Source organism: Branchiibius cervicis (assembly GCF_042661605.1).
Lineage (GTDB): Bacteria > Actinomycetota > Actinomycetes > Actinomycetales > Dermatophilaceae > Branchiibius > Branchiibius cervicis.
This window is the reverse complement of the sequence record NZ_JBHSWJ010000003.1, coordinates 1-44761: the sequence shown is the minus strand read 5'-3', so window position 1 is coordinate 44761 and position 44761 is coordinate 1. Positions and strand designations below refer to the sequence as shown.

Annotated in this window: 43 protein-coding genes and 4 pseudogenes; 26 read left to right on the top strand and 21 right to left on the bottom strand. The window is 67.7% G+C overall.

The window, feature by feature from the left end:
* From ACFQBT_RS19885 to ACFQBT_RS19855, 7 genes and pseudogenes are all read left to right on the top strand, one after another.
* Positions 1-191: pseudogene (locus tag ACFQBT_RS19885) on the top strand (ABC transporter substrate-binding protein); the annotation flags it as partial.
* Complete coding sequence (locus tag ACFQBT_RS19880) at positions 161-745, top strand: extracellular solute-binding protein (protein WP_377819850.1); 585 nt, start codon at positions 161-163, stop codon at positions 743-745. The pseudogene ACFQBT_RS19885 and the gene ACFQBT_RS19880, both read left to right, overlap by 31 nt.
* Before the next feature lie 117 nt (positions 746-862).
* Entirely contained in the window at positions 863-1819 is a 957-nt protein-coding gene (locus ACFQBT_RS19875; RefSeq protein ID WP_377819849.1) for a carbohydrate ABC transporter permease, read from the top strand.
* Positions 1816-2643 (top strand): carbohydrate ABC transporter permease, encoded by an 828-nt coding sequence (locus tag ACFQBT_RS19870; RefSeq protein ID WP_377819847.1) that lies wholly within the window; start codon positions 1816-1818, stop codon positions 2641-2643. The genes ACFQBT_RS19875 and ACFQBT_RS19870 overlap by 4 nt, the downstream gene beginning before the upstream one ends.
* Entirely contained in the window at positions 2643-4097 is a 1455-nt protein-coding gene (locus tag ACFQBT_RS19865; protein ID WP_377819846.1) for a glycoside hydrolase family 3 protein, read from the top strand. The genes ACFQBT_RS19870 and ACFQBT_RS19865 overlap by 1 nt, the downstream gene beginning before the upstream one ends.
* Positions 4094-4885, top strand: a complete 792-nt coding sequence (locus tag ACFQBT_RS19860; RefSeq protein WP_377819845.1) for a hypothetical protein — start codon at positions 4094-4096, stop codon at positions 4883-4885. The genes ACFQBT_RS19865 and ACFQBT_RS19860 overlap by 4 nt, the downstream gene beginning before the upstream one ends.
* A gap of 26 nt (positions 4886-4911) precedes the next feature.
* Positions 4912-5688 (top strand): hypothetical protein, encoded by a 777-nt coding sequence (locus ACFQBT_RS19855; RefSeq protein ID WP_377819844.1) that lies wholly within the window; start codon positions 4912-4914, stop codon positions 5686-5688.
* Between the two features lie 3 nt (positions 5689-5691).
* On the opposite strand, the gene ACFQBT_RS19850 is transcribed toward ACFQBT_RS19855, so the two are convergent.
* The 5 genes from ACFQBT_RS19850 to ACFQBT_RS19830 are packed head-to-tail and all read right to left on the bottom strand — an operon-like array spanning position 5692 to position 9534.
* Positions 5692-6606 carry a M56 family metallopeptidase gene (locus ACFQBT_RS19850; RefSeq protein ID WP_377819843.1) on the bottom strand — a complete coding sequence of 305 codons (915 nt, stop codon included), beginning with the start codon at positions 6604-6606 and terminating at the stop codon, positions 5692-5694.
* A gap of 50 nt (positions 6607-6656) precedes the next feature.
* Positions 6657-7166 (bottom strand): MMPL family transporter, encoded by a 510-nt coding sequence (locus ACFQBT_RS19845; RefSeq protein WP_377825699.1) that lies wholly within the window; start codon positions 7164-7166, stop codon positions 6657-6659.
* The gene (locus ACFQBT_RS19840) at positions 7166-7549 is read right to left on the bottom strand and encodes a hypothetical protein (RefSeq protein ID WP_377825697.1); all 384 of its coding nucleotides are present in this window, start codon (positions 7547-7549) and stop codon (positions 7166-7168) included. The genes ACFQBT_RS19845 and ACFQBT_RS19840 overlap by 1 nt, the downstream gene beginning before the upstream one ends.
* Positions 7550-7554: 5 nt before the next feature.
* Positions 7555-8931, bottom strand: coding sequence for an MMPL family transporter (locus ACFQBT_RS19835; RefSeq protein WP_377825695.1), 1377 nt, complete (start codon positions 8929-8931; stop codon positions 7555-7557).
* Between the two features lie 24 nt (positions 8932-8955).
* Complete coding sequence (locus ACFQBT_RS19830; RefSeq protein ID WP_377819841.1) at positions 8956-9534, bottom strand: TetR/AcrR family transcriptional regulator; 579 nt, start codon at positions 9532-9534, stop codon at positions 8956-8958.
* A 180-nt stretch (positions 9535-9714) separates the two neighbouring features.
* On the opposite strand from ACFQBT_RS19830, the gene ACFQBT_RS19825 reads away from it, so the two are divergent.
* From ACFQBT_RS19825 to ACFQBT_RS19810, 4 genes and pseudogenes are all read left to right on the top strand, one after another.
* Positions 9715-10470, top strand: coding sequence for a DUF4282 domain-containing protein (locus tag ACFQBT_RS19825; RefSeq protein ID WP_377819840.1), 756 nt, complete (start codon positions 9715-9717; stop codon positions 10468-10470).
* Between the two features lie 6 nt (positions 10471-10476).
* Positions 10477-11574, top strand: coding sequence for a galactose-1-phosphate uridylyltransferase (gene galT, locus ACFQBT_RS19820; protein ID WP_377819839.1), 1098 nt, complete (start codon positions 10477-10479; stop codon positions 11572-11574).
* A pseudogene (locus ACFQBT_RS19815) lies at positions 11571-11708 on the top strand (galactokinase family protein); the annotation flags it as partial. The gene galT and the pseudogene ACFQBT_RS19815, both read left to right, overlap by 4 nt.
* A 155-nt stretch (positions 11709-11863) precedes the next feature.
* Entirely contained in the window at positions 11864-12742 is an 879-nt protein-coding gene (locus ACFQBT_RS19810; protein ID WP_377825693.1) for a galactokinase, read from the top strand.
* A 99-nt stretch (positions 12743-12841) separates the two neighbouring features.
* Here the strand turns inward: ACFQBT_RS19810 and adhP are convergent.
* A pseudogene (adhP, locus tag ACFQBT_RS19805) lies at positions 12842-13860 on the bottom strand (alcohol dehydrogenase AdhP).
* Positions 13861-13965: 105 nt separating this feature from the next.
* On the opposite strand from adhP, the gene ACFQBT_RS19800 reads away from it, so the two are divergent.
* Genes ACFQBT_RS19800 through ACFQBT_RS19785 form a run of 4 tightly spaced genes read left to right on the top strand, consistent with a single transcriptional unit; the run spans position 13966 to position 16747 of the window.
* Positions 13966-14739, top strand: coding sequence for a VOC family protein (locus ACFQBT_RS19800; RefSeq protein WP_377819837.1), 774 nt, complete (start codon positions 13966-13968; stop codon positions 14737-14739).
* A 44-nt stretch (positions 14740-14783) separates the two neighbouring features.
* Entirely contained in the window at positions 14784-16199 is a 1416-nt protein-coding gene (gene purB / locus ACFQBT_RS19795) for an adenylosuccinate lyase (protein WP_377819836.1), read from the top strand.
* A gap of 37 nt (positions 16200-16236) precedes the next feature.
* Entirely contained in the window at positions 16237-16518 is a 282-nt protein-coding gene (locus ACFQBT_RS19790; RefSeq protein ID WP_377819835.1) for a metal-sensitive transcriptional regulator, read from the top strand.
* A 10-nt stretch (positions 16519-16528) separates the two neighbouring features.
* Positions 16529-16747, top strand: a complete 219-nt coding sequence (locus ACFQBT_RS19785; RefSeq protein ID WP_377819834.1) for a heavy-metal-associated domain-containing protein — start codon at positions 16529-16531, stop codon at positions 16745-16747.
* A gap of 12 nt (positions 16748-16759) precedes the next feature.
* Here ACFQBT_RS19785 and ACFQBT_RS19780 read toward each other — a convergent pair whose 3' ends face one another.
* The 7 genes from ACFQBT_RS19780 to ACFQBT_RS19750 all read right to left on the bottom strand — a co-directional run bounded on the left by ACFQBT_RS19780 (position 16760) and on the right by ACFQBT_RS19750 (position 23063).
* Positions 16760-17413, bottom strand: a complete 654-nt coding sequence (locus tag ACFQBT_RS19780) for a VOC family protein (RefSeq protein WP_377819833.1) — start codon at positions 17411-17413, stop codon at positions 16760-16762.
* 43 nt (positions 17414-17456) lie between these two features.
* On the bottom strand, positions 17457-18266 hold the full coding sequence (locus ACFQBT_RS19775; RefSeq protein WP_377819832.1) for a TrmH family RNA methyltransferase: 810 nt from the start codon (positions 18264-18266) through the stop codon (positions 17457-17459).
* Entirely contained in the window at positions 18263-19054 is a 792-nt protein-coding gene (locus ACFQBT_RS19770) for an HAD family hydrolase (protein ID WP_377819831.1), read from the bottom strand. Before ACFQBT_RS19770 ends, ACFQBT_RS19775 begins: the two co-directional genes overlap by 4 nt.
* A gap of 42 nt (positions 19055-19096) precedes the next feature.
* Complete coding sequence (locus ACFQBT_RS19765; protein WP_377825691.1) at positions 19097-20197, bottom strand: hypothetical protein; 1101 nt, start codon at positions 20195-20197, stop codon at positions 19097-19099.
* Positions 20198-20248: 51 nt separating this feature from the next.
* The gene (locus ACFQBT_RS19760) at positions 20249-21430 is read right to left on the bottom strand and encodes an ABC transporter permease (protein ID WP_377819829.1); all 1182 of its coding nucleotides are present in this window, start codon (positions 21428-21430) and stop codon (positions 20249-20251) included.
* Positions 21427-22338, bottom strand: a complete 912-nt coding sequence (locus ACFQBT_RS19755; RefSeq protein ID WP_377819827.1) for an ABC transporter ATP-binding protein — start codon at positions 22336-22338, stop codon at positions 21427-21429. Before ACFQBT_RS19755 ends, ACFQBT_RS19760 begins: the two co-directional genes overlap by 4 nt.
* Before the next feature lie 65 nt (positions 22339-22403).
* Entirely contained in the window at positions 22404-23063 is a 660-nt protein-coding gene (locus ACFQBT_RS19750) for a response regulator (RefSeq protein ID WP_377819826.1), read from the bottom strand.
* A gap of 54 nt (positions 23064-23117) precedes the next feature.
* Here ACFQBT_RS19750 and ACFQBT_RS19745 point away from each other — a divergent pair, with 54 nt between their 5' ends.
* Positions 23118-24866 carry a pyruvate dehydrogenase gene (locus ACFQBT_RS19745; RefSeq protein WP_377819825.1) on the top strand — a complete coding sequence of 583 codons (1749 nt, stop codon included), beginning with the start codon at positions 23118-23120 and terminating at the stop codon, positions 24864-24866.
* Between the two features lie 131 nt (positions 24867-24997).
* On the top strand, positions 24998-25387 hold the full coding sequence (locus tag ACFQBT_RS19740) for a hypothetical protein (RefSeq protein WP_377819824.1): 390 nt from the start codon (positions 24998-25000) through the stop codon (positions 25385-25387).
* A gap of 7 nt (positions 25388-25394) precedes the next feature.
* Here ACFQBT_RS19740 and ACFQBT_RS19735 read toward each other — a convergent pair whose 3' ends face one another.
* Together ACFQBT_RS19735 and serS are read right to left on the bottom strand one after the other, a co-directional pair.
* The gene (locus tag ACFQBT_RS19735; RefSeq protein WP_377825294.1) at positions 25395-26669 is read right to left on the bottom strand and encodes a sensor histidine kinase; all 1275 of its coding nucleotides are present in this window, start codon (positions 26667-26669) and stop codon (positions 25395-25397) included.
* An 18-nt stretch (positions 26670-26687) separates the two neighbouring features.
* Positions 26688-27998, bottom strand: coding sequence for a serine--tRNA ligase (gene serS / locus ACFQBT_RS19730; RefSeq protein ID WP_377819852.1), 1311 nt, complete (start codon positions 27996-27998; stop codon positions 26688-26690).
* Positions 27999-28142: 144 nt separating this feature from the next.
* On the opposite strand from serS, the gene ACFQBT_RS19725 reads away from it, so the two are divergent.
* Both ACFQBT_RS19725 and ACFQBT_RS19720 read left to right on the top strand, forming a co-directional pair.
* A complete protein-coding gene (locus ACFQBT_RS19725; RefSeq protein ID WP_377819822.1) occupies positions 28143-28949 on the top strand; it encodes a diacylglycerol/lipid kinase family protein in 807 nt (268 codons plus the stop codon).
* 57 nt (positions 28950-29006) lie between these two features.
* Entirely contained in the window at positions 29007-29744 is a 738-nt protein-coding gene (locus ACFQBT_RS19720) for a class F sortase (RefSeq protein ID WP_377819821.1), read from the top strand.
* Here the strand turns inward: ACFQBT_RS19720 and pheA are convergent.
* Together pheA and ACFQBT_RS19710 are read right to left on the bottom strand one after the other, a co-directional pair.
* Positions 29741-30658 (bottom strand): prephenate dehydratase, encoded by a 918-nt coding sequence (gene pheA, locus ACFQBT_RS19715; RefSeq protein ID WP_377819820.1) that lies wholly within the window; start codon positions 30656-30658, stop codon positions 29741-29743. The genes ACFQBT_RS19720 and pheA overlap by 4 nt on opposite strands.
* A pseudogene (locus ACFQBT_RS19710) lies at positions 30658-31082 on the bottom strand (DUF4446 family protein). Before ACFQBT_RS19710 ends, pheA begins: the two are co-directional and overlap by 1 nt.
* Before the next feature lie 90 nt (positions 31083-31172).
* On the opposite strand from ACFQBT_RS19710, the gene ACFQBT_RS19705 reads away from it, so the two are divergent.
* Both ACFQBT_RS19705 and ACFQBT_RS19700 read left to right on the top strand, forming a co-directional pair.
* Entirely contained in the window at positions 31173-31814 is a 642-nt protein-coding gene (locus tag ACFQBT_RS19705) for a TMEM165/GDT1 family protein (RefSeq protein WP_377819819.1), read from the top strand.
* A gap of 18 nt (positions 31815-31832) precedes the next feature.
* Positions 31833-33941 (top strand): hypothetical protein, encoded by a 2109-nt coding sequence (locus tag ACFQBT_RS19700; RefSeq protein ID WP_377819818.1) that lies wholly within the window; start codon positions 31833-31835, stop codon positions 33939-33941.
* Here ACFQBT_RS19700 and ACFQBT_RS19695 read toward each other — a convergent pair.
* From ACFQBT_RS19695 to ACFQBT_RS19685, 3 genes are read right to left on the bottom strand one after another with little or no spacing between them, the layout of a single operon-like run.
* The gene (locus tag ACFQBT_RS19695) at positions 33832-35058 is read right to left on the bottom strand and encodes a glycosyltransferase 87 family protein (protein ID WP_377819817.1); all 1227 of its coding nucleotides are present in this window, start codon (positions 35056-35058) and stop codon (positions 33832-33834) included. The two genes, ACFQBT_RS19700 and ACFQBT_RS19695, sit on opposite strands and share 110 nt — an antisense overlap.
* Positions 35059-35083: 25 nt before the next feature.
* Positions 35084-35578: a hypothetical protein gene (locus ACFQBT_RS19690; RefSeq protein WP_377819816.1), complete on the bottom strand. Its 495-nt coding sequence runs from the start codon at positions 35576-35578 to the stop codon at positions 35084-35086.
* Positions 35521-35745 carry a hypothetical protein gene (locus ACFQBT_RS19685; protein ID WP_377819815.1) on the bottom strand — a complete coding sequence of 75 codons (225 nt, stop codon included), beginning with the start codon at positions 35743-35745 and terminating at the stop codon, positions 35521-35523. The genes ACFQBT_RS19690 and ACFQBT_RS19685 overlap by 58 nt, the downstream gene beginning before the upstream one ends.
* A 73-nt stretch (positions 35746-35818) precedes the next feature.
* On the opposite strand from ACFQBT_RS19685, the gene ACFQBT_RS19680 reads away from it, so the two are divergent.
* The 5 genes from ACFQBT_RS19680 (at position 35819) to ACFQBT_RS19660 (ending at position 43991) form a co-directional block, all read left to right on the top strand.
* Positions 35819-37846, top strand: a complete 2028-nt coding sequence (locus tag ACFQBT_RS19680) for a DUF2339 domain-containing protein (protein ID WP_377819814.1) — start codon at positions 35819-35821, stop codon at positions 37844-37846.
* 126 nt (positions 37847-37972) lie between these two features.
* On the top strand, positions 37973-38782 hold the full coding sequence (locus ACFQBT_RS19675) for a GNAT family N-acetyltransferase (RefSeq protein WP_377819813.1): 810 nt from the start codon (positions 37973-37975) through the stop codon (positions 38780-38782).
* An 84-nt stretch (positions 38783-38866) separates the two neighbouring features.
* Positions 38867-40555, top strand: a complete 1689-nt coding sequence (aspT, locus tag ACFQBT_RS19670; protein ID WP_377819812.1) for an aspartate-alanine antiporter — start codon at positions 38867-38869, stop codon at positions 40553-40555.
* A 27-nt stretch (positions 40556-40582) separates the two neighbouring features.
* Entirely contained in the window at positions 40583-42310 is a 1728-nt protein-coding gene (aspT, locus tag ACFQBT_RS19665; RefSeq protein ID WP_377825292.1) for an aspartate-alanine antiporter, read from the top strand.
* A gap of 10 nt (positions 42311-42320) precedes the next feature.
* On the top strand, positions 42321-43991 hold the full coding sequence (locus ACFQBT_RS19660; RefSeq protein ID WP_377819808.1) for a bifunctional aspartate transaminase/aspartate 4-decarboxylase: 1671 nt from the start codon (positions 42321-42323) through the stop codon (positions 43989-43991).
* Here the strand turns inward: ACFQBT_RS19660 and ACFQBT_RS19655 are convergent.
* The coding region (locus ACFQBT_RS19655; protein ID WP_377825689.1) for a hypothetical protein at positions 43927-44761 on the bottom strand (835 nt) is incomplete at its 5' end. The genes ACFQBT_RS19660 and ACFQBT_RS19655 overlap by 65 nt on opposite strands.

Genomic DNA, 44761 nt, shown 5'->3' with positions numbered 1-44761 from the left:
ACTTCAACAAGGCTGCGGTCACGTTGAAGCAGAAGCAGGCCGGCAACTCCAAGTACTCCGGCTTCTGGGTGCCCGGCCAGGACTGGCGTAACGGCATCAGCTGGCTGTTCGCCAACGGCGGCGACATCGCCACCCAGGAGGGGGCAAGTGGGTCGGCAAGTTGTCCTCGGCCAACAGCATCAAGGGCCTGACGCAATGGCAGGATCTGGCCAAGAACTCCACCGTCGCGCCGAAGGACGGTAAGGACGCCGAGCCGTGGACTGCCTTCAACAACGGCCAGAACGCCATGTTCATGGCGCCCAGCTGGGCCCGGTGGAGTGTCGACAAGTCCAAGACCGCTGACCTGGGCGCGTTCGCGCTGCCGGGCACCGACGGTGGAGCGGCCCCGGTCTTCGCCGGTGGTTCCGACCTGGGCATTGCGGCCAAGTCCAAGAACCAGGACCAGGCGTTCAACCTGTTGAAGCTGATCTACAGCGACGACTACCAGAAGCTGCTCGCCAAGAACGGCCTCGGGCCGGCGAACTCCAACTTCACCTCGCTGATGGGCACCGACGAGTTCGCCAAGGCCGCGATCTCGGCGGCCAGCAACTCCAAGCTGACGCCGACCTCGCCCAACTGGGCCGGCATCGAGACCTCCAACGTGATGGAGGCGTTCTTCGGCAAGATCGCGAGCGGCGCTGACGTGGCCAGCACCGCCAAGGCGACCGATGCCGAACTGGAGAAGGCGCTGAACGCCAGCTCCTGATCCACCGGGCTCGCAGAGCCCACACCAACTACGTCGGGAGTCCGGCGACCCCGCCAAGCCGGGCTCCCGACGTACACCAATCTTTCTGCCCAGCAATCGAATCGACCAGGCCAGGACATGACGATCCTCATCAACGAACCCGTGACCGTGACGGGCCAACAGCCCAAGAAGGTACGGCGCCAATGGGTCAGTCGGTCACTGGGTCCCTGGTTGTTACTGCTTCCCGCCATCGTCGTGCTGGCCATCGGACTGGGCATCCCGCTAGTGCGCCAGTGCATCATGGCGTTCCAGCACTACGGCCGCGCCCAACAGTTCGGACAGCCGGCCACCTTTAACGGGGTCGACAACTTCAAGGCCGTCTTCACCGATCCCGACGTATGGGCCGTGGTCATCCGGTCCCTGGCCTTCTGCGCCGTCAATGTCATCGTCACGATGCTCATCGCGACCGCCATCGCACTGCTGATGACCCGCATCTCGACCGTGCCGCGGATCATCCTGCAGGTTTGCCTCCTGCTGGCTTGGGCGATGCCCGTCATCGCAGCAATGACCGTGTGGCAGTGGCTCTTTGACACCTCCTACGGCGTCATCAACTGGACACTGGTTCACCTGGGGTTCTCCGGTTTCGACCAGCACAACTGGCTGATCAATCCGCTGTCCTTCTTCTTCGTGGCCACCGTGATCGTGGTCTGGATGAGCGTGCCCTTCGTGGTGTTCACCCTCTACGCGGCCCTCACCCAGGTCTCCGACGAGATGCTGGAGGCCTCCGCGCTCGATGGAGCCAGCGGTCTGCAACGACTCCGCTACATCATCTACCCCACCATCCGACCGGTGATCTCGATCGTGGTTCTGCTCCAGATCGTTTGGGACCTGAGGGTTTTCGCCCAGATCAACTACTTGCAGGGCGTCGGCGGAACCGTCAGTGAGACCAACCTGCTCGGCACGTTCATCTACCAACTCGGCGTCGGTAACAGCAACTACGGCGTCGCCTCGGCGTTGGCCCTGCTGGTGCTGTTGATGACGCTGATCATCAGCTCGGGTTACATCCGCTCGTTGCTGAAGGAGGCTCAGGCATGAAATCCAAGGCAATGCGCACCCGCGGCTGGAACACCGTCGCCATCCTGCTCGCGGTCCTGTGGGTCTTCCCGGTCTACTGGATCGTCAACAGCTCGCTGCAACCGATCGAGAAGCTGCGCGGCACGACGCCGGCCTTCTTCCCCAGCTTCGACTTCTCCGCCTACAGCAGGGTTTTCGGTGCGGACTTCCTGGCCTCGCTGAAACTGTCGCTGATCGTGACCCTCATGGCGATCGTCGCAGCGGTGATCTGCGCCTTCATCGCCGCGGTGGCGATCTCCCGGTTCCGCTTCCGGGGCCGCATCTCCTTCATCCTGATCGTGCTCGCCGTGCAGATGATCCCGCCGGAGGCGTTGTTCATCTCCCAGTACAAGATGCTGGCCGACTGGAACCTCTACAACACCGCCTTCGGCCTGGCGCTGCTCTACACCGCGATGATCCTGCCCTTCACCATCTGGATGCTGCGCGGATTCGTCGATGGCGTGCCGCTGGAGCTCGAGGAAGCCGCGATGGTCGACGGGTGCAGCCGCATCGGCGCGTTCTTCCGGGTGACCTTCCCGCTGCTCGCGCCGGGCCTGGTCGCCTGCAGCGTCTACGGATTCCTGCAGGCCTGGAACGAATACACCCTGGCCGTCGTGGTGATGGACCCCAACAACCGGACCCTGCCGCTGTGGCTGCGCGGACTGTCCAGCGTGTCCAACCAGGCCGTCGACTGGCCGGCCGTCATGGCAGGGGCGACCCTGGTCGCGGTGCCGGTGATCGTGTTCTTCATGATCGTGCAGAACAAGATGGCCTCGGGCCTGGTGTCGGGTGCGGTGAAGGGTTGATGAGCGCCGACATCAAACGCGCGGCGTACGGCGTCCTGCTCGCCGCGTTCGACGGCACCTCGATCCCGGCTTGGCTACCCGCCGCCTACGAGGCCGGGCTCGGCGGAATCTGCCTCTACGGCAACAACATCGCCGAAGGATCCTCACTCGCGGCGCTGGGACGCGAGGTACGCGCCCTGGCTCCGGACGCCGTACTCACCTTGGACGAGGAGGGCGGGGACGTCACCCGGCTGCACGCTCTCGACGGTAGCCCCTACCCGGGCAACGCCGCCCTCGGTCGGGTCGACGACGAGGACGCCACGCGCGTGGTCGCCGCCGCCGTCGGTACCGAATTGCGCGATGCGGGAGTGTGGTTCAACCTCGCGCCGGTGGCCGATGTCAACAGCAACTGGCGCAACCCGGTGATCGGCACCCGCAGCTTCGGTGCGGACGCGGAGCTGGTCGGGCGGCACACGGTGGCCTATCTCACCGGCCTCGCCGACGCGGGTGTCGCCGGCTGTCTCAAACACTTCCCCGGCCACGGCGACACCGCGACCGACTCCCACGTGTCACTGCCCACGGTGACAGCCGACGCGGCAACCCTGCGCGAGCGCGAGCTCCTGCCGTTCCGGATGGCCATCGCGTCACAAGCGCCGGCCATCATGACCTCGCACGTTGTGTTGCAGGCCCTCGATCCCGGCCGCCCCGCGACCCTGAGCCACCGGGTCCTCACCGAGCTGCTGCGCGACGAACTGGGCTACGACGGGGTCATCGTCACCGACGCGCTCGATATGGCCGGTGCCAGCCAGGGTCGCGGAATCCCGGCCGCTGCCGTCGAATCCCTCGTCGCCGGAGCGGATCTACTGTGCCTGGGCCCGCTTCTCGGACCGACGCCGACGGTACTGCTCGAGTGCGTGCAGGCCATCGAAGCCGCGGTCCGTGACGGCAGTCTCGCGGCCAACCGGCTGCTCGACGCAGCGCAGCGCGTCGGCGCACTGCGGCAGCGATGGACCGGCGCGGCCATGCCCGATCCGGCCACCATCGCCACCGGACGCGCTCGAGCACGAGCCGTCGCCGACCGGGTCGTGTCCGACGCGCCCCACCTTGCGCCCGGCCCGGTCACGGTCCTCCGCATCACCAGCGGCACGAACCCCGCTGTCGGAGAGACGGTCTGGGGTCAATTGGCCCTCGGCTCGAGTACCGACGTCGCCGTCGATGCGCTCGATCAGACTGTGCCGCCGAGCGGACCAGCGGTGATCGTCGGGCGCCGGGCCAGCAGTGATCCTCGGGTCTGGGCGTGGCTGGCCCATTGCCTGGAGCAGAATCCGGAAGCGATCGCCGTCGAGCTGGGCTGGCCCACCCCCGCCGCCCTGCGACACCCGGCCGTGGTGTGCACCTGGGGGCAGGCCCGCGTCCTGACCGACGCTCTTGCGGAGGCATTGCGTCCCGGGTCGCACCTACGATCAGACAGGTGAGCATCGCACGACCTCGTCTTGCCCGAATCGCCGCTTCGTGCGCGTTGGCGCTGAGCCTGACCGGTTGTGCGTCATCGATCCATCTGACGCTGCCCTCGGGCGCCACCAGCTCGACGCCTCCAGCCAGCCCTACGCCTTCAGCAAGCCCGACACAAAGCACCACCCCCGGTAGCAGCGCGTCGAGTACCGGCGGCTTGCCCACCGCCGAGGACCTCACCCGCCAGATCGCCGCGAACTTCACCACCGCCAAGAGCGCTCACCTGGTCGCGACATACACCAAGAACGACGAAACGCGGACGCTGGACGTCTCCGGCACCGTGGACGGCAGCAACCAACGCACCGTGCTCACCATCAACAAGGACAACGTCAAGGCGGAGATCCGCACGGTCGACGCGCGCGTCTACGTGAACGGCAACGAGGCGTACTACCGATACTCCGGGGTGCCGAGCTCCCGGGCCAAGCAAGTCGCCGGACGCTGGTTGTCGATCCCGGCAGCCAGTGCCGCATCGACCACCCGGGACTTCACGTTGCGAACCATCTTCAGCGACCTGAACTCCAACCTGTCCAGGAGTGAGAGCCGCGGCCTGACCGTCACCGAGTCGAGCCGCGACGGGAAGAAGATCTGGCAGGCAGCCAACGCCCAGACCACGATCCTGGTGGCTGCCGACGGCAGCGGCCGGCTGCTGCGCGCATCCAACAAGGGCCTGCTGAACACCCAGGCCTACACGTTCGACCAGTGGGACTCGGCACCCACGGTCGATGCCCCGTCGAATGCGGTGACGACCTGAGCGCGACCAGCACCTACCATGACCGGATGACCCGTCACGTCACCCGAACCACCCTGTCCGTCGCTGCTGCTGGCCTGGCCCTTGCGCTGGCCGCCTGCGGCGGCACCACCACGGTCAGCACGACCGGCAGCAACTCCGCCGGTGCGAGTACGACGACCGGAAGCTCCACCTCCTCCGCCAGCCCGACGTCGACCACCAGCGCCGCCGCGGCAACTCCCACCGTGCAGGGTGCCGTGCGCCAGATGAACGCCGGCTTCGCGCAGGTCAAGAGCGCGCACGTGGTCGCCGAGGATCTCGATGGCAAGGACACGATCAAGATCGAGCTGGCCGGAACCGTCGACGGCAAGAACCAGCGCGGCTCGATCTCCAACAGCTCCGCCACCGACGGCGGTGTGGTGCAGTTCGTCGTGGTCGACGGCAAGGAATACGTGAACGGGGACGCCGCGTACTACAAGTCCTCGGGCAACACCAAGGGCTCGACCTACGCCGGTAAATGGGTGGTGGTTCCCTCGACCGCCGCCCAGAGCTTCAGCGATCTGACCCTCAAGAGCCTCTTCGATGAGATGGAAAGCGACTTCAGCGACGCCAAGACCACGAAGATGAAACTGACCACCGTTTCCGAGAACGGTGTGCCGGCTTGGCGGATCGCCGACAGCCAGACCACGGGGATCATCGCCGCCGACGGCTCGGGACATCTGATGCGCGCCGAGCACACCGAGGGCGGCAAGACCGAGAGGTACGTCTTCGACCGGTGGAACGCTGTTGCCCCGGCCACCGCACCGGCGGGGGCCATCCAGGGGTGAGGGTCAGTACCCCGCCAGCGCCCAGGCGGTGACCGCCAGCGGCAGCGCGATCAGCACCGCGCTGACCAGGCTCACGATCACCGTCTGGGCAGTGTAGGAACGAGTATCGGCCAACCGCTCGAGACGCGCGACGGCCGGGGCGCCGCCGGTACCCATCGCCCCGGCGGGATGCGGTGCATCCGCCAGCAACACGATCGCGCGGGCCACCGGCGTGCGACCCACAACCTGTTCGGCGCCGCGGTCGGCGAGGATCTCCACCAGCAAGCGGCCGCGACTCAGCCCGTGATCACTGCGCAACGCGGTGGGTACGGCGGTGTGCAGCACCGTGAAGAACTCCAGGATCAGGTCGTGCCGCTGCCGTAGGTGGGCCACCTCGTGCGCCAGGACCGCCTGCAGGCCGACCGGTCCCAACCGCTCGCCGACCGCGTCGCTGACCACCACACGGCCACTGAGGCCGGGGACGCAATACGCCGTCGGCGTCTCGAGCGCGAGCACGCGCAGGGAGTGCGGCGGGCTGCCCAGGGCGCGCCATCGACGTACGTCGGGTAGCGGCTCGCCGCCGGGATCCACCGCGAGCAGGTCGACGAGTTCGCGATGTTGGCGCCGGGAGGTCCGCAACGCCGTACCCACTCGATGGCCCCGGACGGCCAGGCGACCGCACAGGACACCGGAGATGACGACGGCCACCAGCACCAACGGCAGGTGGGCAGCGGGATTCGGTAGGTCGGGGCCGTCACGGACGACGCCGAGCACGGCCACGGGGGCGAGCAGGACGCCGGCCAGGATCGCGGCGACCGAAACCGCCTGCCACAGGAACAGGCTGGAACCCGGCGCGCGCACCTGACCGCGCCACCGCGGCAGCACATGGGTCGTGAGCACGCATGCCGCCGCGATGAACAGAAGAATCAGCGCCGGCACCCCTCCATTGTCTCGCAATCGGAGGGCTGCCGGCGCCGGTTCGCAGGCGATCAGACCGGGTCGGGTGCTTCCTCGTGGGCGGCGTGCTTGGGCGTGTGCTGCGAGGAGTCGCCGCTGATGGCCTGCAGCTTCTCGCCCTCGACGTCCACCGCCGGCAGGATCTTGTCCAGCCACTTCGGCAGCCACCAGGCCTTCTCCCCCATGAGGAACATCGCCGCCGGGATCAGGGTCATGCGGACCAGGAAGGCGTCGAAGAAGACGGCGGCCGCGAGCGCGAAGCCCATCGAGACGATGAACTGCTGACCTTGCAGCATGAACGCCGCGAACACCGAGATCATGATGCAGGCCGCGGCCGTCACGACGCGGGCACCGTGCCGGAAGCCGTCGACGACGGACTCATGGGCGTCGGCCCCGTGCACGTGGGCTTCTCGCATCCGGCTGACCAAGAACACCTGATAGTCCATCGCCAGGCCGAAGACGATCCCGATCAGGATGATCGGCAGGAAGCTGACGATCGGTTCGCCGGAGAAGATCCCGAAGGCGCCCTTCTGGAAGATCATCACCGTCGCACCGAACGTCGCGAGGACCGACAGCAGGAAGCCGATCGTGGCGGTGAGGCCGGGATCGCCAGGATCGGCAACGCCGAGGTCAAGGCGTCGGAGACGTCGGTCTGGATGGCGGTGACCCCGGTGACGCCGACCGTGGTCTTGGTCTGGGATTCGATACCTGCCTGACCGTCGCGCAGGTTCTGCAGCAACGTCGTCGTCGCCTCGTCGTCAGGACCCGACTTGGGCGTGATCAGGATCTGCGCACCCGTGGAGTCCTGGTTGACCGCGATCACCTGGGCGTTGGCCACGTCACCCTGTTTCGCGGCCCACTCGGTGACCCCGCCGAACGCCGCGAGGCGCTCCTTGGGGTCCTGGATCCCGGTGGCGTCGACCACGGTGATCAGGGCGCGGCCCGGCCGGGGCCGAAGCCCTCGGTGATGAGGTCGGCGGCCTTGCGCTGGGTGGTATTGGTTGCCGCCGTCGAGTCGGTCGGCAGCGCCAGGTGCAGATCCTTGGCCGGCACCGCCAGCACGATCAGCACCAGCGTGATGATGCCGCCGATGACGGCCGGTCGCTTCCCGATGAAGCGTGCCCAGCGGACACCGTTGTTGATGACTTTGCCGTCGGAGTCGAGTTCGCGGTGCGGGGTGCGGAACGAGCCACCGAACGCATGCGACTTCAACATGCCGAGGATCGCCGGCAACAGGGTCAGGGCAACCAGCACCGCGAAGAACACGGTGCCCGCAGCCGCCATACCCATCGTGGTCAGGAACGGGATGCCGACGACGGCCAGCGCGGCAAGTGCGATCAATACGGTCAGGCCCGCGAAGACCACCGCGGAGCCGGCCTTTCCGACCGCCAGACCGGCCGCGTGGGCGCGGTCGTCGGTGTTCCGCAGTTCCGAGCGGTACCGGGACAGGATGAACAGGGTGTAGTCGATCCCGACCGCCAGACCGATCATCGTGGCCAGGATCGGAGTCGTGGTGCTGATAGTCGTGAACTTGCTGGCGATCATCACCCCGATGGTCCCTGCGCCGACGCCGACGAAGGCCGACAGGATCGGCAGGCCGGCGGCGACCAGGGAGCCGAAGGTGATCAACAGGACCAGCGCCGCGACCGCGACACCGAGCAGCTCTCCCGAGCCACCCTCGACATCGAAACTCTGCATGCCGCTGCCGTTGACCTCGGCCTGCAGACCGCTCTTGCGCGCGTCGGCCAGTGCGTCCAGCACCGCATCCTGGCTGGCCGGCTTCACATCGGTCACCTTGGCGACGTCGAAGTCGAAGGTCATCGTGCCGATCCGGCCGTCGGCGGACAGCGGTAGCAGCGCCTTGGCGTTGGCCTCGGCGACCGCCTGCGGCTGTCCCTGCTTGACCGCGGCCTGCACCGCCATCTGGTACTGCGCCGCCGAGGCCTGCACCGGGTTGACCAGCGTCTTGGCGTCCGCCGGCATCTGCGGGACCTTCTTCAACTGCGCGATCAGGTCGTTCACGGCATTGGAGTACGTGGGCTCCTTCAGGGTGTGACCCTTCGGCGCAGCGACGACGACCGTGACCGATGCCTGGTCCTCGGCGTTCCCGGTGCCCGGGAAGAGCTTCTGCTGCATCGTCTGCGCTTGCAGCGACGGGATGCCGGGGATGGAGAAGGTGTCCTGATAGGGCTGCTTAACCGCTCCCGCCAGGGCGCCGAACCCGACCAGCGCCACGATCCAGGCGGCCAGGAAGTAATACCACTTGCGGTACGCCGCGTGGCCGAGCTTGTAGAGCAGAGTCGCCATGGTTCCTCGTTCGGTGAGTGCGGTTCAGCGGATGGAAAGTAGGGACCGGGCCACCCGCAGGTGGTCACGGACGATGGTGTCGAGGCTTCGGTCGTCGGGGCGCTCGACGAATTGGTCCAGGGCGCTCCCGAAGACCCCTTTGATCACACTCAGCGCGACGCACGCCTCTTCGCGCGGCAACCCGGAGCGTTGCTCGACCAACTCGGTCATGGTCTTGGCGATGTCATCAAAGCGTTCGATCGCCGCGTTGAACACCCTCGGATTGGCGATGAGGCAATCTCGCATGGTGGCCCACTGCTCGCGGGTGAGTGGTCCCCACACGGTCAGCAGCGCGCAGACCAGTTCGCCGAGATCGCCGAGAATCTCACCCTGCGGGCCACCGGCCACGAACCTCTCGACGGCCTCGGTGGGCAGGCCGGGACGGGCGCCGAGGACGGCATCGAGCTTGCCCGGGAAGTAGTTGAACAGCGTGCGCCGGGACACCCCGGCCTGCTCGGCCAGTTCGTCGAGGGTGAAGTGGTCGTAACCCTGCTGGACGGCCAGACTCTGGGCGCAGAAGGTGATGCGCCGTGCCGTCTGGTCTCGGCGCGTCAGGGTGGACATGAACAAAACGTTTGCATTTTGATGCCTCAAAGTGCAATTCGGGTCGGTGTGATCCGCGCCTCACCCGGGTGCGCGGCAGACCGCCGCGTACCCCTCGGCGCGTAACCCGAGGGTGTGGGCGGCCTCGGCTAGGTTGAGAACAAGAAGCACTCCCGACGCGATTCTTCGAGGAAGACGACCATGACCGACTCCGATACCCCTAACACCCCGGACCCCCAGCAGCCCGCCCAGCCGGGCAGTCTCGGTCAGTCCTACCCCGGTCCGGAGCACACCCAACCGACCACCACGCACGGCACCCCCGCCGGCGGTCAGCCGCAGGCGCCGTACCAAGCCCCTACCCACCAGCAGGCTCCCCAGCCCGCCGCCGCGCAGCAGCCCGCAACCGGCCAACCGGCGCCCGGTCAACCGCGCCCCTCGCAGTACCAGCAGCCGACACAGGGCTATCCCCAGCAGGGCGCTCCCCAGGGCGCGCCGCGTCAGGGCTACCCCCAGCAGGGGTATCCGCAGCAGGGGTACCCCCAGCAGGGCGCTCCGCAGCAGGCGCAGCAGCCGAGCGGTCCGGGCTTCGGTCAACAGGCGGCAGCGGTGGGCGGCCAGTTCGCCAACGATGCCGGCAAAGTCGCCAAGGGCGCCGGTGACGGTCTGGGCGCGCTGTTCTCGGACCTGCAGTTCAAGAAGTCGCTGACCGGCAGGCTGGCCAGCATCGTCTTCCTCGGCGCCATCGTGTGGGCGGTGCTCAACCTGCTCAGCAACCTGACCTACTACTGGGGTTCCACCAACGGCTACAGCAACATGGGTGGCGGTTCGGCGACGTTCCACACCATCGCCGACATCATCTGGTTGTTGTTCTTCATCATCTCCGTGCGGATCCTGCTCGAGGTGGCGCTGAATATCGCCAAGATCGCCGGTCGCGACAAGGACTCGAGTAGCAAGTAAGCCGCCGTGGAGCGCACCGAGGCGCTGCTGGCCGACGGCCGACAGATCATCTGGTACGACGCCGACGGCACCCACCGGGTGCCGTCGGTCGATCGCCGGCCCTTGGAGCCGTCGGTCGTCATGTCGCAGATGCGGCATGACCCGCTGACCGGTGAATGGATCGCCGTCTCGTCGGCGCGGCAGAACCGCACCTACATGCCACCGGCCGATCAGTGCCCGCTGTGCCCGTCGCGCGATGGCCGGATGACCGAGGTCCCCTCGCCCGAGTACCAGGTCGTAGCCTTCGAGAACCGTTTTCCATCTTTCGCCACGCAGATCGAGGGCGTGATAACCGAGAACGACGGGTTCGAGCAGATCCGTCCCGCGACCGGTCGCTGCGAAGTCCTGTGCTTCACCAGCGATCACAATTCCACCTTCGCTGCGCTCACCCCGGCCCAGGCACGGCTGGTGGTGGACGCGTGGGCCGACCGCACGACGTACCTCAATGAACTCGAGGTCGTGAAGCACGTCTTCCCGTTCGAGAACAGGGGTATCGAGATCGGGGTGACCCTGCAGCACCCGCACGGGCAGATCTACGGCTACCCGTTCATTCCGCCCCGGGCGTACACCGAGTTGATGCACGCCGCCGCCCACCGTCAAGCCCACGGGCGGAACCTCTTCGGCGATCTCATCGCGTTCGAACAGGCGGGGCCGCGGACCGTGGCGAGCAACGAGGAATGGCTCGCGTTCGTGCCGTTCGCGGCCCGCTGGCCGGTGGAGGTGCATCTCTACCCGCTGCGGCGAGTGCACGACCTGAGCGAACTCGACGAGGCGCAACGCGACGCGTTCACCCTCATCTACCTGGACATCCTGGGCCGCTTCGACCGCATGTACGACTCGCGGCTGCCCTATATCGCCGGCTGGCAGCAAGCGCCGGCGCCCGATCCGGACAATCCCGACACGACCGCACTGCGCGACGAGGCATGGCTGCACCTGGAGCTCACCTCGATCCGGCGCGGGCCGGACAAGCTGAAGTACCTCGCCGGCTCCGAATCCGGGCAGGGTGCCTTCATCGCCGACATCCTGGCCGAGCCGCTGGCCGCGCGCCTCCGGGACCTGGCATGAGCGCGGTCCGGACGCCAGCGCCCCGCTCGGTCGATGATCTGGAGGCCACCTTCCGCGACCGGTTCGACGCGGCACCGGACGGGGTGTGGTTCGCACCCGGCCGGGTGAACATCATGGGCGAACACACCGACTACAACGGCGGATTCGTGCTTCCGATCGCCCTGGCGGAAGGCACCTGGGTCGCGGCGCGCCGTCGTGACGACGACACCGTGCGGCTGCACACCGACTCCCCGACGTACCCGATCCGTCCGCGAGCGTCCACCTCGGTGAACTGCACGACGGAGAGTCGGTGGGGTGGGCCTCCTACGCCGCCGGAGTGGGTTGGGCGGCCGCGCAACGGGGATTCGACGTACCCGGCCTGGACATCGCCGTCACCTCCAACGTGCCCACGGGAGCGGGGCTTTCGTCCTCGGCGGCGTTGTCCTGCGGTACGGCGCGTGCCTGGGTCGATCTGGCAGGTTGGAGTCTGACGGACACCGAGGTCGCCGACCTCGGTCGGGACGCCGAGAACCACATCGCCGGTGCACCCACCGGGTTGATGGACCAGTTGGCTTCTGTCTGCGGGAGATCCGGGCACGCGATGCAGATCGACACCCGATCGGTCGAGATCACCCAGATCCCGTTCGACCTGTCCGCGCACGGCCTGGCGCTGCTGGTGATCGACAGCCGTGCGCCGCATGCTCTGGTCAGCGGGGAGTACGCCGAGCGGCGGCGATCCTGCCAGGAGGCCGCCGCGGCGTTGGGCGTCCCGGCGCTGCGCGACGCCACCGTGGCCGATCTGGACGGTCTGCCCGATCTGTTGCTACGTCGCGCCCGGCACGTGATCACCGACAGTGCCCGTGTCGAGCAGGTCGCCGCGTTGCTGACCGACGGCTCCGACCCGCGGATGATCGGACCGTTGCTCAACCAGTCGCACCTCTCGATGCGCGACGACTTCGAGATCACCGTGCCGGTGACCGACCTGATCGCCGAAACCGCTGTGCGCGCAGGGGCTTATGGCGCCCGACAGACCGGCGGTGGCTTCGGCGGGTGCGTGATCGCCCTGGTCGACCAGGACGCGGCCGAGACGGTCGCCGAGGCGTGCGTGGCGGCCGCGACGGCCGAGAACTTCAACGAACCGGCTTCGTTCGTCGCCGTGCCGTCCGACGGTGCTCGCCGGATCAGTTGATCCCGCCGTCAGAAACTCGGAAATCTGCACTGCCGCGGACGGCGTGGGCGCACGCGACCGAGACAGTGACGACGGCCGAGTAGGTGACCGCCCCGCCGTTCAGTAGCGGATGACCACGCGACCCTCGATGGCACCGTCCTTCATCTCATCGAAGATGTCGTTGATCTCCTCCAGGGACCGGGTGGAGATCGTCGGATGGATCAGGCCGCGGGAGTAGAAGTCCAGCGCCTCGATCATGTCCTGGCGCGTGCCCACGATCGACCCACGGACCGTGAGGCGCTTCAGCACGATGTCGAAGATGGGCGCCGGGAAGTCACCGGGGGCAACCCGACGAAGACGATGGTGCCGCCGCGCCGTGCCATTCCGATGGCCTGCCCGAACGCCTCCGAGTGCACCGCGGTCACCAATACTCCATGGGCTCCGCCGGTCTGGGCCTGGATCGCACCGATGGGGTCTTCGGTCGCCGCGTTCACCATGACCTCGGCGCCGTGTTCCTTGGCCAGGTCCAATTTGTCGTCGGCGATGTCCACCGCGGCGACTCGCATGCCCATGGCCTTGGCGTACTGCACCGCAACGTGCCCCAGACCGCCGATCCCGGAGATGACGACCCACTGCCCGGGCCGCACCTCGGTCTCCTTCAGCGCTTTGTACACGGTGACGCCCGCGCACAGCACCGGCGCCACCTCGTACGGGTCCGAGCCGGCTGGGATCCGCGGGGCGTACGTCGCGTCCACCAGCATGTATTCACCGAAGGAACCATCGACGGAGTAGCCGCCGTTCTTCTGCTGCTCGCAAAGGGTCTCCCAGCCGCTGCGGCAGTATTCGCAGTGCCCGCACGCCGACCACAGCCACGCGTTGCCGACCAGGTCGCCGACCTTGAAGCCTTCGACTCCCTCACCGACGGCCTCCACCTCGCCGACGCCTTCATGCCCGGGCACGAACGGCGGGCTTGGTTTGACCGGCCAATCTCCCTGCGCCGCATGCAAATCCGTGTGACAGACGCCGGAGGCAACCAGCTTCACGAGCAGCTCTCCGGGCCCGGGGGCGGGCTTGTCGTACTCCCCGACGGTGAGTCGGTCACCCAACTCCGTGACGTACGCAGCCTTCATCGTGCTCATCAGCATCTCCTGACGTCGCTGGCTCCGCCCCGTTGCGGAGCCGGACTTCAACGCTACTGGCCGCAAGGTTGCATCGGGGTTTCGCGAGCGCCGTACGCTCAGGGCATGACCACGCGCGACACGAACTGGCCCGCCGGCTATCCCTGCTGGATCGACATCAGCTTCGACACCGAGCATCGCCGCTTGCATCACGCGGCGACGTTCTACGGCGAACTGTTCGGCTGGCGGGTCGAAGAGGGCGACGAGCAGTACGGCGGCTATCGGATGTGCTTCAAGAACGACGCCGCCGTGGCCGGCCTGGCCCCGAAGATGGATCCCCAGCAGCCGAGCGTGTGGCTGCTCTACCTGGCCAGCGACGACGCCGCGGCGACGACGGCCGCGGTCCGGCAGTACGGCGGCCAGGTCATCGTGGAACCCATGGATGTGGGCAACCTCGGCACGATGAGCGTGTGCGTGGACCCGCAGGGCGGCGTCTTCGGCGTGTGGCAGGGCAAGGAACACCACGGTTTCGAACTCATCGACGAGCCGGGCTCGGTGGGCTGGTCGGATCTGCTGACCCACGACGGCACCGCCGCCCAGGAGTTCTACGCAGCAGTCTTCGGCTACACCTACCGCGAAGCAGACGCCGACGGCTACTTCTTCATCGAGAAGGACGGTCAGGTCGTCGGCGGTCTGCACCAGGCGCCGCAGGACGTACCGGTCGGCTGGCTGGTGCACTTCAACGTCGCATCGCGTGACGCCTCGGCCCAGATCGCCCAGGAGCTCGATGGAGAAATCATCATGACGCTCGACACCGTCGCCGGGCCGGAGGCGACCATCCAGGGCCTGGGCGGTGAGTTGTTCAACCTCGTGGAGCCGACGACCAATTTCACCCTGTAGCCCGCGTTTTGCCCCGCGATGGGCGGGCACGGGAGAATCGGGGCATGCATTCGCTGGCCGACATCACCCCGCCCATCGCCCTCGGTGCCCTCGACGGCCGCTACCGCGCCGCCGTGGCGCCGCTGGTCGATCACCTGTCGGAGGCGGCCCTCAACCGGCAGCGGGTGCACGTCGAGATCGAGTGGCTGATCCACCTGACCAGCGAGCACGTCGTCCCCGGGGTCCGCGAACTGACCGGCGCAGAGCAGGACCACCTGCGCGCCATCGTCGATCACTTCGGGGCCGACGACATCGCCGAGCTGGCCGAGATCGAACGGGAAACCGTGCATGACGTGAAGGCGGTCGAGTACTACCTCAAGCGTCGGCTGCCGGCGATCGTGGGCGACGCGGACGCGGCCGGGTTGTCGGAATTGATCCACTTCTGCTGCACCAGCGAGGACATCAACAACCTGTCCTATGCGCTGATGGTGCAGGGCGCGACACAACAGGTCTGGCTGCCGAAGGCCACCGCATTGGTGGACCAAGTCACGACCATGGCCCGGGATCTGGCCGAGACCCCCTTGCTGGCGCACACCCACGGCCAGCCGGCGACGCCGACGACCATGGGCAAGGAGTTGGCTGTGCTGGCCCATCGCTTGGGTCGCCAACTGCGCCGGGTCAAGGACGCCGAGTACCTGGGCAAGCTCAACGGGGCCACGGGGACGTACGGCGCGCATGTCGAAGCGGTGCCCGGCGCCGATTGGGTGGGCATCTCCAAGTCCTTCGTCCAAGGCCTGGGCCTGACCTGGAACCCGCTGACCACCCAGATCGAGAGCCACGACTGGCAGGCCGAGCTCTACTCCGACATCGCCCGCTTCAACCGGATCCTGCACAACCTGTGCACCGACATGTGGACCTACATCTCGATGGGTTATTTCGCGCAGGTCCGCGGCCAGGGCACCGTGGGTTCCTCGACCATGCCGCACAAGGTCAACCCGATCCGCTTCGAGAACGCCGAGGCCAACCTCGAGGTCAGCAACGCGTTGCTGGACGTCCTCTCGGCGACGCTGGTCCAGTCGCGCCTGCAGCGCGACCTGACCGACTCCTCGATGCAGCGCAACGTCGGCACGGCGTACGGGCACTCGGTCCTGGCGATGGACAACGTGAGCCGCGGGCTGGCCGGTCTGGACGCCGTACCGGATGCGATGCTGGCCGATCTCGAGGCGAACTGGGAGGTGCTCGCCGAGCCGATCCAGTCGGCCATGCGCGCGCTCGGCGCCCAGGGCGTGCCCGGGATGGAGCAGCCCTACGAACGGCTCAAGGAACTCACCCGCGGCCGCCGGATCAACGGCGAGGATCTGCGCGAGTTCGTCAAGGGGCTCGGCCTGCCGGGTGAGGTCGAGGAGCGGTTCCTGACGATGACTCCCGCGACGTACGTCGGTCTGGCGCCCAACCTGGTCGCCTACCTCGACATCCACTGACGTATACCCCGAGGGGGTATCAGTGTAGGCTTGAGCTATGGCTGGGTACACCGGGAGCAAAGACGACTACCTCAAGCGGCTGCGTCGCATCGAGGGACAGGTGCGGGGCGTGCAGCGCATGGTCGATGAGGACACCTACTGCATCGACGTCCTGACCCAGATCAGCGCGATCACCAAAGCGTTGCAGTCGGTCAGCCTGGGCCTGCTGGAGGATCACATCGGGCACTGCGTCGTTGGTGCCGCCCGCGAGTCCGACGAGGCCGCGCAGGCCAAGGTCGAAGAAGCCTCAGCCGCCATCGCGCGGCTGGTGCGAAGCTGAAGGAGACGCAATGCAACAGCAGGTGAAGGTGTCGGGCATGACGTGCGAGCACTGCGTGCGTGCGGTCACCGAGGAGTTGACCGCGCTCGACGGGGTCAGCGATGTCCACATCGAGCTGATCAGCGGCGGCGACTCGCCGGTCACCATCCTCAGCGAGGATCTGGTCGACCCCGAGCTGATCGCCGCGGCCGTCGACGAGGCCGGCTACCAGGTGGTCACCGGGGACTGAGGTCCGAGGACCTCAGATCGTGACGTCGCCGTTCGGCGTCGCGAAGGTGATCGACATCAGACCTGGGGTGCCCTTCGGCGCCGCGAAGTCGAACACGATCTCCGGCTCCCAGTCCTCACGGTCCACCCCCGGCTCACCGGTGAGGCCCAGCCATTCGCGAACCCGGTCCGGAGAGCCCGCGATCGCCATGCCTTTGAGCGACGCGTGGGCGGGGCCGTCGGTCGACGGGTGCGGGACACCGTCGCCCCACTGGATGAAGAACGGCACCTGCGCGTCGTTGGTCAAGCCCTTCACGCCCAACTGCTTCCAGGTGAGCTCGATCCCGTCGGGGCGGTGCCGCAGACCCGGAGCGGAGGTACGGCCGACCAAGCCCTCCGCGATCGCGATGTCGTCGACGCCGACGACCCACGCCATCCAACCGCCACCACCGATGGAGCGGGCACGGACCGCCTGACCGAAGGGCGCCTTGTCCGAGGCGGGGTGGTCGAGGACCTCCACAACCTCCAGGAACCGGCCGTCGAGTAGCGGGATGATCGAGTTGCGCGTGCCGAAGCGGGGGTGCACACCGCCATCGACCGGTTCGGTGCCGAGCTCATCGCCGAGGCGCTTGGCCGTCGCGATCAAACCATCGGGCTCTGCTGCGTAGACAACGTGATCGACTCGCATGTTCAGATGGTGCCACCTGTGATCGCCCACACCGAATCGGGGGTCAGCCTCCGCTTCGTCGCTGCCGGACCGCTTCGTAGATAACGATCGCCGCCGACGTCGCCACATTGAGCGAATTCACTATGCCGGACATGGGGATTCGGACCTTCACGTCGGCCGCGTCCAGCACCTCTTCGGTCAGCCCGGTCTTCTCGGTGCCCACCGCGATCGCGACCGGACCGGTCAGGTCCACGTCCGTATGCAGCGTGTCCGTGTCGGGGGTAGTGGCCACCAGACGTACGCCGTGTGCGGACAACCACTGCAGCGTCGCCGTGGTCGGGGCCGCGGCGACCGGCACGGAGAAGACGGTCCCTTTCGAGGCCCGCACGACATTCGGATTGCCCCAGTCGGTCACCGGATCGGCAGCCACGAACGCATCGACGCCCGCCGCGTCGGCGGTCCGCAGCATCGCACCGAGATTGCCGGGCTTCTCGACCGCCTCGGCCACGAGAAGTAACGGCTGCGCCGGTAGTTCCAGGTCCTCGGGGCGCGCCAGGACAGCAGGGACGACAGCCAGGAAACCGTCCGCTCCCTCGCGATAGGCCACCTTCTCGAACGCAGCGCGACTGAGGGTGATGACCTCGGCGCCCGCGGCCGTGGCCGTGTCGACGACGTCCTGCTGGCCCGCCGGATCCGCCATCAGGTCCGGGCAGAGGAACAGCGTCTGCGGGCACACCCCGGCGGACAGGGCCAGGCCCAGCTCGTCGTACCCCTCGACCAGGGTTTGCCCGGTCTGCTCGCGACCGCGACGGCGACGCAGCGTCGCGAGGGCTTTGAGTCGCGGGTTGGCCGCGGACGTGATGTGCAGGCTCACAACAGCGAGCGCAGGACGGTGGCCGCACCGTCCTGCTCGATGGTCCCGGTGACCTCGTCGGCGACGGCCTTCACCTCGTCCGGGGCCTGGCCCATCGCCACCCCGCGCGCGGCCCACTCCAGCATTTCCAGGTCGTTGCGGTGGTCTCCGACCGCGACGGTGTCGCAGGGTTCGACGCCCAGGGATCGGCGTACCTGCTCCAGGGCGGAGGCCTTCGAGACGCCCTCGGGGTTGATGTCCATCCACGCCGAGAACCCGACCGCGTAGTTGACCTCGTGCAGACCGAGCCGCTCGGCCAGTTCCAGGAAGTCCTCCGCGGTGCCGCTGGAGGAACGGAAGGTCAGGCGCGTCGTGGGGTGTTGCTCCAACTCCTCCCAGGAGACGACCTTCTGCACTCCGTTGAGCTCCCCCTCGGGGAACGGTGCGCTGAGCAGGAAACCCTCGCCCAGCACCTCGACGGCGACGGTCGCATCCGGCCACGCGTCCCGCAGCTTGCCCAGCACCGGGCCGGGGTCGAAGGTGACCGTCTCGATCACGTGATAACCGGCCGGCGCGGCCGGGTCGAGCGTGATCGTCACGGCCCCGTTGGAGCACACGACATAGCCGTCGGTCAGACCGATGTGCTCGGCGATCGGGGTGGCCGCGATGACGGACCGGCCCGTTGCGATGACGACGTGATGGCCCGCGTCGACGACGGCGCGTACGGCGTGCCGTACCGCATCCGACATCGTCCCGTCGAAGTGCAGCAACGTGCCGTCGACGTCCAGGGCCACGAGCTTCCGGGTCACGCGCTCACTGTACGGGGCGTGGACCCGGCGGCAGCGTAGGTATCAGTTGCGTCGCAACAGGCCGAGCACCCCGGCGGCGGCCATCAGGATGCCGGCGACCAGGGTGACCCATAGGCCGACCCCCGGCTTGTACGTCACGGTCAGCGCCACACCGGAGTTCTTCAGCTCGTCGGTGTCGATGAAGTGCGAGATCTGGGCGATCCGGAAGATGGCGAGCCCCATGATGATCAATCCGCCGGCGATGGCGGCGATCGCACCCGGCAACGGCAACCTGCCCAGCAGGGCCAGCACGGCCAACACCAGGACCACGACCGCGATGACGATCACGATCCACCCGGTCGTGATGCCTCCGCTCGACGTGACGTTGTCCGCGAACTCGCGAAGGATCTCCGAGTTGTTCGGCAACGTCACACCGACCGCCCCCACGCCATTGGCTGTGACACCGATGTCACCCTGCGCCAACAGCGGGATGTTCAGGGTGGCGGTGAGCCAGTTGAGGAAGGAGCCCAGGATGGCCAGCAGCGATCCGACCGCGGCACCGATGGCGCCCAGGCGCGCCAACGAGCTGACCGGCGCCTTGGTGGCCGTGGATTGCCCGTAACCGGTCGCGCCGTAGGCCGGTGCGCCGTACGGCTGGCCGTACTGCTGGGGCTGGCCGTATTGCTGGGGCTGGCCGTACTGCTGGGGCTGGCCGTACTGCTGGGGCTGGCCGTACTGCTGCGGCTGCGCGTACTGCTCGGGCTGGCCGTACTGCTGCGGCTGGCCGTACTGCTGCGGCTGGCCGGACTGCGGGGGTTGGGCGTACTGCTGCGCATCGCCGTACGCCGGCTGCTGGGGTGCGTACTGCTGCGGCGCCTGACCGTAGGGCTGCTGCTGCGGCGCCGACTGGCTCTGCGGCGATTGGTAACCCGGGGGCTGGTAGGAGGGCGCGCCGTACGGGCTGCTGACGGGGGTCTCCTGGGTCGGCGGGGTGACCGGCGTTGCCTGGGTGACATCGGCGGAGTCCGACGACGGGCTGCCGTACGGCGAGGCGGGGGCGGTGCCTGGGGCGCTTGCGCCTGCTGGGGATCCGGCTGCTGGGGGTCGGGCTGCTGGTCGGTCATGACGGTCTCCGCGTTCGTGCGATGGCGCCGTGCGGCGCACTCCTGCCCTCAATCTATGAGGAAAGGAGGCGCCGCACCATGTCGGGAATACTCAGTCGTCGGTGAGGGCAAGGGCCTCCCGGTAGCTGAGCCGGTGGCCGGTCTGCAGCAGCGACCGCCGGTACAACCGCTCCGCGATGCGCACGATGTAGTACGCCGCGGCCAGCCCGATCAGCAACGCGACCACCGGTTCCCACCATGCGGCGTCCCCCGACACCACCCGCACGGGCATTGCGATCGTCGAGAAGAGCGGCACGTAGGACGCGATGGTCAGGAACAGCCCCTTACCGGTGATCCCGACGATGAAGACGATGACCACGAGCATCGTCAACGGAGTCGACGTGGATTGCAGGTCCTCGTTGCGGGTCGCGAGTGCCCCAGCCACCGCCCACACTGCGGCGAAGGTCACGAATCCCACCACGAAGAACAGGACGAACCAGAAGATGCCGCTCGACACCTGCGACAAAAGGTCACGACGACCGGTCGCGACGAGGCCGATGATGCCGGCCAGCGCGAAGATCGCGACCTGGGCCAGGGCCAGGACCGTGTTGCCGACCACCTTGCCGATCAGCAGCTGCCGCAACGGAATCGCGCTGGCCAGGATTTCGACGATCCGGTTCTGCTTCTCCTCGATGACGCTGCTGGCGATCGACATCCCGAACAGCAGCGCCGCGATGTAGAACAGGAATCCGAAGACCAGCCCGATGATCTTGCCGGTGCTCTGCTGGTCATCGCCCGATTGCAACAAGTCGTACCTGACGGTGCTGCCCTTGGCCAACTGGTCCAGGGAGACCCCGGCGGCGGCCGCGTTACGTTGCAACGCATCCTGCTGGACCGCTTGCGGGATCCACGTCTGCGCGGCACTGTCCTTGCTGGACTTGCCGACCAGTCGCCAGCCGCCGTCACTGGTGGGAAGGAGCGCCACATCCGCCTTGCCGTCAGTCACGGCACGCTCGGCCGCCGCTTGATCGGCGTACGTCGAGGTCTTGAAGGTCACCTTGTCCGAACCGGCCTCGTGAGCGGCCTTTTCCGCCTGCTGGGTCACGGTCGTCGCGCTCGAACTGAGCACTGCGACGTTGGTGGTCTGGGGCCGGCTGGCCAGGTAACCCTGGACCGCCAGGGTGCCCAGGATCAATGCCAGCACCACCACGGTCGAGACGATGAAGTTGCGATCCTTCAGCTTGACCGACATCTCCCGGGCGGCCACGATCCGCCACAACTGGTTGGTCTTCATGCCGGCACCTCCTGCTGGCTGTGAGCTGTTCCTGCGGTCACTTCGCGATAGATGTCGGCCAGGCTGGGCCGGATCGGCCCGAACTCCTGCACCGAGCCCCGGGCCATCGCCTCGCGCAGTACTGCGTCCGACTGCTCCGGCGAATCGAACTGCACGACAGCGGTATTGCCTTCGATGTCGACGACGTGCACGCCCTGATCGCGCAGCCATCCGGCGTCGCCGCCCAGGACCAAACGGTGGCGGACCGCCTCCGTGGCGCGCAGATCGTCAGCGGTTCCCTCGGCCACGACCCGGCCGCGGGAGAGGATGACCAGCCGGTCGCAGAGCCGCTCGACCAGATCCAGTTGGTGGGAAGAGAACAACACCGGCACACCGCGTCCGGTGAACTCGCGCAGCAGCGCCGCCATCGAGTCGACCGCCGCGGGGTCCAGGCCGGAGAAGGGTTCGTCCAGCACCAGCATGGTGGGATCGGCTACCAACGCGGCGATGATCTGGACCCGCTGCTGATTACCGAGGGACAGCGATTCCAGTTTGTCGCCGGTCCGCTCGCCGAGGTCGAACCGCTCCAGCAACTCGGTCGAGCGGGTGGCTGCATCCTGCGCGCTCAGGCCGCGCAGCCGGGCCAGGTAGATCAACTGGTCCAGGATCGGCTGCTTGGGGTAGAGGCCGCGCTCCTCGGGCATGTAGCCGAAGCCGCGACGGTCGGCGGTGGTGATGGCCCGATCCTGCCAATCGATCTGTCCACCGTGTTGGGCCAGAACGCCCATGATCATCCGCATCGTGGTCGTCTTGCCGGCGCCGTTACCGCCGACGAAGCCGGTCATCGCCCCGTCCGGCACGGTGAAACCGACCCGGTCGACGGCCAGGTGGTCACCGAACCGTCGAGTGACGTCTCGTAGTTCCAACATGCTTGCGACGCTATGGCCGACGACCGGGCCCGCGGATCCACCCGCGGGCGGAGATCGACCTGCCGCTACTCCCCCGGCAGGACGAGGCCGCTTTCGTAAGCGCGTACGACGGCCTGCACCCGGTCGCGTAACTGCAACTTGGCCAGGACGCTCGACAGGTGGGTTTTGACGGTGCTTTCGCCCAACACCAGGTGCTGCGCTATCTCCGCATTGGACAGACCCTTGCCGACGAGGGTGAGCACCTCGAGCTCACGCGGGGTGAGTTGCTCCAGAGCGCGGTCCGGCTCCGGGGTGGGGGTCGCCGTACTGCGCTCGATCACCCGGCGGGTCACCTCGGGCGCCAGCAGGGCGTAACCACGGCCGACGGTGCGGATCGCGTCGGCCAACTCCTCGGGGCTGGTGTTCTTCAACAGGAAGCCGCTGGCTCCCGCGGCCAGGCCTTCGAAGAGATAATCGTCACGATCGAACGTCGTCAGCAAAAGCACCTTCGCGGTGCCGGCCGACACGATGCTGCGACACGCGTCGATGCCGTTGCACCGGGGCATCTCGACGTCCATCAGGACAACGTCCGGCGCCAATCGGGCTGTCGCCTCGACGGATTGGGCACCGTCGGCCGCTTCACCGACGACCTCGATGTCGGGCTCGACCGACAGCATCATCGCGAAACCGCTGCGGACCAGGGCCTGATCATCGACGACCAGGATGCGCAAGGGTGCCTCGGACATGGCTCGACCATATCCAGCGGCTAGCGTGGGACTACCCGCCGACCGAGAGGACGCATGCTCGTGAAACTCGCCCAGCAACTTGTCGGACAACTGCAGGACGCCGGGGTGCGCCGGATCTACGGGATCGTGGGCGACAGCCTGAATCCCATCGTGGACGCGGTGCGGGAGACCGGGGGCAGCGCCAAGGGCGGGATCGACTGGGTCCATGTCCGGCACGAAGAGGCAGCGGCGTTCGCCGCCTCCGCCGATGCCCAGTTGACCGGTGAACTGGCCGTGTGCGCGGGCTCCTGCGGCCCGGGCAACCTGCACCTGATCAATGGCCTGTACGACGCGAACCGCACCGGGGCGCCCGTCCTGGCGATCGCCAGTCACATCCCGAGCGTCCAGATCGGGCAGTCCTACTTCCAGGAGACCCACCCCGACCGGCTCTTCAACGAATGCAGTGTCTACAGCGAGTTGATCAGCACCCCGCAGCAGTCCCCGCGGGTCGTGCACGCGGCTATCTCGCACGCGCTCGGCGATGGCGGCGTGGCGGTGGTGACGCTGCCCGGCGATCTGGCGTCGCTGGACGCGCAGGGTGAGGCACCGGCGTACGTGCCGATCGAGCACGGCCACCTGATGCCCGCGCCGACCGTGGTGCAGCAGTTGGCCGAGGCGATCAACGCCGCGTCGCGGGTGGCGATCTTTGCCGGCTACGGCACCGGTGAGGCGCACGATCAGGTGATTGCGCTCGCCGAGAAGATCGGTGCGCCCATCGGGCACAGCCTGCGCGGCAAGGACCAGATCCAGTGGGACAACCCCTATGACGTGGGGATGACCGGTCTGCTCGGGTACGGCGCGGCAGCCGCCGGGATCGAGGACGCCGACCTGTTGCTCCTGCTGGGGACCGACTTCCCCTACGACCAGTTCCTGCCCGATGTGCGCACCGCTCAGGTCGACCGGCGGGCCGCGATCATCGGGCGCCGGACCGGGGTGGACCTGCCGGTCCACGGCGATGTGCTGCCCACGTTGCTGGCGCTGGAGGAGTTGGTCGAGCCGAAGAAGGACCAGAAGTTCCTGGCCAAGACACTCAAGAAGCACGAGCGGCTGATGAGCAAAGCCGTTGGTGCGTATACGAAGAACGTCGAGACCCGAGTCCCGATCCACCCTGAGTACGCCGCGTCGATCCTGGACAAGGTGGCGGCGCCGGACGCGATCTTCACCGCGGACACCGGTATGTGCAACGTGTGGACGGCCCGCTACATCGAGCCGTTGGGAACGCGCCGGTTGATCGGGTCCTTCCTGCACGGGTCGATGGCCAATGCCCTTCCGCAGGCGCTGGGCGCGCAGTTCGCCTTCCCGAACCGTCAGGTGGTGGCGGTCTGCGGCGACGGCGGGCTGTCGATGCTGCTGGGCGACATGCTGACCGCCCGGATGTACGACCTGCCGATCAAGGTCATGGTGTTCAACAACGCCACGCTCGGCATGGTCAAGCTCGAGATGCTCGTCGATGCCATGCCTGACTACGGAACCGACACTCCCTCAGTCAATTTCGCCGATATCGCGGCGGCAATGGGCTGGCATTCGATCCGGGTCACCGACCCGCGGCAGTTGGAGGGCGCGTTCGGGGAATCACTTGCCTCGGACGGTCCGTCGTTGGTGGACATCGTCACCGATCCGCGCGCGTTGTCCATCCCGCCCAAGATCACCTCCGACCAGGTCTTCGGCTTCGCGACGGCCATGAGCAAGATCGTGCTCAACGGCGGCGCCGGGGAGGCCGTGGCGATGGCACGGTCCAACCTGCGCAACATCCCGCGCGGCTGAGGACTTGCCTCGACGGCCGGCCAGACGAAACGGCAGTGATCGCTGGCGATCACAGGCTTGCCCTGGTGGGGTGACGGTATGGCTTCAGACCCGGCGCCGAGGACGTTGCTCGCTGGTCCCGTCTGCTCCTCGTGCGGGCCGCGACCTTCGTCCTCATCACGCACTCGGCCGTCGCACGTCAACTCGGTATCAGTCAGCCCGCGGTGACCAAACAGCTCGGTGCCACGAAACTCGCTGACGTCCAACGCCTCGATCGGGCGCTTCTCCTCGAGGCCTGCCCGCCTGATGCCGCGCCAGTTCACGTCTCGTCGTCGGACGACGACGCGACGCAGCGGGCCTGGCTTGACCAAGCGACCGCCTGGATGTTCGGTGAATCGCTGGTCGAAGCCGTCGACGAGCCACCTTTTGATGCCTTGGTGACGGTGCCCATGGGGATCGGACACAACGAGGTCGACGAGTTGTCCGGCATGCTCCAGCGACTGCTGCGGCGGGACGTCATCATCCACCCCGTCGCCGGGTGAACCCGACCTACACCAGGAAGGGGATCCGCGCCCGCACGCGGAACCCTCCGGTCGCCCGCGGACCGATGTCCGCTTCGCCGCCGAGGGCGGCGACGCGTTCGCGGATGCCCTGCAGCCCCAGGCCCGTCCCTGCGGTCCCCGCCAGAGTGGAGCCGCCGTCGAGAACCTCCACCTCGACGTACGCGCCATCTCCGGCCCGCACGACACGCACAGTCACCGACGCAAACGTCGCGGAGGAGTGCGCGCGCACGTTGGACAGCGCCTCCTGCACTACCCGATACACCCCGAAACCCGCTGCTGCGGGCACCCGCTCGGCCAGGCCATCGACGTCCACCAGCACGTACGTCGTGCCAAGACCCAGCGTGTCGAACTGGGCTACCAGCGCCGGGACGTCCGCCAACGTCGGTGGCGGAGTCCTCGACTCGGCGTCGTCGCCGCGCAACGTTCCGACCAGGGAGCGCATCTCGGTGACGGCCGAACGGGCCGATGACTCAACGGTTTCCAGCGCACCGGCCGCTGCTGGCGGATCAACCGTGAGCACGCGTCGCGCGGCGGCTGCTTGCACGCCCATCAGCGCCACGTGATGCGCGACCACATCATGCAGCTCGCGGGCGATCCGGACGCGTTCGTCGACGACCGACCGGTCACGCAACTCGGCGGCCTGTCGCTCGATCAGCCCCGCCTGGCCGGCCAGCGCGGCCCGCTGCCGGGCGTTGCGCCAATCCAGCGCTCCACCCAGGATCGCGCCGCCGAAGTAGATCGCGTTGATCAGGTAGATGTAACCGGTCAGCGCAGCTGCATAGGGGAACGGGCCCGGAGACGAGGCACCGTTTGAGGTCCGGTGGACCAGATCGACAGTCACCCACACCATCAACGCAGCGACGCACAACAGCACGACCGCCACCGTCCGGCCACGCGGCGCACCCCAGGCGATTGCCGCGTAGAAGACTGCGAGGAAAAGGAATTGCAGCACGAGGCTCACCGCGAGCGGCGGTAGCAGGATCCCGGTCACGAGCCACAGCACCGTGATGGCTGCGACGGTCGCCACCGGGAATCGCCGGCGCCACACGATGAGCACACCCGCGAGTACCAGCGGCAGGTGCTGCACCACTTCCGGTGCGGCGATCTGGCTCAGCGAGCCCAGGCTGCGTTCCAGCTCCAGACCGACCGCTCCCACCACCAGGAAGCCGACCGCAATCGCGATATCCCGGCGCCACCAACGCGAAGGAAGCGGTCGACGCCATGGATCTCCGACACCGAAAAACGCCCCAACTGTCGCCACCGGGCCAGGCTAGCCAGGTCAGGTGACCGGCTTGAGGACATCCTCACCGACGTACGGCGCGAGCGCGGCGGGCACTCGGACCGAGCCGTCCGACTGCTGGTGGTTCTCCAGAATCGCCACCAGCCACCGCGTCGTCGCCAACGTGCCGTTCAGCGTTGCAACGATCTCCGACTTGCCCTCGTCCGTGCGGAACCGGGTGTTCAGGCGGCGGGCCTGGTACGTCGTACAGTTCGAGGTCGACGTCAACTCGCGGTACCGACCCTGGGTCGGCACCCACGCCTCGCAGTCGAATTTGCGCGCCGCCGGGTTGCCCAGATCGCCCGCCGCGGTGTCGATGATCCGGTACGGCACCTCGATCTTGGCCAGCATCTCCCGCTCCCAGCCCAACAACCGCTCGTGCTCGGCCTGCGCCTGCGCGGGATCGCAGTAGACGAACATCTCCAACTTCTGGAACTGGTGCACCCGGATGATCCCCCGGGTGTCCTTGCCGTGCGAGCCGGCCTCGCGGCGGTAACAGGTCGACCAGCCGGCGTAGCGCTTCGGCCCCTTCGACAAGTCGATGATCTCGTCGGCGTGGTAGCCCGCGAGCGCCACCTCCGAGGTACCGGTCAGGTACAGGTCGTCGGCTTCGAGCCGGTAGACCTCATCGGCGTGTTCGTCGAGGAACCCGGCACCGGTCATGATGTCCGGCCGGACCAGCGACGGCGTGATCATCGGGGTGAACCCGTGCTCCACCGCGAAGGCCAGACCCATCTGCAACAGACCCAGTTCGAGCCGGGCGCCGACACCGGTCAGGAAGTAGAACCGCGAGCCGGCGACCTTGGCGCCCCGCTCCATGTCGATCGCCCCCAGCTTCTCGCCGAGGGCCAGGTGGTCCAGCGGCTCGAAATCGAACTGCGTCGGGGAACCCACGACCTCACGGACCGTGTAGTCGTCCTCCCCGCCGCTGGGTACACCGTCGACGATGATGTTGCCGACCTTCTTCAACAGCGCCTCGAAGGTCGCCGACTGTTCGTCGGCCTGGGCCTCCAGCGACTTCACCTGCGCCGCGAGGGCGGCCGCGTCGGCGCGGGCCTGCTCGGCCTGTTGCTGCAGGGCCGTGACATCCTCGCCGCGTTTGCGGGCGGCGTTCAACTGGCCCATCGCGGCGCCGACCTGCTTGCTGACCGACTTCTGCTGCGAGCGCAGTTCCTCGAAATGCGACAGCGCGTTGCGTCGCGCGGAGTCGGCCGCCAGGATCTGGTCCACCAGGGACTCGTCGGCTCCCCGGGCTCGTTGGCTGGCCTTGACCCGCTCCGGGTCCTCCCGCAACACCTTGATGTCGATCACGATCGACAAGGCTAGCCTGGCCCTGGGATAGGTTGCGGTCATGCCCACGGCTGCGGTGATCGTCAACCCGACCAAGGTGTCCGACGCCGCCACCCTGCGATCGCAGGCCCGCGGCGTTTTCGAGCGCCACGGGTGGGGGAACCCATGTGGTTCGAGACCACCGCGAAGGACACCGGGCGCGGTCAAACGATCCAGGCCATCGAGCACGGTGCCGATCTGGTCTGCCCGTACGGCGGGGACGGGACCGTCCGCGCGGTGGCCAGTGGTGCTCTGGGCAGCGGGGTCCCGTTGGGACTGCTCAGTGCCGGTACCGGGAATCTGCTGGCCCGCAACATGAAGCTGCCGCACCGGCGGTTCCAGGACGGCTTGGTGGCCGCGCTCACCGGCACTCCCCGGCCCATCGATGTCATGCGGATCACCATCGACCGCGACGGCTCCGGTGGGTGGAGCGAACCCGAATACGGCCTGGTGATGGCCGGATTCGGCCTCGATGCAGACATCCTCGGCGGCACCCCCGAGGCCCTGAAGGCCAGGCTGAGCTGGCTGGCCTATCCGGTCAACGGGCTGCGGCACATTCGGCACAACCACATCCCGATGACCGTCACCTTCGATGCCGATCAACCGGTCGACACCGAGGTCACCACCGTCATCGTGGGCTCGTGCGGACTCCTCACCGGCGGGGTGCAACTGATGCCCGGTGCCCGCTTCGACGACGGTGAGCTGGACGCCGTCATAATCCGCGCCGGCGGTGCCCTCGGCTGGCCGAAAGTCGTCACCAGCATTTTGAGCCGCTCCAAACGCTCGACCCACGCGGTGGAACGCCGGGTCGCCGAAGCCGTCGACCTGCGAGCCGGTACGCCGACCCCCATCGAGATCGACGGCGACCACCTGGGCAGTGCGATCGGCGTACGCCTCGAAGTGCTGCCCAGCGCGCTGAGCGTCCGCGGCTGATCCGCCGCCGGCCCGGGCGGCGTCGGAGCGGCCAGGTTCACCAGGCACACTCTGAGCATGACTCGCCGCCTGCTCGCCCCCGCCGTCCTGGCCGCGGCCGCACTCACGCTCAGCGCGTGCGGTGGCGGGGCTTCGAACTCCTCATCGGGTACGCCGAGCGGCACCACCGGCACCGCCGCGACGAGCAGTTCCGCACCGACCAGCACCTCGACCACCGCCACCTCCTCCGCCGGCAGCGCCACGACCGGTCATTCCCCGAGCACGAGCACGGGTTCGACGGCTACAGCCGGCAGCGTCCTGCCGAACCCCACCGGGTACAGCACGCCGACCTCCGTGATGCCGGTCGGCAACGGCTGCGTGCCCGCGCGGTTGTCCGTCAGCAGTGTCGGCATCGACGGCGAGCAGGTCGTGGCGATGGGCACCAACGCCCAGGGGCAGATCTACCCGCCGCCGAAAACGACCATGTGGTACGACAAATCGGCCCAGTTGGGCACCAGCGGTCGCACGGTCATCGCCGGCCACGTGACCTACGACGGCCCGGATGAGTTCTACGACCTGGACCGGGTGCGCACCGGTGCACCCGTGGACATCACCTGCACCGACGGGCGCCACCTGACCTACACGGTCACCGACAAACGATCCGAGCTGAAGACGAAGGTCACGACCGACCAGCAGGTGTGGGGCGGCAGTTCGTCACCGGTCCTGGTGCTCATCACCTGCGACAAGAACAGCCCGCTCATCGGTCAGCACCACCTGAACAACTACCTGGTCTGGGCCGAACCGGCCGCCTCCTAACCCAGCGACCGCAGCCATTCCCGCGCATCGGCGAAGGCTGCGTCGGTGGCGGCTGGTTCAACGGTGGCAGCTCGCAGATCGGCCCGCGGGTACGAACCCAGGAAACGCACGTCCGCGGCGGTCCGCCGCAGTCCGAGAAGGGCGTCCGCGACCCGTTCGTCGCGCAGATGCCCCTCCAGATCGATCGAAAAACAGTAGCTACCCATCGCCGCACCGGTCGGCCGCGACTCCAATCGGGTCAGGTTGATTCCGCGGGTCGCGAACTGCTCCAACAACTCCAGCAGGCCCCCGGCCCGGTCGGAGTGCTGGTAGAGCACAAGCGTGGTCTTGTCGAAGCCGGTCGGTGTCGGCAGCCAACCGGGCCGCGCCACCAGCACGAACCGCGTCACCGCCGACTTGTTGTCGCCGATGTCCTCCGCGAGCACCTCGAGGCCGCCGGCGGCGACCGGAGCGCAGACGGCTGCGTCGTACGGCGCGGGCTCACCGGCCGCGAGCGCCGCCTCGAGTGCCTGGGGCCCGGCGGCAGTTGACAGCGCCGGCACGTACGTCGCGCCGGGAGTGTTCGCTGCCGCCCAGCCGCGCACCTGTGCCCAGGCGTGCGAGTGGGTGCCGATCGTGCGGATGTCCGCGAGCGTCGTACCGGACGGCGCGACCAGCACGAAGGTGATGGGCACGAGGACTTCCCCGACGATCACCAGTTGCAGTGCGTTGAGGGCGTCGATGGTGGCCGGGACACCGCCCTCGATGGAGTTCTCGATCGGCACCATCGCGGAGTCGACGTCGCCGGACTGCACCGCGCGCAACGCGGCGTCGACGGTGGCGAAGGGCACGTGCTCGGCGCCCTGCGCCGGCCGCCAGGACAGCAGAGCCGCCTGGGTGAACGTGCCCTCGGGACCGAAGTATCCGTAGCGCATCAGGCGTCCTTCCGGTTGGTGCGGGCGGCGGCAATGGCCTGCTGCTCCTCGGGGGTGAGCTTCACCTCGGAGCGCCCGGAGAGCACACCCTTGGCGTAGGTGCGCGACTCGTCGCGGGCGTGGATCGAGGTGATGACCAGTCCGTCGCCGGAGTCGTCCAGCAGCGCCGCCGAGAACGATAGCTGCCCCCGGAATCGCCGAACGCGTCGTACCGCACGACCGCGACGTGCCGCAGGGCGGCGGCCACGTGCGGTGTGAGCCCGTCGACACGCGCGGCGAGGGCGCCCAGGTGCCGCTCGATCGCCGTACTGCGATCGGCCTGGCGGGTGAGCACCGCGAGCGCGTCACGTCGCTGGTCCGGGGGCCACAACGCCGTGAACTGCCGCTGGATCGCGCGCAACCGCAACAGCGCGGCCGCCGCCACCAGCAGCGCCAGCACGGCGAGGGTGAGGGCCAGCGCGAGCAGGGCGGTTTGCACGGATCGAGGGTACGGCGTAGGTAGACTTCGCGGGTCATGGATATCGGGCTGATGGTCACCGTCTTCGTGACCATCTTCCTGGTCGAACTGCCGGACAAGACGTTCATCGCGACCCTGGTCCTGGCCACCCGCTACCGGCCGATCCTGGTCTGGATCGGGGTGTGCGCGGCCTTCCTCGTGCAGACGGTGGTCGCGGTCGCGTTCGGCGGCCTGATCGGCCGGTTGCCGGAGAAGCCGGTGCATGCCGTGGTGATGGTGCTGTTCGCGATCGCCGCGGTCCTGCTGATCCGCAGTGCCAAGGACGCCTCCGCCGAAGAGGCCGAGACCGAGGAGGAGTTCGAGCAGAAGACGACCCGGCCCGCGTCCGGTTTCCACGCGGTGACCGCGTCGTTCCTGATCCTCTTCCTGGCGGAATGGGGCGACCTGTCCCAGTTGGCGACCGCCGGTTTCGTGGCCAAGAGCGGCGGCGGCCTGGGTGTCGCGCTCAGTGTGGGTGTCGGCGCGTTCCTGGCGCTGGCCGCGGTGTCGGGGCTGGCGGTGCTGCTGGGCCGCAAACTGCTCGACCACGTACCCCTGTCGATCATCCGGCTCGTCGGCGGTTTGGTCTGCGCACTGTTCGCGGTCCTGCTCGCGTTGGGACTCTTCGGGGTCTCGCTGCCGTCCTGGCTACCTATCTGAGCCGCTTAACCTTGCGGGGTGATCCGGCGCTGGCTTCTTGCGGTGGCCGTCGTCGTGCTCGGGATCAGTGCGGCGTCGGCCGCGATCAGCGCGTTGTCGGCCCGGCCCGCGGTCCAGACGATCAAGCAGCCGGGCCGGTTGGTCATCGTGTCGATGCCCACCCTGACCTTCGACGGCGCGAATTCGCATACGACGCCGGCGCTGTGGGCGATGGCCCGCACCGGCGCGGTCGCCGCCCTGACCACCCGCAACCTGACGGCGCACAGTTGCAGCAACCAGTCCTGGTTGACCTTCGGCGCCGGATCGCGCACGACCATCGGCCAGCCGGTCGGTGAAACGCCCACCGGCGCTCGACCGGGCACCTGCAGTCCCGAGTTGCAGCCGGTGCAGGACGGCGAGGGCGCCTACTACCCGGATTGGGCCACGTGGCGCGCCTCAGCACCCGGCGCCGGCACCACCACCGATCTGGGGCTGGTCGCCTCGTCGTTGGAAGCCCACGGGCAGTGCCTCATGGCCGCCGGCAAGTACGTCGCTCTCGGGGCGGCCGACCGGACCGGCCGGATCGCGCACTACCAGCGCAGCGTCGACGACGTGTCGCTCACGACCTGTCCGGTGACCTTGATCGGCCTGGACGGACCCGACGACCGCTACCTGTCGCAACTCCTGGCCCGGTTGCCGGCGAAGACGACGCTCGTGGTCACCGGGGCCGCCGACGACACCACACCCGAGTCCCTGCGCGCCGTGGCCATCATCGGCCCGCGCGTGCGGCACGGCCTGGCCACCTCCGCCTCCACCCGACAGGTGGGGCTGCTGCAGACCACCGACCTGTCAGCGCTGACCCTGTCGCGCATCGGGTCGGCCGCTCCCACCCTGCCCGAGGGTCGCGCGCCCGTCGTGCAGCCCACCGGCAGCCCCACGGCGCCGGTGGTCCGGGTCACGCAGTTCACCACGGCGCTGCAGATCGAGCACGCGTTCGTGCTGCCGTTCTTCGTGTGCTACCTCGGCGGGACCGCGATCGCCTGCGCCATCGGTGGGGTGTGGTGGTGGCTGAGCCGGACCGGATTCAGCCGGGGCTTGCGACGCTACTTCGCCGGTACCGCGGCGGTCGTCGCGGCGACGCCGGTGGCCACCTTGCTCGTCGGCTTCCTGCCCTGGTGGCGCGCCGACCAGCCCCGGGTGGTGCTGGGTATCTTCACCTTCGCCGGAGCGGTGTTCATCGCGGCAGCCGCCTTGCTCGGACCCTGGGGGCGCTACCGACGCGGACCGACGGTCTTCCTCGGGGCCTTCACCCTCGTCGTACTCGGATTGGACGTCGTCCACGGCTCGGCGCTGCAGCTGACCTCGCTCACGGGTCTGCAGCCGGTGTACGGCGGCCGGTTCTACGGCATGGGCAACGTTTCCTACGCGTTCTATGCAACCTGCGGGTTGTTGGTCGCGGCCTCGCTGGCCGGCGCATTACTGGACCGCGGGGCCCGGCCGCTGGCGGTTCTGACCGTCCTGTTGATCGGTGCGGCCGTCGTGGTCGTCGACGGCTACCCGGGATGGGGCGCGGACGGCGGCGGTACGGCGGCCCTGATCCCCGCGTTCGCCTACCTGGCGCTGAACGCCGCCGGGCGACGGGTGACCTGGCGGCGGATCCTGCTGATCCTGGTGGTCAGCGGGGCGTTCGTTCTCGGGCTCGCCTTCCTGGACTACCTCCGGCCCGCGCAGAACCGCACCCACCTGGGCGATTTCATGGCCGGGGTGATCCACGACGGCTCCGCCGGTCCGCTGGCCCGGATCTGGCAGGCGAACTGGACGATGCTGGTCTCGTCCCCGGTCAACCTGCTGGTGCCGGTGCTGCTGGTGCTGGCAATCATCGCGCTGGGCTTGCCCAACTCCCGACTGGGCCGCCCGTTGCGCCCGTTGTTCGAGCAGGTGACGTTCTACGACCGGGGTCTGGCGGCCGCGGCGGTCTGCTGGTTGATCGGCTTCGTCAGCAACGACTCCGGGACCGCCATCCCGCCAGCGGGACTGCTCATGGCAATACCGCTGACGGTGCTTCTCGCGGCGAGTCCGGCCTGGCGGCTCGACGACGTACCGCCGGGAGCGACCACGCCAGAACGCCGAGTAGCAGCACTGAGATAAGGCCGTAACTGTCGTTGAGCAGTTGCCAGCCGGGATTGCCGCTGGAGGAGGCCGGGAAGTCCAGACCCTGCTGCAGTCGCCACTGACCCCACCACGGCAGCGGCATCGTGAACAGCGCCCAGACAATCGCGGCGGCCAGGAGTTTGCGGACCTGCAACAGCGCTGCGAGCGCCACCACCACCCACACGAAGTGGTGGATCCACGACACCGGCGAGATGAGAACCCCCACGATGCCCACGGCGGCCGCCTCGTGCCAGAACCACCCGCGGCGGTGCGCGCGTCGGGCGATACCCAGTCCGACGACCATGACGATCAGCACCAGGACCAGCCACAGAGCACTGGAGTCCCAGTGCGCTCGTAGCAGGATCCCCCGCAACGCCTGGTTGGACGTGCCGTCGTTCAGGCCCAGTCGGTCGGGGTCCTGTAGGGCGCCGCCCCAGAACGCAAAACTGGCGTTCGGCAACAACAAGAATGCGGCCAGCGTGAAGCCGGCCGCGCTTGCGGCGGCGGTGGCGGCGGCGCGCCACTGCCGGGTCACCAGGAGGTGAACGATGAAGATGCCGGGGGTGAGCTTGATCGAGGTAGCCAGCCCGATCAGGACACCGCGCGGGATCCGGCCGCTGCGCTCACCCAGATCGAAGAGCACCAGCGCCATGAGGAAGATGTCCACCTGACCGAATCTGATGCCGTCGCCGACCGGCTGGAGGCAGCCCACCGCGGTCCAGATCCCGGCGAGCGCAAGCGGCCACCACCGGCCGCAGCGCTGGGCCGGCTCCCGGAAGAGCCACCACACCAGGGCCGCGAGTACGGCGAACTGGGCCAGCGTCCACAACCATCCGGCCAGCCCGAAGGGGATGAGAGCCAGCAGGATGGCGAAGATGGACGCGATCGGCGGGTAGGTGAAGGGCAGCAGTTGCGGCGGCGCGGTCACGGCCGCGTAGACGGGCCGGCCGATGAGGTTGGAGATGCCGGCGTTGCGGTACACCTCGAGGTCGACCAGCCACCGGGTCGGCGGGGTCTGTACCACGAAGTGGTTGATCAGCATGTACGGACGGATCAACGCGACAAGGATGGCTGCCGCCCAGATCCAACGGGACGGGCGGGCGGCAACGGTCACCCCGGCATTCTGCCCTGTCCCCGGATCACGGCGGCGCGGCCGTAGCCGTCAAGGACGCTCGAACCGTGTCGATCTGCCCCTGGTGCGCGGCCCAGTAGGCCGGTGTGGCGGTGATGGTGATGCGGTGCTTTACCCCGGCCGGATCGAACGCGATCACGGCCCAAGCCCGCACCGGCACCTGCGCGACGCACGTCCACTGCAGTTGCAACCCGATGAGGCCGTGCTGCTCCCAGCGCGTGACCGGCACCTTCGGGGTGAAATCGGAGAAACAGCTATGTCCCCGGCCCTGGGTGAAGTCCCAGATGTTGGTGGGGTCGACGTTGTACTGCAGGATCCCTTCGCCGATCAGCGCACGTTCACGCGCGGCTGAGACATCCGTGCCGGCCCGCGGCGCCGTATCGATCTCGTGGGTCACGGTCAGGTCGGCCGGCTGCTCTCCCTGGCCGCCGACCAGCCACACGCTCATATGGACCAGGTCCTGCTGGGCCCGGGCGACGTCCTTGCGCAGGACGGCCCCCATTGCGCCGGCAGGGCCATCTGCAGCGTGTAGTCCTCGACCGTGCCCTTCGGGGGCGTCGAGCTACGCGTGGTCGACGCCCCGGGCACCGAGACCGTCGTACTGCAGCCCGACAACGTCAGCCCTACCGCTGCGACCGCCAGTCCGCGGCGCACCTTTCGCGTCTCCATGGCCGGGACGGTATCGGCGCCGACTCATCGACCGCAGAAGTTATCCACAGCCTCGGTCGATTAGTCTCGGGCCGTGGTGCGGCGTTGGGTGATCGCGGTCGTGTCGATCGCCGCGTTGTTCGCCGTCGCGTACGGCATGACCGGGCTCGTGACCGCCCAGCCCGACCCGAAGCCGGTGGCGACGAGCGGCTCGGTGGTGCTGGTCGCCGTACCCGGACTGGCCTGGACCGACGTCTCCGCCACCCGCACCCCCGACCTGTGGCAGGTGCTCGACTACGGCGCGACCGCCAACCAGGTCGTGCACACCGTGGGATCCACCGCGTGTACGCCGAGTGCCTGGCTCACGCTCGGGGCCGGACACGGCGTCGACGCGGCCGGGTGCGCTGCGCCGGCCCCGGTCGTGAGCGGGGGCACCGCGACCTGGCCGTCCTGGGCGCAGTGGCGATCCGCGGACTCCGGCATCGGCCTGCTCGGCGCAACCGCGACCCGGCACGGTCGCTGCATCGAAGCAGTCGGACCGGATGCGGCTCTGGCCGCGGCGGATTCGACCGGTCGCGTGTCCCATTACGCGGCCTCGCTCGCGACGGCATCGTTCACGACCTGTGCAGTCACGTTGGTGACAGCATCGGCCACCGAGCTCAACACCATCGTGGGGAAACTGCCCGCCACGGCGACGCTGATCGTGACGGGCCTGTCCGACGGGTCGTCCGACGACGCAGGTCTGCGGTTGGCCTACGCCCTGGGCACTGGGGTCCCGGCCGGGGTGCTGCGCTCAGCTTCGACCAAGCAACCGGCCCTGATCCAGACGGCCGATCTCACGGCGACGATGCTGCAGACGCTGGGCGCGTCCTCGCCGCCGGCTGGCGTGCACGGTTCGCCGCTGCAGGTGGTCCCCACCCCGCAAAACGCCGTGACCGCGACCGCGAACAACGCCGCCCTGGCCCGGGCGGTCTCGGTGAATCACGCCGTCCTGGTGTGGTTCTGGCTCGCGTGGGCCGTGCTCTTCGTCGGGTTGCTCGCGATGGTTGTGCGCAGCCGCCCCCGCTGGACCCGGCCCGCACTGGCGTTTCTCGCCGCCGTCCCTATCGGCACCTTCCTGGCCGGGTTGCTGCCCTGGTCGCGGTGGCCGGCGCCGGCACTGTGGCTCGTGGTGCTCTCACTGCTCTGGGCCGGGGTCATCGTGGCGATCGCCTACGCGGGACCGTGGCGGCGCTGGATCGGCTCGCCGTGGGTGACAGTGGGTGCGGTCTCGTCGGCGGTACTGGCGCTGGACGTCATGCACGGCTCGTCGCTGCAACTGCCGGCGATGCTGGGCCTGCAGCCGGAGTACGGCGGCCGTTACTACGGGATGGGCAACGCCGGGTACGCCATCTTCGCGACCGCCGTGCTGCTGCTCGCGGGGCTGCTCGGCGGCCGGTTGATCGCGGTCGACGAACGCCGCCTCGGTGCCTGGACCATCGGATTGCTCTGCGGCGCAGCGGTGCTGGTCCTGGCCGCCCCGATGTGGGGCGCCGATTTCGGTGGGCCGCCGCCCCTGCTCATTGCCGGCGGCATCATGGTGGTCCTGTCGTTGGGCCGCTCGCTGTCCTGGCGACGACTAGCACTGATCGTGGGCGTCGCGGTCCTGCTGGCGGTGATCGCGGGAGTCATCGACGCGTTGCGGCCGGCGTCGTCACGCAGCTATCTCGGCCGCTTCTTCGCCGGTCTCTTCGACGGCTCCGGCGGCATCGTCGGGGAGAAACTGGGGGCGAACCTGCGCCTGCTGGTGGCGACTCCGGTCAGTCCGTTGATCCCGTTGGCGTTGATCTTCTGCGGGTACGTCGTGTGGCTGGCGGGCCGGCCCAACCAGCCCGGGTGGTCGTGGGCCCGGCGACTGGGCGACGCCGTGGGTCTTTCCGAGCCGCTGGAGGTCGCGGCCGACACCCGGGTCGGCGCTGAGGAGGTGCCGTTCCTGCGGGAGACTGCGATCGGCGTCCTGGTGATGTGCGCAATAGCTATGTGTATCAACGATTCCGGGGTCGGAATCCCAGCCATCGCGGCACTGATCGCGTTCCCGTTCGCAGCAGTTCTGGCCACCCGCGATCCGCTGACCACCGCGTGACTTCTGCCCGATGTGTGACGACATCGCCACAAGTCGCTGCCCCCAGCAGCCCCCGCATCACGATGTGTGACGACAGAGCCGAAAATCTGGTCGTGCACCACGGCAGCCCTCTGACAAGGTGGCCACGTGAATTCGTTGCTGCAGCAGTTCCACCAGCAGATCCGTCTGGCGAACCGCGAGTCAGAGGGCGGGCCGGGGATCGTCCGGGACCTGGACGGACCGGTCCGGCGCCGCTACCCGGTCACGCCGGGGGCGTCGTACGCCATGGTCGAGTCACCCGAAGGGCTCGGTGACGATCCGGATCACTGGATCGCCCGGACGGCAGCGTTCTTCACCGCTCGCGGGGAGCGCGTGGAGTGGAAGACGTACTCCTACGACGAGCCGGCTGATCTGGGAAACCGCCTGCAAAGCAATGGTTTTCAGAAGGAGGATGACGAAGCGCTGCTGCTCGGCGAATCCGCTGCTCTTGTGCACGGGGTGGCGCTCCCCGCGGGTGTGACTCTGCGAGAGGCGGATTCGCCGCAGGATTACCACCGCATCCACGAGTTGATGCAGACCATCTGGGGTCCGCGCGATGGCGACATGACCGAGGAGCTGCGCCGCGAGAAGGAGGCCGACCCGACCAGCCTCGACGTCGTCCTCGTCGAGCAGGACCGCGAGACTCCGGTCCTCTGCGCCGCCTGGTGCCGGTACTCCCCGGGCACCGACTTCGCGTCCATGTGGGGCGGTTCGACGCTGCCCCGGTGGCGGCGGAAGGGTATCTACCGCTCGACGGTCACCTGGCGGGCGCAACGTGCGATCGACCGTGGCTACCGCTACATGCGCCTGGACACCTCACCGGACTCCCGGCCCATCCTGACCAAACTGGGGCTGCAACACGTCGCCGAGACCACGCCGTACGTGCACAGTTCACCACTCACCCGTATGGGTGATTGAAGGTCGCCGGTCGATGTGAGCCGGGCGTAGCTTGCCACAGGTAACCGCAGGTCACAGCAATGATGAGCGGATCGGGGCAGGCATATGTCGTTACTCCGGGACCATGCCGAACTGGCCATTTTCCTATGCATCGCGGGCGGCTACCTCGTCGGCAAGCTGCACCTCGGCCCGATCAAGCTCGGCGGCATCTGCGGGACGCTCATCGTCGCGCTGCTGATCGGGACCCAGCACGTCAAGGTCGACAACGACGTGAAGGTCGTCTTCTTCGCCCTGTTCATCTTCTCGTTGGGTTACATGGCCGGCCCGCAGTTCTTCGCCAACCTGAACAAGCGCAGCCTGCGCTTCCTGGTTTTGTGCCTCATCGAGATGGTCAGCGTGCTGGCCATCGCCTTCTTCCTCGCCAAGGCCTTCAAACTCGACCTGGGCACGGCCTCCGGCATTCTCGCAGGCGCAGCGACCGAGTCCGCTGTCGTCGGCACGGCCACAGAGGCCATCGGCAACGTCCCGGGTCTGAGTTCCCAACAGATCACCCAGTACCAGAACAACGTGGCCACCGGTTATACCGTCTGCTACTTCTTCGGCCTGATCACCATCGTGCTGCTGACCAGCCAGATCTATCCACTGCTGCTGCGGATCAACCTTCGTGACGAGTGCGCCAAGATCGCTCGATCGATGCGCGGCTCGAGCGACGCCATCGCCTCCGGTGAGGTGGTCGCCGCCCCCGCTCTGGTGGGACGCACCTTCCAGGTGTCCCAAGCCGCAGGCAAAACCGTCGCGGCCATCGAGTCCGATCTGAACGATGACGTCTCGGTCGAGTCGGTACGTCGTGTCGGGGCGCCCGACCTCACCGTCGACTCCGACCTGGTGCTGCAATCGGGTGACACACTTCTGCTCGTCGGCGAACGCACCGCGGAGATCAAGGCGGACTCGGTCATCGGTCCGGAGGTGGCCGGAGACCCGGAATCCCAGAGCCGGGTGGCCACCAAACAGGTGACGCTGACGCAGAAGGAGGTCGACGGCAAGACCCTGGAGCAGATGCAGGACGAGTACGGCGCGTTGCGCGGCTCCGGCGTCTACGTCACCGAGTTGATCCGCTCCACCGATCAACACCTTCCGGTCACGCCGGCCACGGTGCTTCGACGCGGCGACATCGTCACGCTCGTCGGTGCCCGCGCCGCGATCGACCGGCTGATCAAGAAGATCGGTGTCACGGTCACCAGCAATGCCACCGACTACATCTACCTGGGTCTCGGCATCGTCGTCGGCTCGTTGATCGGCCAGTTGTCGGTCAAGCTCGGAGACGTGCCGCTGTCGCTGGGCACCGGCGGCGGCTGCCTGGTCTCCGGGCTGATCTTCGGGTGGTTCCGATCGCGCACCCAGGTGATCGGCGCCTACCCACCCCAGGCGGCCACCACACTGAAAGATCTGGGTCTGTCGATCTTCATCGCGTGCACCGGCCTCGCCGCCGGCCCCGAAGCCCTCCCCATGCTCAAACAGCACGGCCTGCTCCTACCGCTCGCCGGGATCGGCATGGTGCTCATCCCGGCCACCATCTCGTTGATCGTGGGCCGCCGACTCCTGAAGATCCAGGACCCGATCCTGCTGGGTGCCATCGCCGGCCAGCAGTGCTCGACCCCGGCCATCACCTCTTTGACCCAGACCGCGGACAGCTCCGTGCCGATGCTGGGCTACACGATCACCTACGCGCTCTCCAACTTCTTACTCCCGCTCACCGGTCCGATCCTTGTCGCGATGCTCGTCGCGGCGAAGTAACCCGAGTCGAGACCGGAGGTACACCAGGTGTGGACCTTCCTGACCGACCACGTGTTCCGGCCGCACCCCGAACTTCTGGTCTTCATCACCGTCGCCATCGGCTTCTTCGCCGGCAAACTGCACTACCGCTCCATCGCGCTGGGCGCCGTCACCGGATGCCTGGTGGCCGGCCTGGTCATCGGAGCACAGGTCAAGGTGCAGATCGACGGCACGGTCAAGAACCTGTTCTTCACCCTCTTCCTGTTCGCGCTCGGCTACAAGGTGGGCCCGCAGTTCTTCCGGGGACTGAGAAAGGACGGCCTACCTCAGGTCCTCAATGCCGTGATCGTGGCCGTCACCGGCCTGCTGGTCTGTTGGCTGTTCGCGTCCATGCTCGGCTACGGGCCGGGCCTGAGCGCCGGGTTGTTGTCCGGCGCCCTCACCCAGTCGGCCGCCATCGGAACCGCGAGCGATGCCATCGCCAACCTGCCCGGCCTGAGCGCAGCGCAGGTGCAGCAGCAGCAGAACCTGGTCGCCGTCGGGTACGCCGTGTGCTACCCGCTGGGCACCATCTTGTGCGCAGTCCTGCTGGCCAACGTGCTGCCCAAGCTCTACCACTGCGACCTCGCGGCCGAATCGGCAGAACTGTCAAAGGAACTCGACACACCCGACGACGACCCTGACACCCGCAACGCATACGAGGAATCGGTACTTCGGGCCTACACCGTGGATCACGACGAGCTCGTCGGCAAGACCATCGACCAGTTCGAGCAGGATCAGAAGCAGCACGGACGGCGGATCTACATCACGCGGGTCCGTCGCGGCGGGACCATCATCCACCACACCCAGGACACCGTCCTGCAGCGCGGGGACGTCGTCGCGGTCAGCGCCCTGCGCCACGACCTGGTGGACTTCGACGCCCGCACCAATATCGGACCGGAAACCGACGACGTCACCCTGCTGGGCTACCTCAGCGAGACGATGCGCGTCGTCGCGTCCAACGACCACGAGCTGGGCCGCACGATCTCCGAACTACGCCAGCAGCCGTTCATGGTCGGGGTTTACATCGACAAGCTCTATCGGGCCGGGTCGGAATACCCGTACGTGCTGGCCACCAAGGTCGAGCGCGGTGACACGCTCATCCTGACCGGTCCCAAACGCCTCGTCGACCCGGCGGCCAGAGCCATCGGCGTACCCGTCCCTACGAGCTTCGCCACCGACATGGTGTGGGTCGGACTGGGCACGTTCCTCGGCGGCTGCCTCGGCATCCTGGCGGTGACCGTCGGCGGCGTCCCGATCTCCCTGTCCACCTCCGGCGGCGCCCTCATCATGGGTCTGGTCTTCGGCTGGCTGCGCGGCAAATACCCGACGTTCGGTCACGTCCCGCCGGGCGCCCAATGGATGATGGACACCCTCGGACTGTGCGTGTTCGTGGCCATCGTGGGCTTGAACGCCGGTCCGTCCTTCGTGTCCGGTCTCAAGCAGGCCGGCTGGGGGTTGCTGGTCTTCGGAGCGATCGCCACCGTCATCCCGTTGATCGTGGGGTTCTTGTTCGGGCACTACGTGCAAAAGATCCGCTTCCCGATCCTCATGGGTGTGCTCGCCGGCGGCCAGACCACTACCGCAGCGATCGGTGCGGTCAACGAGACGTCGCGATCGCAGATCCCCACGCTGGGGTACACGATCCCCTACGCCATCAGCAATGTCCTTCTGACCATCTGGGGGCGGTCATCGTCATCCTCAACCACTGATCCGAACACACGACTCGTCCGATAGGAGACCCGCCATGACCACCCAGACTTTCACCCGGGCCGAGATTCACCGTCTTTCGCAGCTCAGCCCCTTCGAACTCAAGAACAAATTCATCGAACTGGCTCAGGAGGCACAGGCTGACCAGCCCGGCCAGAAGGGCAAATCCAGCGTGCAGATGCTCAACGCAGGTCGGGGCAACCCCAACTGGGTTGCCACCGGGCCGCGCGAAGCCTTCTACGCCCTGGGCTACTTCTCGATCGCTGAATCACGCCGGGTTTGGACGGCCGACAATCTGGGCGGAATGCCCGATGCACCGGGAGCTCACGAGCGGTTCGAGTCCTTCGTGCACACACACCCCGACCTACCCGGCGTCGACCTGCTGAAGCGGAGCGTCGACTACGCCATCAGCACCTTCGGTTTCGATGCTGACGCCTTCGTCCATGAACTCACCGACAGTTCGATCGCGGACAACTATCCGGTGCCGGGCCGGGTGCTGAAGTACACCGAGACCATCCTGCGCGCCTACCTCGCCAAGGAAATGTACGCCGGCAAGAACCCGGGCGAGTCGCTCAAGCTGTTTCCGACCGAGGGTGGCACAGCCGCGATGTGCTACATCTTCGACTCGTTGATGAAGAACGGCCTGCTGCACCACGGCGACAAGATCGCTTTGCTGGTACCCGTTTTCACGCCGTACATCGAGATCCCCGAACTGGACACGTACGGCTTCGACGTCACGCGGGTCGAGGCGTCGCTGTTCGCCGAGACCGGTGTGCGCGAGTGGCGGTACCCCGAGGAGGAGATCGCGAAACTCGCCGACCCCGACATCAAGATGGTCTGCATGGTCAACCCCTCCAACCCGCCGTCGCTGGAGTTGGGCGACCGGGCCCGGCGGCAGATCATCGAGATCGTGGGGACGAGCAACCCCAACCTGATCATCGTCACCGATGATGTCTACGGCACGTTCGTCGAGGGGTTCCACTCCATCGCCGCCGATCTGCCGCGCAACACGCTGCTGGTCTACTCCTACTCCAAGCACTACGGAGCGACCGGCTGGCGGCTGGGCGTCATCGGCCTGGACGACGACAACGTCATCGACGAGATGATCGCGGCCCAGTCGCAGGCCGATAAAGACCGCCTCAACAAGCGGTACGGATCCTTGACCCTGGAGCCGGAAAAGATCAAGTTCATCGACCGGCTGGTCGCCGACTCACGTCAGGTCGCGCTGAACCACACGGCCGGTCTGTCACTGCCGCAGCAGATGATGATGGTGCTGTTCTCGATCTTCGACCTCTTGGATGAGGGTCAGGACTACAAGTACCGCGTCCGGGAGATCGTGCAGCAGCGCCTCGGCCTGCTTCTGGAGGGCGTGCAGCTCACCGTGAACGACGACCCGCACCGCGCCGGCTATTACATCGAACTGGACCTGCTCGCTGAGGCGCAGCTCAAGATGGGCCAGGAATTCGTGGACTTCCTGCAGGCCAACTACGAGCCGGTCGATCCGCTGTTCCGCCTGTCGGCCAAGACGGGTGTGGTGCTGCTCAACGGCGGCGGTTTCGACGGGCCGGAGTGGTCCGTTCGGGTGTCCCTGGCCAACCTCGATGACCTGGACTATCTCAAGATCGGCCACCATCTGCAGACGATCATGGACGAATACGCCCAGGACTGGGAGGACTCGAAGGCGAAGGATCAGACCGGGAAGAAATAGACCGCCACCCCAACCACCCGAACGCCGCGACGATCACCCAACCCAGGTACGGCGCGACGTTCTCCCGGAAGCCAAGGGTCCAGTTGGCGGTGCTCTGGTCCAACCCGCTGGCCCGGCCGGGCGCGTAGGCCAGGGCCATGATCACCGCGCGTACGACGAACACCGGGTCCCACACGAACGACATCAGCAGCGGCAACAGCAGCCAGGTTGTCGCGTCGTACCACGGCAGTGTGTAGGGCGCGAGGAACGCGAACGCCGTCGACAGCACGAACGTCATCACCACGGCGTACCGGGTCAGCGGATCGGGGATCCGATCGGCCAGGCCGTAGTGCCGGATCACCGCCCACAACCCCATCGCGAGCAATACCATCGCCGCCGCCGCAAGCACGAACACGATCGTGGTGACAAGCCATTCAGGCAGGCCGATCACCCGCAGCAACCGGATCGGCAACGACCACGGCGAGGCGTAGGAGAACGAGCCACCGGCCGCGCCGAGTTGGTGCAGCACGTGCGGACCGGCTACGACGTAACACGGCACGATCACCAGCAGTGCCCCGCCGAGCAGCGACCACAGGCGCCCGGGCAGGATCCAGGTGCCGCGAGCGCCGATCTTGCGCCGATCCACCTGCCACCACGCCCACGCCAGCGCGAGGCCGACCACGCCGTAGGTCACCTTGGTGCTGAAGGCTGCTCCGACGAAAGCGCCGGCGAGCCACGGCGAGCGACGGGCGGCGAGAATCGCTGCCACGACGAAGAATCCGGCGATCAGA

What these genes read in the sequence shown, in the direction of transcription:
- ACFQBT_RS19875 (WP_377819849.1), top strand. Translation starts at nt 863, where the DNA reads ATGACGATCCTCATCAACGAACCCGTGACCGTGACGGGCCAACAGCCC.
- ACFQBT_RS19870 (WP_377819847.1), top strand. Translation starts at nt 1,816, where the DNA reads ATGAAATCCAAGGCAATGCGCACCCGCGGCTGGAACACCGTCGCCATC.
- ACFQBT_RS19865 (WP_377819846.1), top strand. Translation starts at nt 2,643, where the DNA reads ATGAGCGCCGACATCAAACGCGCGGCGTACGGCGTCCTGCTCGCCGCG.
- ACFQBT_RS19855 (WP_377819844.1), top strand. Translation starts at nt 4,912, where the DNA reads ATGACCCGTCACGTCACCCGAACCACCCTGTCCGTCGCTGCTGCTGGC.
- ACFQBT_RS19845 (WP_377825699.1), bottom strand. Translation starts at nt 7,166, where the DNA reads ATGATCTTCCAGAAGGGCGCCTTCGGGATCTTCTCCGGCGAACCGATC.
- ACFQBT_RS19835 (WP_377825695.1), bottom strand. Translation starts at nt 8,931, where the DNA reads ATGGCGACTCTGCTCTACAAGCTCGGCCACGCGGCGTACCGCAAGTGG.
- ACFQBT_RS19830 (WP_377819841.1), bottom strand. Translation starts at nt 9,534, where the DNA reads ATGTCCACCCTGACGCGCCGAGACCAGACGGCACGGCGCATCACCTTC.
- ACFQBT_RS19825 (WP_377819840.1), top strand. Translation starts at nt 9,715, where the DNA reads ATGACCGACTCCGATACCCCTAACACCCCGGACCCCCAGCAGCCCGCC.
- ACFQBT_RS19800 (WP_377819837.1), top strand. Translation starts at nt 13,966, where the DNA reads ATGACCACGCGCGACACGAACTGGCCCGCCGGCTATCCCTGCTGGATC.
- purB (WP_377819836.1), top strand. Translation starts at nt 14,784, where the DNA reads ATGCATTCGCTGGCCGACATCACCCCGCCCATCGCCCTCGGTGCCCTC.
- ACFQBT_RS19790 (WP_377819835.1), top strand. Translation starts at nt 16,237, where the DNA reads ATGGCTGGGTACACCGGGAGCAAAGACGACTACCTCAAGCGGCTGCGT.
- ACFQBT_RS19785 (WP_377819834.1), top strand. Translation starts at nt 16,529, where the DNA reads ATGCAACAGCAGGTGAAGGTGTCGGGCATGACGTGCGAGCACTGCGTG.
- ACFQBT_RS19780 (WP_377819833.1), bottom strand. Translation starts at nt 17,413, where the DNA reads ATGCGAGTCGATCACGTTGTCTACGCAGCAGAGCCCGATGGTTTGATC.
- ACFQBT_RS19760 (WP_377819829.1), bottom strand. Translation starts at nt 21,430, where the DNA reads ATGAAGACCAACCAGTTGTGGCGGATCGTGGCCGCCCGGGAGATGTCG.
- ACFQBT_RS19755 (WP_377819827.1), bottom strand. Translation starts at nt 22,338, where the DNA reads ATGTTGGAACTACGAGACGTCACTCGACGGTTCGGTGACCACCTGGCC.
- ACFQBT_RS19750 (WP_377819826.1), bottom strand. Translation starts at nt 23,063, where the DNA reads ATGTCCGAGGCACCCTTGCGCATCCTGGTCGTCGATGATCAGGCCCTG.
- ACFQBT_RS19745 (WP_377819825.1), top strand. Translation starts at nt 23,118, where the DNA reads ATGCTCGTGAAACTCGCCCAGCAACTTGTCGGACAACTGCAGGACGCC.
- ACFQBT_RS19725 (WP_377819822.1), top strand. Translation starts at nt 28,143, where the DNA reads ATGTGGTTCGAGACCACCGCGAAGGACACCGGGCGCGGTCAAACGATC.
- ACFQBT_RS19720 (WP_377819821.1), top strand. Translation starts at nt 29,007, where the DNA reads ATGACTCGCCGCCTGCTCGCCCCCGCCGTCCTGGCCGCGGCCGCACTC.
- pheA (WP_377819820.1), bottom strand. Translation starts at nt 30,658, where the DNA reads ATGCGCTACGGATACTTCGGTCCCGAGGGCACGTTCACCCAGGCGGCT.
- ACFQBT_RS19705 (WP_377819819.1), top strand. Translation starts at nt 31,173, where the DNA reads ATGGATATCGGGCTGATGGTCACCGTCTTCGTGACCATCTTCCTGGTC.
- ACFQBT_RS19690 (WP_377819816.1), bottom strand. Translation starts at nt 35,578, where the DNA reads ATGGGGGCCGTCCTGCGCAAGGACGTCGCCCGGGCCCAGCAGGACCTG.
- ACFQBT_RS19685 (WP_377819815.1), bottom strand. Translation starts at nt 35,745, where the DNA reads ATGGAGACGCGAAAGGTGCGCCGCGGACTGGCGGTCGCAGCGGTAGGG.
- aspT (WP_377819812.1), top strand. Translation starts at nt 38,867, where the DNA reads ATGTCGTTACTCCGGGACCATGCCGAACTGGCCATTTTCCTATGCATC.
- ACFQBT_RS19660 (WP_377819808.1), top strand. Translation starts at nt 42,321, where the DNA reads ATGACCACCCAGACTTTCACCCGGGCCGAGATTCACCGTCTTTCGCAG.